Annotated in this window: 52 protein-coding genes and 1 pseudogene (1 of these 53 running past the window's edge); 31 read left to right on the top strand and 22 right to left on the bottom strand. The window is 64.6% G+C overall.

The genetic code is table 11. The features are described from left to right. Positions 1-132: the final stretch of a polysaccharide deacetylase family protein gene (locus tag ACXJMY_RS24600; protein ID WP_456621933.1), read on the top strand. Its footprint begins 882 nt before the window's first position; the window shows 132 of its 1,014 coding nt (coding positions 883-1,014); the start codon falls outside the window, past its left edge; its stop codon occupies positions 130-132. Positions 133-140: 8 nt separating this feature from the next. Next, positions 141-695, top strand: coding sequence for a dihydrofolate reductase (locus tag ACXJMY_RS24595; protein ID WP_456621932.1), 555 nt, complete (start codon positions 141-143; stop codon positions 693-695). A gap of 119 nt (positions 696-814) precedes the next feature. Here ACXJMY_RS24595 and ACXJMY_RS24590 read toward each other — a convergent pair whose 3' ends face one another. Together ACXJMY_RS24590 and ACXJMY_RS24585 are read right to left on the bottom strand one after the other, a co-directional pair. Beyond that, positions 815-1,267 carry a DoxX family membrane protein gene (locus ACXJMY_RS24590; protein ID WP_456621931.1) on the bottom strand — a complete coding sequence of 151 codons (453 nt, stop codon included), beginning with the start codon at positions 1,265-1,267 and terminating at the stop codon, positions 815-817. Between the two features lie 360 nt (positions 1,268-1,627). After that, complete coding sequence (locus ACXJMY_RS24585) at positions 1,628-3,937, bottom strand: NADP-dependent malic enzyme (RefSeq protein ID WP_456621930.1); 2,310 nt, start codon at positions 3,935-3,937, stop codon at positions 1,628-1,630. A gap of 246 nt (positions 3,938-4,183) precedes the next feature. Between ACXJMY_RS24585 and ACXJMY_RS24580 the strand changes: the two genes are divergently transcribed. Further along, positions 4,184-6,160 carry a hypothetical protein gene (locus ACXJMY_RS24580; protein WP_456621929.1) on the top strand — a complete coding sequence of 659 codons (1,977 nt, stop codon included), beginning with the start codon at positions 4,184-4,186 and terminating at the stop codon, positions 6,158-6,160. Between the two features lie 148 nt (positions 6,161-6,308). On the opposite strand, the gene aspS is transcribed toward ACXJMY_RS24580, so the two are convergent. After that, positions 6,309-8,081 carry an aspartate--tRNA ligase gene (gene aspS / locus ACXJMY_RS24575; RefSeq protein ID WP_456621928.1) on the bottom strand — a complete coding sequence of 591 codons (1,773 nt, stop codon included), beginning with the start codon at positions 8,079-8,081 and terminating at the stop codon, positions 6,309-6,311. 193 nt (positions 8,082-8,274) lie between these two features. Between aspS and ACXJMY_RS24570 the strand changes: the two genes are divergently transcribed. After that, positions 8,275-9,750 (top strand): protein adenylyltransferase SelO, encoded by a 1,476-nt coding sequence (locus tag ACXJMY_RS24570; protein WP_456621927.1) that lies wholly within the window; start codon positions 8,275-8,277, stop codon positions 9,748-9,750. Between the two features lie 127 nt (positions 9,751-9,877). Here the strand turns inward: ACXJMY_RS24570 and ACXJMY_RS24565 are convergent. Then, positions 9,878-10,352 (bottom strand): annotated as a pseudogene (locus ACXJMY_RS24565) (REP-associated tyrosine transposase). 131 nt (positions 10,353-10,483) lie between these two features. Then, positions 10,484-11,494 (bottom strand): M23 family metallopeptidase, encoded by a 1,011-nt coding sequence (locus tag ACXJMY_RS24560; protein ID WP_456621926.1) that lies wholly within the window; start codon positions 11,492-11,494, stop codon positions 10,484-10,486. A gap of 265 nt (positions 11,495-11,759) precedes the next feature. Between ACXJMY_RS24560 and ACXJMY_RS24555 the strand changes: the two genes are divergently transcribed. From ACXJMY_RS24555 to ACXJMY_RS24540, 4 genes are read left to right on the top strand one after another with little or no spacing between them, the layout of a single operon-like run. Continuing rightward, positions 11,760-12,611, top strand: a complete 852-nt coding sequence (locus ACXJMY_RS24555) for a phosphodiesterase (protein ID WP_456621925.1) — start codon at positions 11,760-11,762, stop codon at positions 12,609-12,611. 1 nt (position 12,612) lies between these two features. Next, positions 12,613-13,563, top strand: a complete 951-nt coding sequence (locus tag ACXJMY_RS24550; protein WP_456621924.1) for a carbohydrate ABC transporter permease — start codon at positions 12,613-12,615, stop codon at positions 13,561-13,563. Continuing rightward, positions 13,560-14,429: a carbohydrate ABC transporter permease gene (locus ACXJMY_RS24545; protein ID WP_456621923.1), complete on the top strand. Its 870-nt coding sequence runs from the start codon at positions 13,560-13,562 to the stop codon at positions 14,427-14,429. Before ACXJMY_RS24550 ends, ACXJMY_RS24545 begins: the two co-directional genes overlap by 4 nt. An 11-nt stretch (positions 14,430-14,440) precedes the next feature. Next, complete coding sequence (locus ACXJMY_RS24540) at positions 14,441-15,772, top strand: extracellular solute-binding protein (protein ID WP_456621922.1); 1,332 nt, start codon at positions 14,441-14,443, stop codon at positions 15,770-15,772. A gap of 154 nt (positions 15,773-15,926) precedes the next feature. Here ACXJMY_RS24540 and ACXJMY_RS24535 read toward each other — a convergent pair whose 3' ends face one another. After that, the gene (locus ACXJMY_RS24535) at positions 15,927-16,916 is read right to left on the bottom strand and encodes a zinc-dependent alcohol dehydrogenase family protein (RefSeq protein ID WP_456621921.1); all 990 of its coding nucleotides are present in this window, start codon (positions 16,914-16,916) and stop codon (positions 15,927-15,929) included. A 102-nt stretch (positions 16,917-17,018) separates the two neighbouring features. Between ACXJMY_RS24535 and ACXJMY_RS24530 the strand changes: the two genes are divergently transcribed. Both ACXJMY_RS24530 and rnd read left to right on the top strand, forming a co-directional pair. Further along, a complete protein-coding gene (locus ACXJMY_RS24530; RefSeq protein WP_456621969.1) occupies positions 17,019-17,918 on the top strand; it encodes a LysR family transcriptional regulator in 900 nt (299 codons plus the stop codon). Positions 17,919-18,273: 355 nt separating this feature from the next. Beyond that, positions 18,274-19,422 (top strand): ribonuclease D, encoded by a 1,149-nt coding sequence (gene rnd, locus ACXJMY_RS24525; RefSeq protein ID WP_456621920.1) that lies wholly within the window; start codon positions 18,274-18,276, stop codon positions 19,420-19,422. A gap of 192 nt (positions 19,423-19,614) precedes the next feature. Here the strand turns inward: rnd and ACXJMY_RS24520 are convergent, their stop codons facing one another. From ACXJMY_RS24520 to ACXJMY_RS24500, 5 genes are all read right to left on the bottom strand, one after another. Further along, positions 19,615-20,997 carry an aspartate aminotransferase family protein gene (locus tag ACXJMY_RS24520; protein ID WP_456621919.1) on the bottom strand — a complete coding sequence of 461 codons (1,383 nt, stop codon included), beginning with the start codon at positions 20,995-20,997 and terminating at the stop codon, positions 19,615-19,617. 136 nt (positions 20,998-21,133) lie between these two features. Then, entirely contained in the window at positions 21,134-21,304 is a 171-nt protein-coding gene (locus ACXJMY_RS24515; protein WP_456621918.1) for a hypothetical protein, read from the bottom strand. 33 nt (positions 21,305-21,337) lie between these two features. Beyond that, positions 21,338-21,901, bottom strand: a complete 564-nt coding sequence (locus ACXJMY_RS24510; protein WP_456621917.1) for an isochorismatase family protein — start codon at positions 21,899-21,901, stop codon at positions 21,338-21,340. A 25-nt stretch (positions 21,902-21,926) separates the two neighbouring features. Further along, entirely contained in the window at positions 21,927-22,547 is a 621-nt protein-coding gene (locus tag ACXJMY_RS24505) for a GNAT family N-acetyltransferase (protein WP_456621916.1), read from the bottom strand. Beyond that, positions 22,534-23,151, bottom strand: a complete 618-nt coding sequence (locus tag ACXJMY_RS24500) for a hypothetical protein (protein ID WP_456621915.1) — start codon at positions 23,149-23,151, stop codon at positions 22,534-22,536. The genes ACXJMY_RS24505 and ACXJMY_RS24500 overlap by 14 nt, the downstream gene beginning before the upstream one ends. Before the next feature lie 70 nt (positions 23,152-23,221). On the opposite strand from ACXJMY_RS24500, the gene ACXJMY_RS24495 reads away from it, so the two are divergent. Further along, complete coding sequence (locus ACXJMY_RS24495) at positions 23,222-24,262, top strand: LysR family transcriptional regulator (protein WP_456621914.1); 1,041 nt, start codon at positions 23,222-23,224, stop codon at positions 24,260-24,262. Between the two features lie 18 nt (positions 24,263-24,280). Here the strand turns inward: ACXJMY_RS24495 and ACXJMY_RS24490 are convergent, their stop codons facing one another. After that, on the bottom strand, positions 24,281-25,405 hold the full coding sequence (locus ACXJMY_RS24490) for an autotransporter outer membrane beta-barrel domain-containing protein (RefSeq protein WP_456621913.1): 1,125 nt from the start codon (positions 25,403-25,405) through the stop codon (positions 24,281-24,283). Positions 25,406-25,785: 380 nt separating this feature from the next. On the opposite strand from ACXJMY_RS24490, the gene ACXJMY_RS24485 reads away from it, so the two are divergent. Continuing rightward, positions 25,786-25,992, top strand: coding sequence for a cold-shock protein (locus tag ACXJMY_RS24485; RefSeq protein ID WP_007591938.1), 207 nt, complete (start codon positions 25,786-25,788; stop codon positions 25,990-25,992). 125 nt (positions 25,993-26,117) lie between these two features. Here ACXJMY_RS24485 and purN read toward each other — a convergent pair whose 3' ends face one another. Further along, entirely contained in the window at positions 26,118-26,774 is a 657-nt protein-coding gene (gene purN, locus ACXJMY_RS24480) for a phosphoribosylglycinamide formyltransferase (protein ID WP_456621912.1), read from the bottom strand. 5 nt (positions 26,775-26,779) lie between these two features. After that, on the bottom strand, positions 26,780-27,853 hold the full coding sequence (purM, locus tag ACXJMY_RS24475; RefSeq protein ID WP_456621911.1) for a phosphoribosylformylglycinamidine cyclo-ligase: 1,074 nt from the start codon (positions 27,851-27,853) through the stop codon (positions 26,780-26,782). 156 nt (positions 27,854-28,009) lie between these two features. Between purM and ACXJMY_RS24470 the strand changes: the two genes are divergently transcribed. The 4 genes from ACXJMY_RS24470 (at position 28,010) to ppx (ending at position 33,170) form a co-directional block, all read left to right on the top strand. Beyond that, positions 28,010-28,552 (top strand): CDP-alcohol phosphatidyltransferase family protein, encoded by a 543-nt coding sequence (locus ACXJMY_RS24470; protein WP_456621910.1) that lies wholly within the window; start codon positions 28,010-28,012, stop codon positions 28,550-28,552. A gap of 92 nt (positions 28,553-28,644) precedes the next feature. Continuing rightward, a complete protein-coding gene (locus ACXJMY_RS24465) occupies positions 28,645-29,322 on the top strand; it encodes a chromosomal replication initiator DnaA (protein WP_456621909.1) in 678 nt (225 codons plus the stop codon). A 143-nt stretch (positions 29,323-29,465) separates the two neighbouring features. After that, on the top strand, positions 29,466-31,655 hold the full coding sequence (locus tag ACXJMY_RS24460; protein ID WP_456621968.1) for an RNA degradosome polyphosphate kinase: 2,190 nt from the start codon (positions 29,466-29,468) through the stop codon (positions 31,653-31,655). Between the two features lie 12 nt (positions 31,656-31,667). Next, positions 31,668-33,170, top strand: a complete 1,503-nt coding sequence (gene ppx, locus ACXJMY_RS24455) for an exopolyphosphatase (RefSeq protein WP_456621908.1) — start codon at positions 31,668-31,670, stop codon at positions 33,168-33,170. 4 nt (positions 33,171-33,174) lie between these two features. Here ppx and ACXJMY_RS24450 read toward each other — a convergent pair whose 3' ends face one another. Then, positions 33,175-34,035 carry a TerC family protein gene (locus tag ACXJMY_RS24450; protein ID WP_456621907.1) on the bottom strand — a complete coding sequence of 287 codons (861 nt, stop codon included), beginning with the start codon at positions 34,033-34,035 and terminating at the stop codon, positions 33,175-33,177. 41 nt (positions 34,036-34,076) lie between these two features. Beyond that, positions 34,077-34,499: a nucleoside-diphosphate kinase gene (gene ndk, locus ACXJMY_RS24445; RefSeq protein ID WP_011086893.1), complete on the bottom strand. Its 423-nt coding sequence runs from the start codon at positions 34,497-34,499 to the stop codon at positions 34,077-34,079. A gap of 310 nt (positions 34,500-34,809) precedes the next feature. On the opposite strand from ndk, the gene ACXJMY_RS24440 reads away from it, so the two are divergent. The 3 genes from ACXJMY_RS24440 to ACXJMY_RS24430 all read left to right on the top strand — a co-directional run bounded on the left by ACXJMY_RS24440 (position 34,810) and on the right by ACXJMY_RS24430 (position 37,372). Next, positions 34,810-35,064, top strand: coding sequence for a hypothetical protein (locus ACXJMY_RS24440; protein WP_014495771.1), 255 nt, complete (start codon positions 34,810-34,812; stop codon positions 35,062-35,064). Between the two features lie 212 nt (positions 35,065-35,276). Beyond that, on the top strand, positions 35,277-35,456 hold the full coding sequence (locus ACXJMY_RS24435; protein WP_456621906.1) for a hypothetical protein: 180 nt from the start codon (positions 35,277-35,279) through the stop codon (positions 35,454-35,456). Between the two features lie 56 nt (positions 35,457-35,512). Further along, a complete protein-coding gene (locus ACXJMY_RS24430; RefSeq protein ID WP_456621905.1) occupies positions 35,513-37,372 on the top strand; it encodes an ABC-F family ATP-binding cassette domain-containing protein in 1,860 nt (619 codons plus the stop codon). A gap of 2 nt (positions 37,373-37,374) precedes the next feature. Here ACXJMY_RS24430 and ACXJMY_RS24425 read toward each other — a convergent pair whose 3' ends face one another. From ACXJMY_RS24425 to ACXJMY_RS24415, 3 genes are all read right to left on the bottom strand, one after another. Continuing rightward, positions 37,375-38,343: a tripartite tricarboxylate transporter substrate-binding protein gene (locus ACXJMY_RS24425; protein WP_456621904.1), complete on the bottom strand. Its 969-nt coding sequence runs from the start codon at positions 38,341-38,343 to the stop codon at positions 37,375-37,377. A 323-nt stretch (positions 38,344-38,666) separates the two neighbouring features. Continuing rightward, the gene (locus tag ACXJMY_RS24420; protein WP_456621903.1) at positions 38,667-38,948 is read right to left on the bottom strand and encodes a tetratricopeptide repeat protein; all 282 of its coding nucleotides are present in this window, start codon (positions 38,946-38,948) and stop codon (positions 38,667-38,669) included. Next, positions 38,941-40,983: a tetratricopeptide repeat protein gene (locus tag ACXJMY_RS24415; protein WP_456621902.1), complete on the bottom strand. Its 2,043-nt coding sequence runs from the start codon at positions 40,981-40,983 to the stop codon at positions 38,941-38,943. Before ACXJMY_RS24415 ends, ACXJMY_RS24420 begins: the two co-directional genes overlap by 8 nt. A 625-nt stretch (positions 40,984-41,608) precedes the next feature. Between ACXJMY_RS24415 and ACXJMY_RS24410 the strand changes: the two genes are divergently transcribed. Beyond that, positions 41,609-42,730, top strand: coding sequence for a c-type cytochrome (locus ACXJMY_RS24410; RefSeq protein ID WP_456621901.1), 1,122 nt, complete (start codon positions 41,609-41,611; stop codon positions 42,728-42,730). A 52-nt stretch (positions 42,731-42,782) separates the two neighbouring features. On the opposite strand, the gene ACXJMY_RS24405 is transcribed toward ACXJMY_RS24410, so the two are convergent. The 3 genes from ACXJMY_RS24405 to ACXJMY_RS24395 form a co-directional block, all read right to left on the bottom strand. Next, complete coding sequence (locus ACXJMY_RS24405; protein WP_456621900.1) at positions 42,783-43,274, bottom strand: hypothetical protein; 492 nt, start codon at positions 43,272-43,274, stop codon at positions 42,783-42,785. Between the two features lie 166 nt (positions 43,275-43,440). Continuing rightward, positions 43,441-43,893: a DNA polymerase III subunit chi gene (locus tag ACXJMY_RS24400; RefSeq protein ID WP_456621899.1), complete on the bottom strand. Its 453-nt coding sequence runs from the start codon at positions 43,891-43,893 to the stop codon at positions 43,441-43,443. A gap of 6 nt (positions 43,894-43,899) precedes the next feature. Next, positions 43,900-45,399 (bottom strand): leucyl aminopeptidase, encoded by a 1,500-nt coding sequence (locus ACXJMY_RS24395; protein WP_456621898.1) that lies wholly within the window; start codon positions 45,397-45,399, stop codon positions 43,900-43,902. Positions 45,400-45,739: 340 nt separating this feature from the next. Between ACXJMY_RS24395 and lptF the strand changes: the two genes are divergently transcribed. The 11 genes from lptF (at position 45,740) to ACXJMY_RS24340 (ending at position 56,655) form a co-directional block, all read left to right on the top strand. Then, positions 45,740-46,909, top strand: a complete 1,170-nt coding sequence (gene lptF / locus ACXJMY_RS24390; RefSeq protein ID WP_456621897.1) for an LPS export ABC transporter permease LptF — start codon at positions 45,740-45,742, stop codon at positions 46,907-46,909. Then, entirely contained in the window at positions 46,906-48,003 is a 1,098-nt protein-coding gene (lptG, locus tag ACXJMY_RS24385; protein ID WP_456621896.1) for an LPS export ABC transporter permease LptG, read from the top strand. The genes lptF and lptG overlap by 4 nt, the downstream gene beginning before the upstream one ends. Beyond that, the gene (locus ACXJMY_RS24380; RefSeq protein WP_456621895.1) at positions 48,003-50,495 is read left to right on the top strand and encodes an LPS-assembly protein LptD; all 2,493 of its coding nucleotides are present in this window, start codon (positions 48,003-48,005) and stop codon (positions 50,493-50,495) included. The genes lptG and ACXJMY_RS24380 overlap by 1 nt, the downstream gene beginning before the upstream one ends. Positions 50,496-50,563: 68 nt before the next feature. Next, on the top strand, positions 50,564-51,490 hold the full coding sequence (locus tag ACXJMY_RS24375) for a peptidylprolyl isomerase (RefSeq protein WP_456621894.1): 927 nt from the start codon (positions 50,564-50,566) through the stop codon (positions 51,488-51,490). Further along, positions 51,490-52,497: a 4-hydroxythreonine-4-phosphate dehydrogenase PdxA gene (gene pdxA, locus ACXJMY_RS24370; protein WP_456621893.1), complete on the top strand. Its 1,008-nt coding sequence runs from the start codon at positions 51,490-51,492 to the stop codon at positions 52,495-52,497. Before ACXJMY_RS24375 ends, pdxA begins: the two co-directional genes overlap by 1 nt. Before the next feature lie 168 nt (positions 52,498-52,665). Then, entirely contained in the window at positions 52,666-53,520 is an 855-nt protein-coding gene (rsmA, locus tag ACXJMY_RS24365) for a 16S rRNA (adenine(1518)-N(6)/adenine(1519)-N(6))-dimethyltransferase RsmA (protein WP_456621892.1), read from the top strand. A gap of 24 nt (positions 53,521-53,544) precedes the next feature. After that, positions 53,545-54,603: an alcohol dehydrogenase gene (locus tag ACXJMY_RS24360; protein ID WP_456621891.1), complete on the top strand. Its 1,059-nt coding sequence runs from the start codon at positions 53,545-53,547 to the stop codon at positions 54,601-54,603. A 130-nt stretch (positions 54,604-54,733) separates the two neighbouring features. Beyond that, complete coding sequence (locus ACXJMY_RS24355) at positions 54,734-54,970, top strand: hypothetical protein (protein WP_456621890.1); 237 nt, start codon at positions 54,734-54,736, stop codon at positions 54,968-54,970. Positions 54,971-55,557: 587 nt separating this feature from the next. After that, positions 55,558-55,974: a phosphonate metabolism protein PhnM gene (locus tag ACXJMY_RS24350; RefSeq protein ID WP_456621889.1), complete on the top strand. Its 417-nt coding sequence runs from the start codon at positions 55,558-55,560 to the stop codon at positions 55,972-55,974. A gap of 162 nt (positions 55,975-56,136) precedes the next feature. Continuing rightward, positions 56,137-56,313 (top strand): hypothetical protein, encoded by a 177-nt coding sequence (locus ACXJMY_RS24345; RefSeq protein WP_456621888.1) that lies wholly within the window; start codon positions 56,137-56,139, stop codon positions 56,311-56,313. A gap of 60 nt (positions 56,314-56,373) precedes the next feature. After that, entirely contained in the window at positions 56,374-56,655 is a 282-nt protein-coding gene (locus tag ACXJMY_RS24340) for a hypothetical protein (RefSeq protein WP_456621887.1), read from the top strand. The last annotated feature ends 302 nt before the right edge of the window (positions 56,656-56,957 follow it).

The raw sequence follows: 56,957 nt of genomic DNA, 5'->3' as shown, positions 1-56,957 counted from the left end.
GTGGTGGCGATGCGTGCCAAGTTCCCTGCCTCGACGCTGCCGGAATACGACCAGGAGCTGCTCAAGGACATCAAGCTGCCGACGGTCAGCAACCGGCCGGTCAACAGCGTGGTGACGACGGTCTCCGAATAGCCGCGCCCTTGTCGTTCCGCATCGAAGGCTACGTCATCATCTCCGCGGACGGCATGCTTGCCGACGCGACGCATGTCATGCCCGACAGCCTGAAGTTCGAAGGCGACAAGAGGTTCTTCGAGCAGGCTCTGGATCGTGCCGCGCTGATCGTGCACGGCCGGCACTCGCATGAGCAGCAGCCGAACTCGCCGAAGCGAAAGCGGCTGATCATGACGCGCAAGATAGCCGCGCTCACAGTCGATCCGGAGATGCCGAACGCGACGCTGTGGAATCCGGACCATGCGAGCTTAGAGCAGGCCTGTGCCTTCGCCGACGTCGCCTCCGGCATGGTCGCGATCATCGGCGGCCCCGTCGTGTTCGACATGTTCATGGATCGCTACGACACGTTCTGGCTGTCGGAGGCCCCGCATCTGCGCCTGCCCGGCGGCGAGGGCTGCTTCGTCGGCGTGCCGGAGCGGACGCCGCATGAGGTGCTCGCCGAGCACGGGATGAAGCCGGGGGCGCCATACCTGCTCGACGCGGCGCATGACGTCACCGTCACGCCGTGGCGCAGGTCTTCGTAGGGTGGGTTAGCCCCGCGGATTGCGCGAAGCGCAAACCGCTTGGCGTAACCCACCAACTTCGTCCCGCGTTCGTTGAAGCATGGTGGGTTACGCCTTCGGCCAACCCACCCTACGGCGCCTCAAACGTCGCCGTAGGCCGCTTCGACCGGACGCGTGGCCCGGCCGTAGCCGATGATCATGAACAGAGCGCCGATGATTGACAGGTTCTTGAGCGCGTCGACCAGCATCTTGCCGTTGTCTGGCGGCGCCAGGTTCCAGAAATCGTAGAACAGCACGGTTGCCACCGCGACGTAGATGATCAGCAGCATCGCGAAGAAGCGCGCGCCGAAATTCAGCGCGATCATCACCCCCGCGATGATCTCGAGCGCGCCGACCGCGATCGCCAGCAGCTGCGGCGTGGTCATGGCGGTCGCGGTCTCGACCTGCTTGGCATAAGGCGCGATCATGTCGGGCACCACGACCTTGGCGGCAATGAAATCGGCCGTCGCCTGGATGGCGAACAGCTTGGTCGCGCCCGTGTAGATGAACAGCACGGCGAACAGGATTCGCCCGAAAGTCACGAACGCTGGCATGATCGGCCTCTTGGCTCAGGCTTTTTGAAATCGGAATTTTGACGAAACTACCGAGCGATTATGAAGAGTCGCGCGCCGGTTTACAAACGGGGAAATGGCGAAAACTGTTTTGAAAAGGTTGAAGTGGCTGACGCGTCGGAGGTGTGCTCCCTCGCCCCGCTCTTGTCCGCCCGAAGCCTTGGCGAAGGCGGATGCGGGGCCGCGACGAGCTTCGCTCGCGCTGAGAGGGTTGGGGTGAGGGGGAGCCTCCGCGGGGACGGTGAGAGTTGGACTCGCGGAGAGTCCCCCTCACCCGGATCGCATCTATCGATGCGATCCGGGTTCTCCCCGCAGGCGGGGAGAGGCGAAGAACCGACGACCTTACGTAAACAACGTCGGCTGCTGCCGCGCCGCACGCTCCTGCGCTTCCACCACCGCGACCGCGGTCATGTTGAGGATGCCGCGCGCCGTCACGGATGGGGTGAGGATGTGGGCGGGGCGCGCCGGGCCGATCAGGATCGGGCCGACGGGCAGCGCGTCCGCGAGCGACTTGATCATCTGATAGGCGACGTTGGCGGTGTCGAGGGTCGGCATGATCATGATGTTGGCCTCGCCCTCGAGGTTGGAGTGCGGCAGCACCATCTTGCGCGCAGCGGCCGAAAGTGCCGTGTCGCCCTGCATCTCGCCGTCGGCCTCGATCTCCGGATGCTTCTCCTTCAGGAGCTGGGTCGCCCGGCGCATCTTGCGCGAGGATTCGGTATCGTAGCTGCCGAAATCGGAATGCGAGACGAAGGCGATCTTCGGCTTGATGTTGAAGCGCTGAACGTGAACCGCCGCGAGCGAGGCAATCTCGGCCAGCTCCTCCGCGCTCGGATTGGGGCGAACCTGGGTGTCGGCGATGAAGAACGCGCCCTTGCTGGTGATCAGCAGCGCCAGCGCCGCATAGTCGCTGATCCCTGCCGAGAAGCCGACGATTTCGCGGACATGGCGCAGATGGCTCATGTAGCGGCCCTCGACGCCGCAGAGCATGGCGTCCGCCTCCCCGCGCGTCACCGCGAGCGCGGCGATGACCGTATTGTTGGTGCGGACCACCGTGCGCGCCGCATCCGGCGTCACGCCGCGGCGGCCGGCGACCTCGACATAGGACTGCACGTAGGAGCGGTAGCGCGGATCGTCCTCGGGGTTGACGAGGTCGAAATCCTTGCCGGCCTTGATCGACAGGCCGAAGCGCTTGATGCGCGCCTCCACCACGGACGGACGACCGACCAGGATCGGCGTCGCCAGCTTCTCCTCCAGCACCACCTGCGTGGCGCGCAGCACGCGCTCGTCCTCGCCCTCGGCATAGATCACGCGCACCGGCTGGGTCTTGGCCTTGGCGAACATCGGCTTCATGACGAGGCCGGAGCGGAAGGCGAAGCGCATGAGCTGCGCGGCATATTCGTCGAAATTGGTGATGGGACGCGTCGCGACGCCCGACTCCATCGCGGCCTTCGCAACCGCCGGCGCCACGCGCAGGATCAGCCGTGGATCGAACGGGCTCGGAATCAGCGAGCCCGGACCGAAGCCGCCCATCTCGCCGGTGTCGACCCCTTGCGCCACCGCATCCGACGGCGCCTCGCGCGCGAGCTGCGCGATGGCTTCGACCGCGGCGTGCTTCATCTCCTCGTTGATGGCGCTGGCACCGACGTCGAGCGCGCCGCGGAAGATGAAGGGAAAGCACAGGACGTTGTTGACCTGGTTCGGATAGTCCGAGCGGCCGGTGCAGATCATGGCGTCGGGGCGCACCTTCCGCGCTTCCTCCGGCATGATTTCCGGCGTCGGGTTGGCGAGCGCCATGATCAACGGCTTGTCGCCCATCGCCTTGGCCATCTCGGGCTTGAGCACGCCCGGTGCCGACAGCCCGATGAAGATGTCCGCGCCGCCGATGACGTCGGCGAGCGTGCGCTTGTCGGTCTTCTGCGCGTAGACGGCCTTCCAGCGGTCCATCGAGGTGTTGCGGCCCTCGTGCACGAGGCCGTCGATGTCGCAGACCCAGATGTTCTTGCGCTGCGCGCCCATCGACACCAGCAGGTTGAGGGTCGCGATCGCAGCCGCCCCTGCCCCCGACGCCACGATCTTGACGTCGGACAGCTTCTTGCCGTTCAGCCTGAGGCCGTTGGTGATGGCGGCGGCGACGATGATGGCGGTGCCGTGCTGGTCGTCGTGGAAGACCGGGATCTTCATGCGCGCCTTCAGCTGCGCCTCGATCTCGAAGCACTCCGGTCCGCGGATGTCCTCGAGATTGATGCCGCCGAAAGTCGGCTCGAGCGCCGCCACCGTCTCGACCACGCGGTCGATGGTGTCGGCGGCGATCTCGATGTCGAACACGTCGATGCCGGCGAATTTCTTGAACAGGACCGCCTTGCCCTCCATGACGGGCTTGGACGCCAGCGGGCCGATATTGCCGAGGCCGAGCACCGCGGTGCCGTTGGAGACCACGGCAACCAGATTGGCGCGGGTCGTCAGCGTCGCGGCTTCCGCCGGGTTCTTGGCGATCTCGGTGCAGGCAGCCGCAACGCCCGGAGAATAGGCAAGCGCGAGGTCGCGCTGGTTGGCAAGCGGCTTGGTCGCCTGGATCTCGAGCTTGCCGGGGCGCGGCAGGCGGTGATAGGCGAGCGCCGCCTGGTGGAGGTCATCTGAATAGGACGACATGCGGTCTCTTGCCTCGCGTTACCGGCCTCAAACTACGTTGTCCTGACCGGTCTGTCGCGGGTCGCGGTATTCCGGGTCATGGAAACGGGATGAAGCACGGCCGGCGCCCCGGTGGCAACATCCGATTGCGACCCCATCAACAGGCCGATCGGTCAAATATCTGATAGCTATAGCTTTCCCTGGACCGCACGGCGTTTCGCGAATATGGCAGGTTGCGCGGTGCAATATGAGCAACTGGAGCTGAGAATGAAGCGAATCCTGATCGGCCTGATCGCGGTGGCCGCACTCGCCGCAGGCGGATGGTTCGGCTTCAACCTCTATGCAGAGCATCGCGCCACCGCCGAGATCGAGGCCGCCTTCGACCAGGTTCGCGCGAGTGGCGGCAAGGCAAGCCATGGCAGGATCGGGTTCGATCTGCCGACGCGCACCCTCACGATCGAAGACATCGCCATCGATCCCGGCCAGCAGTCGCAGATGCAGGTCAAGATCGCCAGCGTGAAGGCGACCGGCGTGCGCCAGCTCGACGAGGGGCGGTTCTCCGCCGACGCCATCGACGTCTCGGGCATTGAATTCGCAATCGACAGCGCGGTCGGCCCATCGCAGGTCAAGGCCGCCTACAAGATCGCTCGGGCCACGATCCGGGACTACACCGGGGCGATCCGCGCTCAGGTCTTGCCGGCATCAAACGCCATCACCGACCTGTACCGGTTTGGTCTCGAACAGTTCAGCAGCGTCGCGGCGTCCTCAATTGAGGTGCCGACCATTGCCGTTGCCATCGCCGGCAAGCCCGGTACGGCCAACCCGGGAGGCGGCGATCTCGCCTATTCGGGCCTGGTGATGAAAAATCTCCGGCAGGGCAAGGTCGAGGCGACCAAAGCGGACCGGCTCACCTTCACGTTCAACTCGATCCAGGCGGGCAAGCCCGACAAGCTCACGGGCGAGCTGTCGAACCTCATCCTGAACGATTTCGATTCGGCCGCCATGCTCGCGACCCTCGACCCTCAAAAGGCGAACGACGACAGCTACCATCAGGTCTACAGGCAGATTTCGACAGGGCCTTACACGGTGACGTCCGGCGGCATGCGCCTGGAGGTCGATGGCTTCACCATCGACGATATTGGCGTGCAGCCATCAAAATTCCGGATGGTCGAGATGCTGGCCGAGTTGCCCCAGGATCAATCGGCCCCTCCAACGCCCGCGCAGGCGCGCGAGATGATGGAAAAGCTCGCTGGATTCTATGAGGGCCTTCGCGTCGGCAAGATCGAGGTCGGCAAGACGACGGTGGGCACGCCGCAAGGGACGGCGAGGATCAACGCAGTCAGGTACCGGGAGGGCGAGTTCGCAGTCGAGGGCGTCGATACACCGTCCCCGCAGGGTCAGTTCAAGATGGAGCGCTTCGCCCTCAAATCCTTCAGCACGACGAACCTGATGCGCTGGGCGGCAGGCCTCGCCAACCCCGGGCGGGCGCCCTCGCCCGATCAGATGCTGGGCCTGTTCCGGGTGCTCGGAGGCGCCGAGATCAAAGGCGTGGTCTCGCCGTACAAGAACACACGGCAGCTCGTCACCATCGACACGATCAGCCTGAACTGGGGACAATTGGTCGGATCGATCCCGAGCAAGGCCAATCTGGTCGTGAAGATGGTCGCCCCGACCGATCCGACCAATCCCGTTCAGCTGCCGTTGACGATGGCCGGCATCGACAAGCTGGCCATCAACCTCGATCTCGGCGCGGCCTGGACGGAATCCTCGGGCACCTTCGCGCTTGCACCCGCCACCATCGATCTCGGCAATCTCGCCAAGGCGCAGGCCCGCTTCGCGCTCGCCAATGTGCCGCGCGGGATGTTCACGACCGATCCGGTGCAGGCCATGGGCCAGGCCGAGCAGATCGAGACCGGCGCGATCGAGCTCTCCTTGCGCGACAGCGGGGTCGTGGATCTCGTGGTGGCACAATTTGCGCGGATGCAGAACGTCAGCCGCGACGCCGCGCGCGGTGCCATCGTCGAGATGATCCGGGCGCAGGGCGAGAAGGTCGCAGCCTCCAATCTCGACGCCAAGGCGGCTGTCGATGCGATCGCCGGCTTCGTCGAGACGTCGGGGCAGGCGCTCAGCATCAAGCTGACGCCGCTCGGCAAGATCCCGGTGCTCCAGCTCATGAACCTGCTGAACAACGAGCCGATCGTCGCGCTGGCGCAATTCCGGATCGAGGCGTCGACGGGGCTTTGAGAGCGCTTGGTCTCGTGTCCCGGACGCGGCGCGGCATGAAATGACGCGACGCAGAGCCGGGACCAAGAAGTCACCTTCCGTGAAGTGTGGGCCCCGGCTCTGCAGCGCACCGCTGAAGAAGCGCTGCGCTGCGTCCGGGGCACGAGCCTCACTTCTGCGGCAGGTTCACCCGGACGTGGAGCTCGCGGAGCTGCTTTGTCGTGGCTTCCGAGGGCGCGCCCATCAGCAGGTCCATGGCCTGCTGGTTCATCGGGAACAGCGAGATCTCGCGCAAATTCGTGGTGCCGCACAGCAGCATCACGATGCGGTCGACGCCCGCGGCCATGCCGCCATGCGGCGGCGCGCCGTACTGGAACGCGCGGTACATGCCGCCGAAGCGCTCGACCACTTCCTGCTCACCATACCCGGCGATCTCGAACGCCTTCACCATCGCTTCCGGCACGTGGTTGCGGATGCCGCCCGAGGCGATCTCGTAGCCGTTGCAGGTGATGTCGTACTGGAACGCCTTGATGGTCAGCGGATCCTGGCCCTTCAACGCGTCGAGGCCGCCCTGTGGCATCGAGAACGGATTGTGCGAGAAGTCGACCTTCTTGTCGTCCTCGTTGTACTCGTACATCGGGAAGTCGACGATCCAGGCGAGCTCGAACCGCTCCTTGTCGGTGAGGTTCAATTCCTCGCCGACCTTGTTGCGGGCCAACCCTGAGAACTTCCAGAACTTGTCGGGATCGCCGGCAACGAAGAAGGCGGCATCGCCTTCCTTGACGCCGATCTGCGCGCGGATCGCGGCGGTGCGCTCAGGCCCGATGTTGTTTGCCAAGGGGCCGGCACCCTCGCCGCCCTCGCGCCACATGATGTAGCCGAGGCCGGGCTGGCCCTCGCCCTGCGCCCACGAGTTCATGCGGTCGCAGAAGGCGCGGCTGCCGCCGCCCGGTGCCGGGATGGCCCAGACCTGGTTCTTGGGATCTTCGAGCATGCGCGCGAAGACCTTGAAGCCGGAGCCGCGGAAGTGTTCCGAGACGTCCTGCATCTCGATGGGGTTGCGCAGGTCCGGCTTGTCGCTGCCGTATTTGCGCAGCGCCTCCGCGAACGGGATGCGGCGCCAGTTCTTGCTCACCGGCTTGCCCTTGGCGAACTCCTCGAACACGCCGGTGATCACCGGCTCCATCGCAGCAAAAACATCCTCTTGCGTGACGAAGCTCATCTCGACGTCGAGCTGGTAGAACTCGCCCGGCAGACGGTCGGCGCGCGGGTCTTCGTCGCGGAAGCAGGGCGCGATCTGGAAGTAGCGGTCGAAGCCCGACATCATCAAGAGCTGCTTGTACTGCTGCGGCGCCTGCGGCAGCGCGTAGAATTTTCCCGGATGGATGCGCGACGGCACCAGGAAGTCGCGCGCGCCTTCCGGCGATGACGCGGTCAGGATCGGCGTGTTGAACTCGAAGAAGCCCTGCCCCTCCATACGCCTGCGCATCGACTTGATGATCTCGACGCGCGTCATGATGTTCTGGTGCAGCTTCTCGCGACGCAGGTCGAGGAAACGGTACTTGAGCCTTATGTCCTCAGGATATTCCTGATCGCCGAACACCGGCAGCGGCAGGTCGCCGGCCGGACCGAGCACCTCGATCTCGCTGACATAGATCTCGATCTTGCCGGTCGGCAGGTCGTCGTTGTCGGTGCCCTCGGGGCGGCGGCGGACCTTGCCGTCCATCTTGACCACGAATTCCGAGCGCAGCTTTTCGGCGAGCGAGAACGCCGGCGAGTCCGGATCGACAACGCACTGGGTCAGGCCGTAATGGTCGCGCAGGTCGATGAACAGCACGCCGCCATGGTCGCGGACACGATGGACCCAGCCTGACAGGCGGATCGTCTCGCCGATGTTGCTCTCGCGGAGCGCGCCGCATGTATGTGACCGGTAGCGATGCATGGTCGTCCCAAAATGATGTCTGAGGTTCGAATCGGACGGCTGAGGTGGCCGGTCCGAAGTTGCGGCAGGGTTTACCCGACGAGGCCGGGGGCGGCAACCAAGGGAACGGGCTGTTTTGGGCTGGAAGTGCCCATTTTTGGCAAGTTGAGGCCCGAGCCTTTGCCGATTGGCATTCCACGCCTATCTTGAGGCCATGACGGTCCATTTCCCCTTCCAAAACTCCTATTCGGCGCTGCCGGACAGCTTCTTTGCCCGCGTCGCGCCGACCCCCGTGGCTGCCCCCCGGCTGATCAAGCTGAACCGGCCGCTGGCGATCCAGCTCGGGCTCGATCCGGACATGCTGGAGACCCCTGAGGGCGCCGAAATCCTGGCCGGGAAAACGGTTCCCGTCGGCGCCGACCCGATCGCCATGGCCTATGCCGGCCACCAGTTCGGGCAATTCGTGCCCCAGCTCGGCGACGGAAGGGCGATCCTGCTCGGCGAGGTCATCGACCGGGACGGCGTCCGCCGCGACATCCAGCTCAAGGGAAGCGGGCCCACCCCGTTCTCCCGACGCGGCGACGGCCGCGCCGCGCTCGGTCCGGTGCTGCGCGAATACATCGTCAGCGAGGCGATGTTCGCGCTCGGTATCCCGACCACGCGCTCACTCGCCGCCGTCGTCACCGGCGAGCACGTCATCCGCGAGACCGCGCTGCCCGGCGCGGTGCTGACGCGGGTGGCATCGAGCCACATCCGCGTCGGCACCTTCCAGTTCTTCGCCGTCCGCCGCGATACCGACGCGATCCGCCGGCTCGCCGACCACGTCATTGCCCGCCACTATCCGGAGCTGCTCGGCACCGAGCGGCCCTATCACGCGCTGCTCGCCGGTGTCGTCGCGCGCCAGGCCGAACTCGTCGCGCGCTGGCTGCTGGTCGGCTTCATCCACGGCGTGATGAACACCGACAACTCGTCGATCTCCGGCGAGACCATCGATTACGGCCCCTGCGCCTTCATGGATGCCTACAATCCTGCGCAGGTGTTTTCCTCGATCGATGAGATGGGCCGCTACGCCTATGCCAACCAGCCGCGCATCGCGCTGTGGAATCTGACCCGGCTCGCCGAATGCCTGCTGCCGCTGTTTTCCGACGAGCAGGAGAAGGCGGTCGCGGACGCCCAGGACATTCTCGGCGCCTTCGGCGAGACGTTCAACGACGCCTATCAAGCTGGCCTGCGCAAGAAGGTCGGCCTGTTCACGATGCGTGAGGGCGACGAGGCGCTGATCCAGGACCTGCTGGATGCCATGGCGAAGAACCAGGCCGACTTCACCCTCACCTTCCGTAAGCTCGGCGATGCCGCAGCCGATCCCGCTGCGGACGACGCCCGCGCCGAGTTCATGGACCCCGCAGTCTTCGATGAGTGGGCCAGGCGCTGGCGCGACCGCACCGCTTTGGAGCCGCAGACCGCCGCCGAGCGGCAAGCGGCGATGCATGCGGTCAATCCGATGTTCATCCCGCGCAACCACCGCGTCGAAGCCGTGATCCAGGCCGCGGTCAACAATGACGATTACGCGCCGTTCGAGGAATTGGTGAAGGTGCTGGCGAAGCCGTTCGAGGACCAGCCGGATTATGCGGCGTACGCCGACCCGCCGCTGCCGGATCAGCGCGTGTTGCAGACGTTCTGCGGGACGTAGCGACAGGCTCGATGCGTAGGGTGGATTAGCCGAAGGCGTAATCCACCACTTCTCTCGACCAAACGGAAAGTAAAGAGGTGGATTACGCTTCGCTAATCCACCCTACAGACTGACGCTGCAGCGACCATCACGCCCGTTCACCGAACTCGCCGGCCATCCGGAGATCGCCGCCCCAATCGTCGGGAAATAATCCCTCGCGGACATCGCGGTGAAACGACGAAAACGGCCAGTCGCACGCTTTCGAGACATGCCCGTGATTGTAGTAGCAATACTCGACGTGGCGAGCGTAATCGGCCTCGTCGCGGATCAGATGCTCCCAGAACCGGCGTTGCCAGATGCCGGCGTTCTTTCCGCGCGGCACGGACGGCACTCAGTCGCTCGTTCGCCGGGAGTGCTTCCGCAAAACGTGTTTTGATCAGCCTCCAGCGGACCGAAAAATCGGCATCGCCTGACGGCAGCTTCCAGATCGCGTGAAGATGATCCGGCAGGACTACGAAAGCATCGATCTCGAAGGGATGGCTCTGTCGCGTTGCGGCGACTGCAGCCCGTAAGATTTCGATCTGCTCTGTCAAAAGAGCTTTCCGCCGATCGAACAGGTTCACGGTGAAGAACCAGCATCCTCCCGGAACGAATGCGCGGCGGTAGTCGGACGTGGATCATGAATAGCACAACTTGAAGTTGGCTCACAGTGGTGGATTACGCCTTCGGCTAATCCACCCTACGCACCTCGTCCCTATTTCGTCGCCTTCCTCACCCCGCCGAACGACGCCGCGTCGAACTTCTGCGGATCGACGGGGTCGTAGCGTGACCATTCCATGTCCGGCATCTTGCCGTACCGCTCGGCCCACGCCTTGTCCGTCGTGGTCGTGCCCGGCGCGACCGGTCGAAGCTCGAAATGCAGCACCTTGCTTGGGCCGATCTCGCCGATCGTGTCCTTGGCCTTGACGCTCGCGCCCACCGCGAGCGCCTCTCCCTTCGGCCCGACAATGCGGCCGAGCTGAACATAGCGCGTGTAGACGATGCCGCCGTTGGGATAGGTGTGCTTGAGCACGACGTAGCGGCCGCAACCGCCGATGATCGGCAGATCGGCCGGCGCCTGCTCGCTCACCTCGATCTTGACGACGACGCCGTCCGCCATCGCCGCCACCGGACCGCCCGCCTTGTCCATGGTGAAATCGACGCCGGGATGCTCGTCCTGGGTCCAGCATCCGCAGGAGGTCATCGTCTTGTCCGCCGGCTTGTCGGCGCGAGGAAAACTTCGCGGAGTCAGGAATTCATTGACCAAAAGTCCCGGCCCTTCAGGGGACGTGAAGGCATGGATCGCATAGAGCGACAGTTTGTCCCCGACCGGCACTTCGTTCGGAAGAAAGCCGTAGACGACATCCTGGATGAAGACCTTGAGCTCGCGTCCCTTGGCGGAGCGGACCGTGATGCAATTGGTCGCCTGCAAGCCGTCGGCATCAGACTTGGGCATGCCACTCATGATCAACGCGCGCTTCAGCGCTCCGCTGGCGCACGGCTCCCCGTGCGACGCCAGCGTGACGTCGAGCTTCAGCGGCGACATCGGATAGACGTCGAGGCCCGTCGCCGGCCGTTTCCGCGCCAGGAACTCGTCGAGATCGGTCTCCTTGTAGCGGGCGAAGTTGAACTCGGCGCTCGCCGCATTTGAAGCGGCGCTCAGCGCGGCAAGCAGGACAGCGACAGCAAGCAATCCCAGCCTGTGGGAGATACGCGGCGTCGACATTTGGGATCTCGTGATGCGGTGCGGTTGAGGAATGCCCGAGCAAACCATGAGCGCATCTTCGCGGCAAGGTAGACCGCACCCTGCAGCTCAATCATGAGAGGTCTTCTTGCAGTCTTCAGGGATTGCCGCGGCCTTCCAACGCATGTCCACATCTTCAGCACACCGTTGGAACCGCTGTCATCAAACTGAAACACTCGCCCTCTAACGGGCTGGCAGGCCGTCCTGCCGGAGGCGACCATCCTCCAACAGTCCTGACAAGCGCGCCATGCCCTTCAAATTCATCCACATCACCGACACGCATCTCGCGAACCCGGGGCTGAAACTCTATGGCCTCGACCCGCGCGCCCGGCTGGACGCGGCAATTGCCGACATCAACAAGCACCAGTCCGATGCCGCCTTCGCGGTCGTGACCGGCGACCTCACCCATTGGGGCGAGCCCGAATCCTACGGCAATTTCGCAGACGCAATGGCTGCGCTGAAGATTCCCTACATCGCCATGGTCGGTAATCACGACAAGCGCGTGGCCTGCCTCGACGGCCTGAAGGCCGCTCCGCGCGACCCCAACGGCTTCGTGCAGGGCACCCGGACCACAGAGCACGGGCTGTTCGTCTTCCTCGACACGCTGGACGAGACCAGCCATGCCGGCGAGATGTGCGCCAAACGCCTCGGCTGGCTCGCAAGCACGCTGGCCGCTGCGCCCGCCGACACGCCATTCGTCGTGTTCATGCATCATCCGCCCTTCCCGGTCGGCGTGCACGCGATGGACGAAATCGCACTGGCGCAGAGCGCTGAATTCGCCGAGGTGATCGCGCCCTACCGCTCGCGCATCCGCCATCTCTTCTTCGGCCACGTGCACCGGCCGATCTTCGGCAGCTACGGCAATATCCCGTTCTCGACGCTCCGCGGCACCAACCACCAGGTCTGGTTCGAGCTTGATGCTGCCGCGACCGACCATCTCGCCAGCCACGAGCCGCCGGCCTATGGCGTGGTGCTGATCGACGGCGACAACCTGGTCGTGCACAGCCACGACTTCCTCGACACCAGTCTGCGCTTCCCCTTCGAGCCCCCGGCGGGAGTGGACGGCCGCGACTATGCGCTCAATTTCCCGGCGCGATGAGATGAGCCTCGCTGAACCCGCGGCTCTCCCGGTCGCGACTTCGGCGGCACCGCGCCTGCACGTTCTGAAGCGGTTTTCGAGCCGCTTCAAAGCCTCGTTGCCCGCCTATCTGCTGCTGTTGCCCTCGCTGGTCTTCCTCGCGCTGTTCACCTATGGCGCGATGGGACGCGTCATCATCGACGCGCTCTATCAGCGTGCCACGCCGAAGGCGCCGGTCCGGTTCGTCGGCCTCGACAATATCGCCGCTGTGCTGGCCGACCCCGCCTTCACCGGCGCGGTCGTGAACAACCTCGTCTACGCCGTCGGCACCGCGATCCCCAGCATCGGACTTGCCCTATTGTTCGCGCTGGCGCTGGCTCGCACCAGCGCCGTGAGCAGCGCGTTGCGCGCAGCGCTGTTCCTGCCGGTGCTGATCCCGATGGTCGCGGCGTCCGCGCTGTTCCTGTTCATCTTCCTGCCCAATGTCGGGCTGCTCGACTACTACATCGGCCGGCTGCTTCCGGTGCTGCCGAACTGGCTCGGCGATTCCGACATCGCGCTTTACGCGATCATGGTCATCACGATCTGGAAGAACGCCGGCTATTACATGCTGTTCTTCCTCGCCGGCCTCCAGTCTGTGCCCGAAGACGTGATGGAGGCCGCCCATCTCGACGGCGCGGGCCCATGGCAGCGCATGCGCCACATCATCCTGCCCGAACTCAAGCCCACCTTCCTGTTCGTTATCGTGATCGCCACGCTCAATGCGGTGACGCAGGTCGACCACGTCTTCGTCATGACCAAGGGCGGGCCGTCCAACTCGACCAATCTCGTGCTGTTCTACATCTACCAGCAGGCGGTCGAGCACTACGACATCGGCAAGGCCTCGGCGGCGACGCTACTGACGCTCGCCGCGCTGATGGGCCTCACCGCGCTCTCCTTCCGCACCATGGCGAACCGGGAGGGCGGGCGATGACGCTGATCGACTGGCTGCTCAAGGACGCTCCGCTCGCGACCCGCCGCGAGATCACACCAAAGCTCGGCTTTCTGCTGACCGTGCTGCTCGCGATCGTCTGGCTGATCCCGTTCCTGTGGATGGGTGTGGCGACACTTCGCCCGGCCTCCGAGGGCATCAACCTCATGGCCGAGCTGATGCCGAGCCTGAAGCCGACGCTCGACAATGTCAGGGACGCCTGGGAGATCGGCGATTTCCCACGCTACGCCCTCAACACCACGATCATCTGCACCGGTATCCTCTTGGTGCAGTTCTTCACGATCACGTTGGCGGGCTTTGCCTTTGCGCGGCTCGACTTCGCCGGGAAGTCGTTGATCTTCTACCTGTTCCTGATGCAGCTGATGCTGGTGCCGGTGCTGCTGATCGTGCCGAACCTGCGCATCATCGCGCAGTTCGGTCTCTACGATACGCTTGCCGGCGTGATGATGCCGTTCTTCGCGTCCGCGTTTGGCACGTTCCTGATGCGCCAGGCCTTCGAGGCCATTCCCACGGAGCTCGAGGACGCGGCCCTGATCGACGGCGCCGGTCTCTTTCAGCGCATCCGCCACATCTATGTGCCGCTGTCGATGCCGAGCTTTTCCGCCTTCGCGATCATCTCGGTGACCAGCCACTGGAACGACTTCCTGTGGCCGCTGATGGTGATCAATTCGCCGGACAAGCGGCCGCTTACCGTCGGGCTCTCGGTGTTCACCGCGACCGCGGAGGGCACGCAGGCCTGGGGCACCATCGCCGCCGGCACGCTGATGGTGATCGCGCCGCTGCTCATCACCTTCCTGATCTTCCAGAAGCGATTCATCAGTTCTTTCGTCACCTCAGGCATCAAATAGGAGATTCTTCGATGCTGTTTACCCGCAGGCTCATGCTTGGCCTCGCCATGGCTGGCACTATGGCAGGCGCCCTCGCCGTCCCGGCAATGGCCGAAGGCCCGACCGAGATCGACCTGTTCTTCCCCGTCCCCGTCGACGGCAAGCTCGCCCGCGACATGGGCACCCTGATCAAGGAGTTCAACGAGACCCATCCCGCGATCAAGGCCACCGCCGTCTACACCGGCTCCTATGACGACACGCTGATCAAGACGCGCGCCTCGATCAAGGCCGGCAAGCCGCCGGCTGCCGTGATCATGTCGGCGAACTTCCTGCTCGACATGCAGATCGAGAACGAGCTCACCAATCTCGATCCCCTGATCGCCGCCGACGGCACCACCAAGGACCAGTTCCTCGGCCAGTTCTTCCCGGCACTCCAGGGCAACGCGGTGATCAACCGCTCGGTCTACGGCGTGCCCTTCCACAATTCGACGCCGCTGCTCTACATCAACGCCGACAAGGCCAAGGAAGCCGGCCTCGATCCGAACAAGCCGCCGCAGACCTGGGCCGAGCTCACCGACTGGGCCAAGAAGCTCACCAAGCGCGAGGGCGACAAGGTGACCCAATGGGGCATCGCGATCCCCTGCGCCTACGACTATTGCGGCTGGATGATGGAAACGCTCACCATGACCAATGGCGGGCGCTACTACAACGAGGAGTTCGGCGGCGAGGTCTATTACGACACGCCCTCGATGCTCGGTGCGCTGACCTGGTGGAACGACCTCGTCACCAAGCACAAGGTGCATGCGCCCGGCGCCACGCCCGGTCCGGCCGTCAGCACCTCCTTCATCTCCGGCAATGCCGCGATGATGATGCTGTCGACGGGCTCGCTGACCTATGTGCGCGACAACGCCAAGTTCGCCTACAAGGTCGCGTTCATCCCGCGCAACGTCCGCAACGCCGTGCCGATCGGCGGCGCCTCGCTGATCGTTCCGGCCGGCCTCGAAGCCGACAAGCAGAAGGCCGCCTGGACCCTGATCAAGTGGATGACCTCGCCCGAGAAGAGCGCCTGGTGGAGCCGCGCCACCGGCTATTTCGCGCCCAACATGGCCGCCTACAAGACGCCTGACATGGTCGACTTCCTCAACAAGAACCCGGACGCCAAGACCGCCGTCGAGCAGCTCGACGTCGCAAAGCCCTGGTTCGCGACCTACAAGACCGTGCCGGTGCGCAAGACACTGGAGGACGAGGTCATGCTGGTCCTCAACGGCAAGAAGCAGCCGAAGGAGGCCCTCGCCGCCGCCCAGAAGGCCGCCGACGAGCTGCTCAAGCCATACAATGCGGAGACCTCGCTGAAGCTGCCGTAAGGAAGCCTTGTAGGGTGGATTAGCCCGCGGCTGCGCGAAGCGCATCCGCGGGCGTAATCCACCGCTTCTGCCTCCGCGGATATGGACAGTGGTGGGTTACGCCGAGCGAACTGGGCTTCGCGCAGTCGCAGGGCTAACCCACCCTACGGGTTACTCAGATCGTCACCACGATCTTGCCGAATTGTGTGTTCGACTCCAGGAAGCGATGCGCCTCGACGATGTCGTCAAACCGGAATGTCCTGGCGATGACCGGCTTCAACGTGCCGTCCGACAGCCCGTCGAGAATGAAGGCCTTTGCCTTCGCAAGGCGCGCGGGATCGCGGATGATCTCGTGCACGAGGTAGCCGCGCAGCGTCAGGCTCTTGGTGAGCACGTTGACGAGCGGAAACGGGGTCGGCTCGGGGCTCAACCCGCCATATTCGATCAGGATGCCGCCCGGCGACATCGCCGCGGTCAGCGGCTCGAACACCGGTCCGCCAACTGCTTCAAGCACCACGCGGACACCGCTTGAACCGGCGATCTCCGCCAGCCGCGCTCGGATGTCCTCTTCATCCGAGGCGATGACGTGGGCGGCACCAGCATCGAGCAATGCGCGCCGCTTGGTCGAGGTCCGCGTCAGGGCGACAGGAACAGCGCCAATCCGGTTTGCGATCTGAATCGCCGCAAGCCCGACGCTGCTCGATGCCGCCGTGATGGCGACGACGTCTCCTCGCCGAAGTCCGGCGATATCGACCAGTGCCCCGTAGGCCGTCAGATATTGCATCCAAAATGCGGCCGCCACCTCGAAGCCAAGCTCGGGCGGATGCTTCACGACGAGCTCGGCCGGAAACGCCGCGAGCTCGGCATAGGCCGGCCATCGCACCATCGACAGCGGCGGCACGATGCTGACGGCCTCGCCCGGCGAAAAGCCGCCCACGTCTTCGCCGATCGCCTCGACGATGCCGGCAGCCTCAAGACCCAGGCCGGAGGGAAATATCGCGGCCTCGATATAGGTGCCCCTCCTCAACAGGGCTTCCGCACGGTTGAGGCCGAGCGCCTTGACCCGGATCTGCACCTCGCCCCTTCCCGGCGGTGCGACGTCGATGGTCTCGATGCGCAGCACTTCGGGACCGCCATATCTATGGAAACGAACGACGCGCGTCATGGAAAACTCCAAAACAATTGAACTGAATGGAGCTATGCCGATCCCGGAGAAGCGGATAAATCGCCGAGGCGAGCGAACAGTCGAAACCAGGAGTTTTTAATGATGGACCGCCTGACCAGCATGGCCGTGTTCGTCAAGGCCGTCGATCTCGGCTCGTTCGCGGCCGCGGCCGACGCCTTCGAGATGTCGGGGCCGATGGTCGGCAAGCATGTGCGTTTCCTCGAGGAGCGCCTCGGCGTCCGCCTCCTCAACCGCACCACGCGGCGTCAGAGCCTGACCGAGGCCGGACAGGCCTATTACGAGCGCTGCCGAGCCGTGCTCAGCGAGGCCGACGCCGCTGACGCCGTCATTGCCGACGAGCTGTCAGAGCCGCGCGGCAGGCTGCGCGTCACCATGCCTGCTCTGCTGGGACGGCACTGCGTCGCTCCCTTGCTGATGAAGCTCGCACGGAAATATCCGCGTCTGGAGCTCGATCTCTCCTTCGGCGATCCGATCGCGAACATCGTCGAGGCCGGCTATGACCTTGCGATCCGGACCGGTGACCTCGACGACCAATCCGGCCTGATCGCGCGGCGCATCGCAAGCCAGCGCATGGTGGTGTGCGGCGCGCGGTCGTATCTGCGCGCCAACGGCAAGCCGAAATCGATCGACGATCTCGCCGCGCACCAGGCGATCATCTATCGCCGCTCCGGGCGTGTCCGGCCGTGGCTGTTTCCGCAAGCAGACCAGCCGCCGCGCGAGATCATGCCGACTGGCAGGCTGAGGCTCGATGATTTGGAGGCAATCGCCGATGCCGCCGCGCAGGGCATGGGATTGGCCTGGCTGCCCTACTGGCTGGTCCGCGAACGCCTCAACGCCGGAGCGCTGGTCGGTCTCTTCGCGGGGCAGCCCGAATTCCTCTACGACTGCCACGCGCTGTGGCCGCGTTCGCCCCGGATGCCGCCGAAAGTTCGCGCGGCTGTGGACAGCCTCGCTGCCGCCTTGCCGAAGCTGATGACGTGATGGCGGAGCCCAGCCCCCGTTAACCCGGCGTCCACCATTCCGCCTGCCGTGCGGCCGGTAACCACGAGAATTAACAGACCCTCAACGCACGCCCGACAAGTCTAACGGTCTTTCGGGGGGATTTTGCCGTGGATCTGTTGGTTTTCGAGTTCCTGGGACTGGCGCTGGTCGCCATGTGCGTAGTCGTGGTGGCGCTGCCTTGCGCCCGCAAATCCTCGAACCGGGTCCGCTACGAATAGGAATTTCGTCGGAAACAGGCGATTCCGGCCCGATGCAAGGCTCGAATTCGCTTAGAGCCCCTTGACATCACAGCGCTTTCGGCAGAACGGCTGATATCAAGTGTCATGGGCCGTTCATGGATTTGATTACCACCACCGCTGACCTCGCGGCTGCCTGCAGCCGGTTGGCCAAGCACCCCGTCATTACAGTCGATACCGAGTTCCTGCGCGAAACCACCTATTACCCGCTGTTGTGCGTGGTGCAGATGGCCAGCCCCGAGGAAGCGATCGTCATCGACACCCTGGCCGAGGGCATCGACCTCAAGCCGTTCTTCGAGCTGATGGGCAACGAGGGCGTGCTGAAGGTGTTCCACGCCGCCCGCCAGGACATCGAGATCATCTGGCATCAGGCCAACATCATCCCGCACCCGGTGTTCGACACCCAGGTCGCCGCCATGGTGCTCGGCTATGGCGACAGCATCGCCTACGACCAGCTGGTCGAGAAGGTCACCGGCCACCGGCCGGACAAGACCCACCGTTTCACCGATTGGTCGCGCCGGCCGTTGACCAAGGAGCAGATGCACTACGCGGTATCCGACGTCACCCATCTGCGCGACGTCTTCGCAGCGCTCGACGCCGACCTCAAGAAGCGGCGCCGCAGCGAATGGGTCTCGATCGAGATGGAGGTCCTGACCTCGCCCAAGACCTACGACTTCCACCCCGAGCGCGCCTGGGAGCGGCTGAAGACGCGGGTGCGCAAGCCCAAGGACCTCGCCGTCCTGATGGAGGTCGCGGCCTGGCGCGAGCAGGAGGCGCAGAGCCGCGACGTGCCGCGCGGCCGCGTGCTGCGCGACGAGGCCATCAGCGATATCGCGACCCACGCCCCGAACACGGTCGAGAAGCTCGCGCATCTGCGCTCGGTGCCGAAGGGCTTTGAGAAGTCCAAATGGGGCGCGGACATCATCGCCGCGGTCGAGCGCGGGCTGGCGCGGGACTTGTCGACGCTGCCGAAGCTGGAGAAGCCGCGCAACAATTCCAACGGCGCGGCCATCGTCGAGCTGCTCAAGGTGCTGCTGCGGATGACGGCGGAACGCCATGCGGTCGCCAGCAAGGTGATCGCGACCGTCGACGATCTCGAAGAGATCGCAGCCGACGACGAGGCCGACGTGCCGGCGCTACGCGGCTGGCGCCGCGAGCTGTTCGGCGACGCCGCCCTGAAACTCAAGCGCGGCGAGCTGGCGCTGGCGATCGAAAAAGGCCGGGTGATCGGGGTGCAGCGGGCGTAGGGGGCCAGATCCTTCCCCGCGGTCGTCCTGGCGAAAGCCAGGACCCATTACCCTTGGGAGGAATTTGGCGAAGACTCGCCGTTCGGTACTCCTACCACGCTCAATCGATAGATCACGCGGTATGGGTCCTGGCTTTCGCCAGGACGACACCGAAGTTGTGGCGGACTGCTCCGCTCGCAATGACAGTCCGGCTTACGCCGGCGTCAGCTTGGCCACGTCGCCCTTCATGTCCTCCAGCACGCCCGAGATCGCGGCGACCAGTTCGTCGATCTGGCCCTTGGTGACGATCAGCGGCGGGCAGATGGCGATGGCATCCAGCATGTTGCGCGAGATCACGCCGCGCTCCTGGAGCATGCGGCTGGCGATGCCGCCGACGCCACCGGGTGTCGTTGCCGCCGTCTTGCGCTGCTTGTCGAGCACCAGCTCGATCGCCGCGATCATGCCGACGCCGCGGACCTCGCCGACCAGCGGGTGGCTGGTGAGCTCGCGCAGTCTGCCTTGCATATAGGCACCGAGCTCGGCGGCATGCGCCACCAGTCCGCGCTCCTCGATGATCTTGAGGTTCTCCAGCGCAATCGCCGAGCCGACCGGATGGCCGCCCGCGGTAAAGCCGTGGCCGAGCACGCCGATCTTGTTGCTCTCGTCCGCGATCGGCTCGAACATGCGGTCGTTCAGGATGATCGCCGACAGCGGGAAATAGCTCGACGTGATCTGCTTGGAGACCACGATCGCATCCGGCTTGATGCCATAGGTCTCGCAGCCGAACATCTTGCCGGTGCGGCCGAAGCCGCAGATCACCTCGTCGGCGATCAGCAGGATGTCGTACTTGTTCAAGACCTGCTGGATCTTGTCCCAATAGGTCGCCGGCGGCACGATGACGCCGCCCGCGCCCATCACCGGCTCGCCGAAGAAGGCGGCAATCGTGTCCGGTCCCTCCTTCTGGATCAGCGCGTCGAGCTCCTCGGCCCGCCGCGTCGCGAACGCTTCCTCGCTCTCACCCGGCGCGCCGTCCTTGTAGAAATGCGGCGAGCCCGTGTGCAGGATGTTCGGCAGCGGCAGGTCGAACGAGCGGTGGTTGTTCGGCAGGCCGGTGAGGCTCGCCGACGCGATGGTGACGCCGTGATAGGCGCGCATGCGGCTGATCACCTTCTTGCGCTGCGGCTGGCCGAGCGCGTTGGAGCGATAGGCGATCAGCTTCAGGACGGTGTCGTTGGCCTCCGAGCCGGAATTGGTGAAGAACACCTTGCTCATCGGCACCGGCGCGAGCGCCACCAGCTTCTCGGCGAGATCGATCGAGGGACCGTGCGATTTGGCGGAGAACGTGTGGTAGAACGGCAGCGCCAGCATCTGCTTGTGCGCGGCGTCGACCAGCCGCTTCTCGTTGAAGCCGAGCCCGACGCTCCACAAGCCAGCCATCGCCTCGAAATAGCGCTTGCCCGACGCATCGAAGACATAAGGCCCCTCGCCGCGCTCGATCACCAGCGGACCGGCCTGCTGATGGGTGCGCGCATTGGTGTAGGGATGGAGCTGGTAGGCCACATCCCGGGCCTCTTGCGAATTGGGCAGCATGGACATTTGCGAGGATCCTTAAAAGTCGTCACTTGGCCGGCGTGATCACTTGGCTATTGCGAGAGTAGACAACTTGCAACGCCAATTCGTCGGCAGCAAACGCCCAGCAGCGTTGCGCAAAGCGGCAGACGTGAGACCGGGATCAGGCCGCGCCGTCGTCATCCTCGCCGCCGGCGGCGTCGGCGGCCTCCCTCACCTCGACCAGCGCCATCGCGAGCAGATAGACGGTCGTGGGCAGGCCGGCACGGCGCGCCCTCTCGAGGGCGTGCGACAGCTCGGCCGCCAGCTCCTTCAGCTCTTCTCCCCGTGACAATGTCCCACCTATCCATCCGCCGATCGCGTCCGCCTACACCGCGACGGCGCCGCTGGTTTTGATCAGTTCGGCGCTGGAATGAAGTGTAGCAAAATTGCCGATGACATTCACCACTGCCTGCTTGTAGGCGGCCGCATCGTCCGCACCGGGTTGCCGGCACGCCACGGCGTCGCCGACCACCTGGTAGCGATGGCTGCGGTGAAACCCCTCGACAACCGTGGCCAGGATGGTCTCGTCCAGGGAAAAGCCCGTCAGCACGCAACGCACATTGCGGATATTGGACATGTAGTCCTGGAATCGCGACGAACTGTAGGCCGACGGCAGCGGATGCTCGAACGTCATCTCCCCCGGCCGCGGCTTCGCCTCGGGAATCCAATCGGTCAGCCTGGATGCCGGATTGAACCACGCCGCCTGGGCGATGCGCTTCAAATGCATCACCGGCCAGAGATTGTGGCGCCATAGCGCCAGCAGTTCCAGGCAGCGCGAGGTGGCGGCGTCGCCGTCGAGGATGACGTGGCGACGCCCCTGGGTCAGATATTCGACCTGGAGATCCGCGCAGACCAGGATTGGCGGATCGTCGTGAAGAGAGACCAGCATTGTCTTGCGCGTGGCTGCACCAGTTTCAACGGCCGGCGAGCGCGACGTCCCGCAACGGCGACGTCACGGGCCGCCCCGCCGAGGCATCGAGCACTCCCGGCCGGTCCCAATCGCCCTCGGGGCGGATGATCACATAGGGATCGCTGTCCAGCGTGATCGCGTCCGGTCCCGGCTCGATTTCCAGCACCATCTCCGTATAGGAGAAATCGGAGAAGGTGATCTTGCGGTTGTGGCCGAGCGGCTTGGCGCCGAAATGGGCCCAGAAGTCGACCAGCCGGTCCTGGGCCTGGCCGTAGATCTTGCGGAACCCCTTGCGCTTAACATAGTCGACGCTCGCCTGGACCAGCTTGAACGAGACGCGCGAGCGCCGATATTGATGGCGCACCGCGAGCCGCTCGACCTTGGCGAATTCGCCGAAGAAGCGTACCCGCAGGCAGCCCGCAGGCTCGTTGCCGACGAAGCCGATGAAGTGCGCGGCCACCATGTCGTTGCCGTCGAACTCCTCCTCGAACGGACAGTCCTGCTCGGCGAGATAGACCGCGGCGCGGATCGCGGTGATGAGCATGAGATCGTTGGGATCACGCGCGAGCCTGATGGTGATGGCGCGGGAGTCCGGCTTGGCGAGAGGAATCCTAGTGCCGTGCATCTGCAAAACTCCTTGCTTGGATGATCGAGCCGGGCATGCGCATCGGCCGCCGGTTCCATGGCCGCTCGTAACACCAGAGGTCGGGTTGGAAGCTCGGGATGGGTTCGAAGCCGGTCGCCCTCATGATGTCGCGTCCGGCTGCGGTCGAAGGCTGCGCATAGCAATCAGCGGCGCGAAACCGCTCCTGGCGCAGATGGGCAGCCGCCTTGCCGAGTCCGGCGATGCCGCGTCCCGTCGCCGCGATCGCCCAGATGTAGACCGCGGCAACCTCCTCCCTGGCGGTAGCGAGATAGCGCGTCTCGGGCGCGGTCAGGCAGATCTCGTCGAGCAGCAGCGCATCATGTCCGCGATCGCTCAGAAACAGGAAGGCCATGCCGCCGAGCAGATCGCCCGTCCGGCTGAAGGTCAGGATGCTCTGGGGATCGAAGGTGAAATATCTTGCAAGCTCCGCCGTCTCGAGCCGCACGCCCGGCACCAGGCGGCGCGCCATGTCGGAAAGCGCGGCAATTTCGGAAATCTTTGCGCAACGGACGTCGATGTCCGGGCTGAGCGGCAGCGCGTCGAAATCATGCCTTGCGGCAAACCGGCCCCTTTCCATACCCATGTCGCCCCTCTATCGTTCGGCGCTTCGTGCCCCGCTTTGATGATGAGCCTAGCGTCTGGGGATCAAGAGTATGCAGCAACTATTGCACCGGGGTGCTGCGATGACGCAGCACCGTGAAGAAGCCCTGGACGCATCCTGGGACGATTTGAAGCTGTTTTTAGCTTGCGCAAAATATAAAAGTTTCCGCAACGCCGCCGAGGAGCTCGGGCTCACCAGCACGACTCTGATGCGCCGGGTCGACCGGCTCGAAGAGAGCATCGGCTGCAAGCTGTTCCTGCGCGACCAGAGCGGGCTCACGCTCAGCGACGAAGGCATCGCGATGATTGCCGACGTCTCGCACATGGAGCGTCACGCCTTCAACGTATTCCGGCGTGCCTCTCGCTCCTCGAACGATACGTCCGGCACCGTGCGCGTCGCGGTGACGGAAGGTCCCGGCAATTTCTGGATCCTGCCGCGACTGATCGACTTCCAGAAGACCTACCGCAAGATCGCCGTCGATCTGCGCTGTGCCATGGAGCAGGCCGACGTTGCGCGTCTGGAATCCGATATCGCCATCCAGCTCGAGCCGCCGACCAATCCAGATCTCATCGTCACCAAGCTCGGCCGGCTGCACATCTATCCCTTCGTCTCCCGGGAGTACGAGACCCTCTACGGCGTGCCGTCGACGCTGGCCGAGTTGAAGAACCATCGCATCGTCAAGCAGAGCGCGCCACAGGTCGACGACAGCGCCTATGCGCGCGTGCTCGGGTTGAAGTCGCTGGAGGGCATCGTCGGGATCAAGACCAATTCCTCGGTCGGCGTGCTCTATGCAGTGGAGCGCGGCGCCGGGATCGGCTTCCTGCCGACGGTGTCGATCGCCCTCGGCGCCTCGCTCGTCGCCGTCGATCTCGGCGTGAGCCACCACGCCGATCTCTGGCTCACCTATCACAAGGAGTTTCGTGCCTCCGAGCGGCACAAGATCGTGGTCGAGTGGCTGAAGAAGATCTTCGATCCCAAGACCTATCCCTGCTTCCGCGACGAGTTCATCCATCCGAACGCGCTGGTGCCGATGATGACGGCCGCGCGCGATGGCTTTGGCCTGACCGGCTATGTCGCGGCGACGCCGATGTAGGCGCAGGCGGACCTTGCCTCACCACCGGTATTCGAAACCGACCGTGCCCTGGTGCGACGTGAGCTCATTGCGGAACTTGCCGTCGTAATTGATGTAGAGCCGCGCGGTGTTGGTCAGGCTGAGCGAGGCCGAGGCGCCGGCATCCATGCCGTAGCGGCTCTCGCCGATGCCGGGCACGATGATGCTTTCCGTCCCCAGGCTGACCTGGATCGAGCCCAGGTTCTGATAGAAATTGTCGACGAACTTGCCATAGGCCGACAGGTCCAGAATTTTCTGGTCGAAGATGAAGTAGCGCCCGATCTCGGCCCCGATCATGACGCGCGCGCGCGAGAGCGCCGTCGAGCCGACGTTCAACGGATCAAGTCCGCCGGCCTCCTGGAACGCCGCGCTGGTGGCGCGGACATATTCGAGCGCACCCTTGGGCACGACGCGCATCTGATCCTGGGTCCAGTAATAGCTGATCTCGGTCAGCGCGCCGTCGACCGACGCGCGATAGCCCGCCGTCGCCAGGCCAAAGCCGGTGTCCCGGCTGGAACGGACCTTGCCGAAACCGTGCACCACCGCGAAAGCCCAGGTCCACGGGCCCTTGTCGACCGAGCCACTGAAGCCGAGCTGGGTCAGGTCGAGCGTTGCCGACTGGAGCGCGAGCGGCACGTCGATGTCGGTGTGGCTCTGGTCGACGGAGAAGCCGATGTTGACGCCCGGCGCAAGCCGCGCACCGAAGCCGCCAACGCCGCCAACGGTCTTGCGCGTGTCGCCGACGAAATCGCCCTGCGCATCGGTCCGGACCGAGATGCCATAACCCTCGAACCAGGTGCGGTAGCGCGGGTCCTGCGTGCTCTCGGACGCGCCGCCACCGCCGGGATTGGTCCGCAGCGATCGGTCGATGCCGCCCGAGGCCCGGTTGCCGAGCCGCTCCAGGAAGTTCGATCCGAGATCGAGCGTGGTCGCACTCGGCACCGGAATCGGAGTCGGTGACGGTATTGGCGTGGGTGTCGGCGTGGGCGTCGGGCTCTGCGCAAAGCCTGGCGTGGCCGCCGACATCATCGCGACGAACGCAACAGCCATCGCAATCGCGACCCGGCGGACGCGGTCCAACCCGGTCGTCTGCCGTGTCCCGGAGGGCTGCGATGGGCAGCTCATGACCACAAATCCCGAAGCAAAATGGCGGCCCGCAAAAATGCAACACGACCGGCGCACGCGTGCGGCGATTTGTGCTGAACTGCCACGGAGGGTCAACCGTTTGGCCCCCCATGGCCGAGGCGATTGCCCCTGATTGTGGTTCTACGGCCACAGGTCGCAAATTGTCGTCGCATTCGGCCGGGCCCGGTCTTGAAATTCGCGCATGGCTTGCTAACGCGCGATTTTCGTGTTGCAATATCAGACACAATCGGAATTGGCGCTCGGCTGTGCGTTTCGCGACATTGAGATTCAAGACTCGAACAGACTTCCGGAAGCCCGTTTGTGGCGTGGCACGCGTAAAGCGGCCGCGTCTTTTTTATATCTAGCGGAGGAGACTGAGGATGCCGCAAAAGGGCACCGTCAAATGGTTCAACCCGACCAAGGGCTATGGGTTCATCAAGCCGAACGGCAGTGACAAGGACGTGTTCGTCCACATCTCCGCCGTTGAGCGTGCCGGACTCTCCACCCTGAACGAAAACCAGGTGGTTGAATACGACCTCGTGGAAAACCGCGGCAAAGCATCCGCGGAAAACCTCAAGGTCTCCTGATTTCTCTCAAGCCTACGCGCGAGAGATCATGACGTTGCCCCCGGCTCTGCCGGGGGTTTTTTGTTTGTAGCGATGACCTTGTTTGCAACGATAACGATAAAGAAAAGCGCGAGCGCAATCGCGCTTCAGCTCGCCACCACCGGCGCAACCAGAAAATTCTCCGACGCCGCGCTGCCCGCCGTCTTGCAGATATCGCCTTCGATCCGGACCTTGCCGGTTGCGAGCAGCCGTAGCGCTTCGGGATAGATGCGGTGCTCGACTTCCAGGATCCGCTCCGACAGCGTGGCGCCGGTATCGTTGTCGCTGACGGGGACCGCACCCTGCATCACGATCGGGCCGGCATCGGTCTCGGGGATGACGAAGTGCACCGTCGCACCGGACAGTTTGACGCCGGCACGCAAGGCCTGGCCGTGCGGGTCGAGGCCGGGGAACGACGGCAGCAGCGAGGGATGGATGTTGAGCATCCGCCCGTACCAGGCCCTGGTGAATTCGGCTGTGAACAGGCGCATGAAGCCACCCAGGCAGATCAGCTCGATTCCGTGCTGATCGAGCGCGGCTTGCAGCACCGCCTCGAACCCGGCGCGGTCCTTGCCGAACGGCTTGCTCTCGATCACCAGCGTCTTCACGCCGCTCGCCTTGGCCCTTTCGAGCCCCAGCGCATCGGCCTTGTTGGAGATGACGAGCGAAATCTCGGCCGGAAAATCCGGCGCGGCCGCGGCCTTGATCAGCGCGGCCATGTTGGAGCCCCGCCCCGAGATCAGGATGGCGACACGGCGCTTCATGGTGCTCACAGCGCCAGATCGAGGTGGCCGTTATAGACGACGCGGTGCTCGCCCTCAGCCGGGATCACCGTGCCCAGCTGCGCCACGGTTTCACCTGCGTCGGTCAAGACCCGCACGACCTCGTCGACCTTGTCCGGCTCGACGATCGCGATCATGCCGATGCCGCAGTTGAAGGTGCGCAGCATTTCCAGCTCGGCGATGCCGGCTTGCGCGGCCAGCCATTTGAACACCGGGAGCACCGGCAGACGCGCGAGATCGATGCCGACGCCGAGGTGCTTCGGCAGCACGCGCGGAATGTTGTCGGTGAAGCCGCCACCGGTGATGTGGGCAAGGCCCTTCACGGCACCGGTCTCCCGGATCGCGCGCAGGCACGATTTGACGTAGAGCTTGGTCGGCGTCAGCAGCGCGCCGCCGAGCGTCATCACCGGCGCGAACGGCGCCTGCGCGGCGAAGCCAAGGCCGGACTGCTCGACGATCTTGCGCACCAGCGAGAAACCGTTGGAATGCACGCCGGAGGACGCGAGCCCGATCACGGCATCGCCCGCGGCGATGTCCTTGCGGGGCAGCAACGTGCCCCGCTCCGCGGCGCCGACGGCAAAGCCGCCGAGGTCGTAATCGCCATCCTTGTAGAGGCCCGGCATCTCGGCGGTCTCGCCGCCGATCAGGGCGCAGCCGGATTCGCGGCAGCCCTCGGCGACACCCGCGACGATCGCCGCGGTCGCCTCGGGATCGAGCTTGCCGCAGGCGAAATAATCGAGGAAGAACAGCGGCTCGGCGCCCTGCACCACGAGGTCGTTGACCGACATGGCGACGAGATCGATGCCGATCCCGCCGTGCAGGCCGGTCTCGATGGCGATCTTCACCTTGGTGCCGACGCCGTCGGTGGCGGCGACCAGGACAGGGTCCTTGAAACCGGCCGCCTTGAGGTCGAACAGGCCGCCGAAACCGCCGATTTCGGCGTCGGCGCCGGGCCGTGCGGTGGCGCGCACCATCGGCTTGATCAGGTCGACCAGGCGGTTGCCCGCGTCGATATCGACGCCTGAATCGGCGTAAGTGAGGCCGTTTTTGCGGTCGGTCATGCCCGATTTCCAGTGGGTTTGCGGCTGGTTACGTCGAATTCCGGGGACACGCAATGGCTCGCATGGCGCCTCGCGCAGTACTATGTAGAGATATCAACCGGTTCAGCCTTCAAACGGGCCGGATTCGAGGTCAGGCCGGGTGCCGGGAAGCGCCGCGTGAGTATTCCGAATATCATTACCCTGGGCCGCATCATGCTGGTCCCGATCATTGTCTGGGCCATCGTGTCGAGCCAAATGGAGGTGGCGTTTGCCGTCTTCCTGATCGCCGGCATCAGCGACGCCGTGGACGGCTTCCTCGCCAAGCGCTTCAACATGACCAGCGAGCTCGGGGCCCTGCTCGACCCGCTCGCCGACAAGGCGCTGCTGGTCTCGATCTACCTGGCGCTCGGCATCTGGGGCGACATCCCGCGCTGGATCGTGATCCTGGTGGTCTCGCGCGACATCATGATCGTCGCTGCCGTGATCGTATCCTGGCTGTTCGACAAGCCGGTCGAGATGAAGCCGTCGAAGGTGTCCAAGCTGAACACCGCGGCCCAGGTGTCCTACGCGGCCCTGGTGCTGGCCGCGCTTGCCTTCGGCTTCAAGCCGGCGCCCTATGATATGATCCTGATGGGCCTCGTCACGATCTTCACGCTCTCCTCCGTCTCGCTCTATCTCGTCGAGTGGCTGCGGCACATGAGCACGATCGAGGTCAAGTGAGCGCGGAAATGGCCCCGCAAAAGGCCAACTCGGGCGCAATACGTCGAATCTTTCAAGCAAGGCCGGCCGTCCGGCATGGAGCAAAGCAAGCCGTGGCAGGCCGCGTTCATCCCCGACAATTGGCGTTTTCGCTTCCCCATGCGGAAAGCCTGAGCCGGGACAATTTCCTCGAAGGCCCCGCCAGCGCCGCCGGTCTCGCCCTGATCGACAGCTGGCCGGAATGGCCGAACCGGATCATGTGGCTGGCCGGCCCTGAAGGGAGCGGCAAGAGCCATCTCGCCGCGATCTGGGCCGAGGACGCCGGCGCCCGCTCCACCACGGCCAATGCGCTGGCCCCCGCGACCGTCCCGGGCGCGCTTGCGACCGGCGCGCTGGTGGTCGAAGATCTCAAGGCAAAGGACTTTGACGAACGCGCCCTCTTCCACTTGATGAACCTCGCACGCGAAGACGGCGCCTACGTCCTCTTCACCGGCCGCGAGGTGCCGGCTGCGCTCGACATCGAGCTGCGCGACCTGCGCTCGCGGCTGCGTGCCGTCCCGGTGGTCTCGCTGCTACCGCCCGACGACCAGCTGTTCCGCGGCCTGATCGTCAAGTTCTGCACCGACCGCCAGCTCTCCGTCGACGAGAGCGTTGTCAGCTACCTCGTCACCCGCCTGGAGCGGTCCTCAGCCGCCGCCCGGCAGGCCGTCGAACGGCTCGACAGCGAGTCCCTGCGGCTCGGCCGCCCCGTCACCCGGGCGCTGGCCGCCGAGCTCTTGCGCGACGGCTGACCGCCCCCGCGATTCCCTAGGCCGCTTGACGCGGGGACGCGGCGGAACATCAATGTCATCGAAACGTCATCGCACTAACACATGCTCTCGCCGGTTTTGCGCATAAGTCGCAAGGTGAGACGAACAAGATGGACCGACTTCTGATGGACTCCGCGCAAGCCGTTGAAATTAAAGAAAAAATCCAGGAGCCCGAAGGTCAGCCGGCGATCGCTTCCAGCCCCGAGCGCTTCATCAACCGCGAACTGTCCTGGCTGCATTTCAACCGGCGCGTCCTGGAGGAAGCGGTCAATCCCAGCCACCCCGTGCTGGAGCGGGTGCGATTCCTGTCGATTTCGGCGAATAACCTCGACGAATTCTTCATGGTCCGCGTCGCCGGCATCAAGGCCCAGGTGCGCGAGGGCATTGCCGAGCGAAGCCCCGACGGTCTGACCCCGTCCGAGCAGCTTGCGCTGATCAACCGCACCGTGTCCCAGCTCGCTTCCGACCAGCAGGCGATCTGGCGCGACCTGCGCGGCTCGCTGGCCGATGTCGGCATCGTGCTGGTCGACGGCAAGGACGTCACCAAGGCGGAGCGGACCTGGATCGAGGACTACTTCCTCAACAACGTGTTCCCGCTGTTGACGCCGCTCGCGATCGACCCGGCCCACCCCTTCCCCTTCATCCCAAGCCTCGGCTTCACCATCGCGCTCCAACTCACGCGCGCCGCCGACGGCAAGCAGATGAACGCGCTGATCCGCATGCCCGGCAAGATCGACCGCTTCATCCGCATGCCCAGCGAGGGCACGGTGCGGCTGATCACCCTGGAGCAGGCGACCGCCCTGTTCATCAACCGCCTGTTCCCCGGCTACAACCTGCACGGCCATGGCGCCTTCCGCATCATCCGCGACTCCGAGCTCGAAATCGAGGAAGAGGCCGAAGACCTCGTCCGCCTGTTCGAGACCGCGCTGAAGCGGCGCCGCCGCGGCTCGGTGATCCGGCTCGAGATCGACGCCAAGATGCCGGAGCAACTGCGCAGCTTCGTGCAGCACGCGCTGTCGGCCGCCGACGACGAGGTGTTCCTGGTCGACGGCGTGCTCGCCATGAACGAGCTCTCCCAGCTCACCCGTCTCGATCGGCCCGACCTCGAATTCACGCCATACGTGCCGCGCCATCCCGAGCGCGTGCGCGAGCACGGCGGCGACATCTTCGCCGCGATCCGGCAGAAGGACCTGGTCGTCCACCACCCCTACGAATCCTTCGACGTGGTGGTGCAGTTCCTGCAGCAGGCCACGCGCGATCCCGACGTCGTCGCGATCAAGCAGACGCTCTACCGCACCTCCAACAACTCGCCGATCGTGCGTGCGCTTGCCGAAGCCGCCGAAGCCGGCAAGTCCGTCACCGCGCTGATCGAGCTGAAGGCGCGCTTCGACGAGGAGGCCAATATCCGTTGGGCGCGCGACCTCGAACGCGCCGGCGTGCAGGTCGTCTACGGCTTCCTCGAGCTCAAGACGCACGCAAAGCTCTCGATGGTGGTGCGCCGCGAGGGCGGCAGCCTCACCACCTATGTCCACACCGGCACCGGCAATTATCACCCGGTGACCGCGCGCATCTACACCGACCTGTCCTACTTCACCTCGGAGCCGACCATCGGCCGCGACGCCGCGCGCGTGTTCAACTTCATCACTGGCTACGCGGCGCCGAGCGATCTCGAAAAGATGGCGGTGTCGCCGCTGACGCTGCGCAAGCGCATCATCCAGCACATCCAGGGCGAGACCGAGCATGCGCGGCACGGCAAGCCGGGCGCGGTCTGGATGAAGATGAATGCGCTGGTCGACCCCGATATCATCGACGCGCTCTATGAAGCCTCGCAGGCCGGCGTCCAGATCGAGCTCGTGGTGCGCGGCATCTGCTGCCTGCGGCCCGGCATTCCGGGCCTGTCGGAGAACATCCGCGTCAAGTCGATCATCGGTCGCTTCCTGGAACACGGCCGAATCTACTGCTTCGGCATGGGTCAGGGCCTGCCCAGCGCGAAAGCGGCTGTGTATATCTCGTCCGCCGACATGATGCCGCGCAACCTCGACCGCCGCGTCGAGGTGCTGTGTCCGTTGCAAAATCCCACGGTGCATCAGCAGGTTCTCGAACAGATCATGGTCGCCAACCTGAAGGACAATGAGCAGAGCTGGCAATTGTTGCCGGACGGGTCCTCAACGCGTATGAAGACCGCGAAGGGCGAGGAGCCTTTCAACGTCCACAACTACTTCATGACAAATCCGAGTCTGTCTGGCCGTGGAAAGTCGCTCAAGGAATCCTCGCCGCGCCGTCTCACGCGCCGGAACGAACGCCATCAATCCTGATCGGGCGTTGACGTGACTCGGCCGCGCAAGCGCGGCACGAGCGTCGCAGTCATCGATATCGGTTCCAACTCGGTCCGCCTCGTCGTCTACGAGGCGCTGACGCGGAGCCTGATTCCGATCTTCAACGAGAAGACGCTGTGCGGCCTCGGACGTGAGGTGCAGAGCACGGGCCTGCTCGCGCCCGATGCGGTCGACAAGGCGCTGACCTCGCTCAAGCGCTTTCGCGCGCTGTGCCGGGTGATGCAGGTCGGACGCGTGTTCGCCATCGCCACTGCGGCGTGCCGCGACGCCTCCAACGGCCCCGACTTCATCGCCAAGGCCGAGCGCATCTGTGCCGTGAACATCGAGATCCTGTCCGGGCCGCGCGAGGCGCGGCTGTCGGCGCTCGGGGTGATCTCGGGCATCCACCATCCCGACGGCATCGTCGGCGATCTCGGCGGCGGCTCGCTCGAACTGATCGACGTGCGCAGGAACAGCGTGCGCAGCGGCGTGACGCTGCCGCTCGGCGGCCTCGCGCTCCAGGACCTCGCCCATAAATCGCTCAAGCGCGCCGACCGCATCGTCCGCGAGGCGCTCGACGAGGTGCCGCAGCTCAAGGCGGGCAGCGGCCGCACATTCTATGCGGTCGGCGGCACCTGGCGCGCGCTCGCACGCATCCACATCATCCAGAGCGGCTATCCGCTCCAGGTGATGCACGGCTATTCGATTTCGGCCGCCGAGGCGCTCGACTTCTCGCGTCGTCTCCGTCGTCTTGCGGCCGCCGGCATGCTGGCCGACATCGAGGTCGTCGCCGACGCGCGCCGCCCGCTCCTCACCTATGCCGCGCTGGTGCTCGAGCACATCATTCTCGTGGCCAAGCCGAAGACCATCGTGTTCTCGACCTTCGGCGTGCGCGAGGGCCTGCTGCACGAGAAGCTGTCGGAGACCGAGCGCAACAAGGACGGATTGATCTGCGCGGCCGAGGAGCTCAACCAGCTGCTGTCGCGCTCGGCGCGCCACGCCCGCGAGCTGATCGCCTGGACCGACCGCCTCGCCCGCGTGGTGAAGCTGCGCGAGACCCCGGAGGACCGCCGCTTGCGCCACGCCGCCTGCCTGCTCTCCGACATCGGCTGGCGCGTGCATCCCGACCATCGCGGCGAGCAGACGCTGAGCCTCGTCGTCAATGGCAATTTCGGCGCGATCACCCATACCGAGCGCGCCTTTGTCGGCCTGTCGGTGTTCTATCGCTATGCGGGCCTCAGCGAGGAAAACCAGCCGCCGGTCACCACGCAGGAGTTGCTGACGCCGGCGCAGCTCGAGCGCGCCCGTCTCCTGGGTGCGGCGTTCCGCGTCGCGCATCTGATCTCGGCGGCGCGCCCGGGCGTGCTGCCCGCCACGCATTTCCGCAGCCAGGGGCGCAAGCTGATGCTGGTGTTCGAGCACCGCCTCGGCGATCTCGTCGCCGACCGCGTCGGCAGCCGTTTCAAGCAGCTCGCCCGCCTGATCGGCCGCGCCGGCTCGATCGTGCGACGTTAGAAATTCACTCCGCCGAGACCTTGGCGTGGCGTTCGGAGGCCTCGAGCGCGGCGTTGCTCAGGCTGCGCCGGCGCCAGATATAGCCGGCGACCAGCACCACCACGACGCCGAGCAGCGCGCAGAGATATTCGCCGCCTCCGCCGCCATGGGTGAATTGCGGCGGGATGCGCAAGGCGGCGAGCATCGAATCCAGCGACGCGCCGAACGGGCCGTCGAACAGCGTGTGCAGCCTCGGCGCGATGCCGGGGTCGGTGGCGATCACTTCGCCCGAGATCCAGCCGAGCAGCGCCGCACCGGCCCAGACCAGGACCGGCAGTTTTGCAAGCAGCGCCATGATCAGCGCGGCGCCGGCGACGATCAGGGGCACGCTGATGGCAAGGCCGAGGATCAGCAGCGGCACGCTGCCATTGGCGGCGGCGGCCACCGCAATGACGTTGTCGAGACTCATGACGATGTCGGCGACCACGACGATCTGCACCGCCTGCCACAGATGCGAGGCCGACTCGACGCCCTCCTCGTCTTCCTGTTCGGGCACCAGGAGCTTCGCCGCGATCACGATCAGCGCGAGACCGCCGACCAGCTTCAGGTACGGCAGCTCCATCAGGCTCGCGACGATGCCGGTGAAGATGATCCGCAGCAGCACGGCTGCGCCGGCGCCGAAGATCATGCCCCACAGCCGGTGCCGCGGCTTGAGGCCGCGGCAGGCGAGCGCGATCACCAGCGCGTTGTCGCCGGAGAGCAGGATGTTGATCCAGATGATCTTGCCGACCGCGATCCAAAAGGTCGGTTCGGCCATTTCATTGCGGAACTGGGTGAAGAATGCCCCGATCGTGGCGGGATCGAAGATCTGCCAGAGCCAATTCACAATGCGTCCTTTCGCCCCGTCGATATTAACCTATCGGCTGATCAGCCGACGATCTCGTTGCCCGAGAAGAACTGCGCGATCTCGATCGCGGCGGTCTCCGGCGCATCCGAGCCGTGCGCGGAGTTCTCGCCGATCGACTTTGCGTAGAGCTTGCGGATGGTGCCTTCGGCCGCCTTGGACGGATCGGTCGCGCCCATCGCGTCGCGGTACTTGGCAACGGCATTCTCGCCTTCGAGCACCTGGACGACCACCGGGCCCGAGGTCATGAATTCGACGAGCTCACCGAAGAACGGCCGCGCCTTGTGGACGGCATAGAAGGTTTCGGCCTGTTCCTTGGTCATGCGGATGCGCTTCTGCGCGACGATGCGCAGGCCCGCCTTCTCGATCACGGCGTTAACCGCGCCGGTCAGGTTACGCGCGGTCGCATCGGGCTTGATGATCGAGAAAGTGCGTTCGATGGCCATGATCTTGTCCTTGAGGAGAAAGCGGTGGTTCGGAGTTGCGGGGCTTATATCGGCGCCTTCGCAATACGGCAAGCGACCGCCGGAACGGCCTCACAGACGCTTCGCCGCAGGGCCCGAGCTCGGGATTTTGCCCTGAATTACAACAATTTCACCCAGATGAACCCAAACTGAACCCGCTGTCAGGGTTTGGTTCAGCCGCGCCGGCGTAAGGTCGGGCCTATCGAAACGAAAGCCCGATCATGAGGCAGTCCGTTTCGGAGGCCTTTCCATCGACGCGCAGGCCCGCGCCGGCAGTACTGAGGAGATCACCATGTTGAGGAAACTTTCGCTTGCCGCAGTTGCCGCGGTCGCGCTGGGTGCCGCGCTGGCACCGACCTCCGCCTCCGCTCACTGGCATGGCGGCTGGGGCTGGCACGGCGGCGGCGGTGGCTGGCATCACGGCTGGGGTGGACCGCGCTTCTATGCCGGTGGCCCCGTCTCCTACGGCTATGGCGGCTGCTATGTGCGCCGGCTGGTCCCGACCCCCTGGGGACCCCGCTGGCGGCTGATCAACCGCTGCTACTGAGCCCGTCAGCACCTTAAGGACCTTCCAAGCACCTTCGAGGAGAAGCCCCGGCGCGCCCCCCGCCGGGGCTTTGCCTTGAGCGACGCGCGGCCTGCGTTACGAAATTCATACAATTTTTACTAGAAAGCCAGGCGGCTTGCGGCAGGTGCGAAACTATTTTGCGGTCAGGGACTTGGTAGGGTGTCGTTATACCAAACCAACGGAACCCTGCCATGACAGGCCTCTTCGCCGATGACAGCGAGCAGATTGACCGGCGGACCACCCGCTCGATTTGCGATGCCGTGGGCGAACGGCTTCAGCAAAGCATCCGCCCCGACCCCCGGCTCCCGACGCATCTCGAACAGCTCCTGAACGAGCTGAAGAAACGCGACCGCGAGGGCGGCCCGCACTGACGGATGGACGCGGAAAAACGGGTTGCGTTTGATCCCGGCTGCGGTGACAAGGCCGCATGCTGTCCATCACCGACCTTTCGGTCCGCCTCGCCGGACGCCTCCTGATCGACCAGAGTTCCGTGCAGGTCACGCCCGGTTCGCGCGTCGGCCTTGTCGGGCGCAACGGCACCGGCAAGTCGACACTGTTCAAGATCATCCGCGGCGAGCTTGCGGCCGAGCACGGCTCGGTCACGTTGCCGCCGCGCTGGCGCGTCGGCAGCCTCGCCCAGGAAGCGCCGAACGGGCCCGAAAGCCTGATCTCGGTGGTGCTCAAGGCCGATCTCGAACGCGACGCACTGCTGCACGAAGCCGAAAGCGCCATCGATCCGCACCGGATCGCGGAGATCCAGACCCGGCTCGTCGACATCGACGCGCATTCGGCCCCGAGCCGCGCCGCGGCGATTCTCTCAGGCCTCGGCTTTTCCGCGGCCGACCAGGCGCGGCCCTGCGCCGAATTCTCCGGCGGCTGGCGCATGCGCGTCGCCCTCGCCGCGACGCTGTTCGCAGCGCCCGACCTGCTGCTGCTCGACGAGCCCACCAACTATCTCGACCTCGAAGGCACGCTGTGGCTCGAGGATCATCTGGCGCATTATCCGCGCACGGTGATCGTGATCAGCCACGATCGCGACCTGCTGGAAAGCTCGGTCGACCAGATCCTGCATCTGGAGCGCGGCAAGCTCACGCTCTACAAGGGCACCTATTCCTCGTTCGAGGAGCAGCGCGCCGCACGCGAACTGCTCGATGCCAAGCAGATCAAGCGCCAGGAAGCCGAGCGCGCGCGCCTGCAAGCCTTCGTCGACCGCTTCAAGGCCAAGGCCTCGAAGGCCCGCCAGGCGCAATCTCGCGTGAAAATGCTGGAGCGGCTGAAGCCGATCACGGCGCTGGTCACCGAGGACGTGCGCGAGATCAGCTTTCCTGCGCCGGAGAAAATTCTCTCCCCGCCGATCATCGCCGCCGACAACGTCTCGGTCGGCTACGATCCGGCCATGCCCGTGCTGAACCGCGTCACTCTGCGCATCGACAATGACGACCGCATCGCGCTGCTCGGGGCCAACGGCAACGGCAAGTCGACGCTGGTGAAGCTGCTTGCGGGCCGCCTCGCGCCGTTTTCGGGCCGGGTGACGCGCGCCGACAAGCTGTCGATCGCCTATTTCGCCCAGCACCAGCTCGACGAGCTGAACGAGGACGCCTCCTCCTACGATCATGTCCGCAAGCTGATGGGCGATGCGCCCGAGGCCAAGGTGCGGGCGCGCGCCGGCGCGATCGGTTTCTCCGGCAAGGCGGCCGACACCAAGGTCGGAAAACTCTCGGGCGGCGAGAAGGCGCGGCTGCTGCTCGGCCTTGCGACCTTCTTCGGCCCCAACATGATCATCCTGGACGAGCCGACCAACCATCTCGACATCGACAGCCGCGCCGCGCTTGCGGAAGCGATCAACGAGTTTCCCGGCGCGGTCATCATGGTCTCGCACGACCGCTATCTGATCGAAGCCTGCGCCGACCGGCTCTGGATCGTCGCCGACCGCACCGTGACCAATTACGACGGCGACCTCGACGAATACCGCCGCCTGGTGCTGTCGTCGCGCAACGCAGACGCCCCGCGCGAACGCAGTCCCGCGAGCGAAAGGCCGCAGCGTCCGAGGTCGGACAATCGCGGCTCGCTGAAGAAGCGCATCGCGGAAGCCGAGGCCGAGATCGCCCGCGTCGGCGAGATCATCGCCAAGATCGACACCGCACTGTCGCTTCCCGACATTTTTACGCGCGACCCCAAGCAGGCCGCGCAGCTGTCGAAGGCGCGCGCCAACGCGGCCGACGCGCTGGCGCGCGCGGAAGAGCAATGGATCGAGGCGAGCACGCAGTTCGACGAGGCGACGGGGTAGATTCAGTCGGCATATTGTCCGGCGGCCTTGATGATCGGGGCCCAGCGGTCGACCTCGCTCGCCAGCATCGCGCCCAACGCCTCCGGCGTCGCCTTGTCCTGCGGGACCGGCTCGGTGTTGATGTCGTTGAACCGGGCGACCAACACGGGATCCCTGAGTGCCGCCTGAAGCGCCGCCGTCAGCTTCTGAACGACCGCGGGCGGCGTGCCCTTGGGCGCGTAGATGCCGTGCCAGACACCGAGCTCGAAGCCTTTGAGGCCGGCCTCGTCGGCGGTGGGCAGATCGGGCAGGCTCTTCAGCCGCTCCTTAGTGGTGACCGCATAGGCCTTGACCTGCTTGGCCGTGATCGGCCCGGTCGTGTTGGTCGCCTGGTCGCAGGTGAGATCGATCTGCCTGCCGAGAAGATCATTCATGATCGGACCGTTGCCCTTATAGGGTATCGTGGTGAGCTGCTTCTGGATCGCCGTCATGAACAGCATGCCGCAGAGATGCGATGCCGCACCTAACCCGGCATTGGCGTAAGTCAGCTTGTCGCCCTGCTGCTGGGCGTAGGCGACCAGTTCCTTGAGCGTGTCGGCCGGGAAATCCGGACGCGCGATGATGGTCATCGGCGCATTGGTCACGAGCCCGATCGGCGCAAAGGCGGTCTTGGTGTCATAGCTCAGATTGCGATACAGCGTGGCGGCGGTCGAGATGCCGACATGATGGACCAGCAGCGTATACCCGTCCGGCTGGGCACGCGCGGCGCGGGTCGTGCCGATCGTGCCGCCGGCGCCGGTCGCGTTCTCGACGATGACCTGCTGTCCCAGGGATTTCGACATGCCCGCCGCGGTCAGGCGCGCGATGGTGTCCGTCGGTCCCCCGGCGGCGTATGGCACCAGCACGGTGATGGTTCTCGACGGATAGTCCTGGGCGGCTGCCGCGCCGAGCGACAGAAGCAGAGCCGACACGAGGGCAATGAAGAACCGCATAGTCTCCTCCAGATTGTTGTTCACTCCATAGAAGCGCATTCCCGCCCGCAAGACCATCAGGAAAGCGATTTCATCAGGAGTGTCGAGATAACGACGTGCTTCGGCCGCACCGCGCTATCACTCCCCGACATTTTTACCCGCGATCGCAAGCAGGCCGCGCAATTGTCAAAAGCGCGCGCCAATGCCGCAGACGCGCTGGCGCGAGCCGAGGAGCAGTGGCTGGAGGCGAGCACGCAGTTTGACGAGGCGGCAGGCTAGTCAGCCTATCGGCGCTGAAATGTCTGCTGCCGCACGATGACGTCGACGATCGACCTAGGACGCAATCAAAGATCTTGCCAGACCGGCAATCTGATCGTGGGAATGAGGTTTGCGCATGTTGCCTTGCAAACCTTGGCGAAAATCGCTTGCGCCTGTTTACGGACGTCAATTGCTTCGCTGCGTCGGCCTGTCGATTCGTACAGGCTGGCGAGGTTGAAGAGCACCACCGCAAGGGTGGGCGTGTCTGTGCCGGCGCCTTGCCGCACCAGTTCCAGAGCTCGGTTGAACAACTGCTCTGCTTCTTTCGCTCGATCCAGCTGCATGAAAAGTAACGCCTTGTCATTCAAGATGCCCGCCAAAGCAGGACTGTTGTTTCCCAGCGCTTCGCTCAAGATGCCTTCGGCTTCGTTGTAAATGGCCTCGACCTTTGGTCTGGCCGAGGCCGAGCTTGAGTCGGCCGAGACGATCGAGACTTGCGGCGACCGTCGGATGCCGGGGTCCGAGGACCCTGCGATATATTGACAGCGGCCGATCATAATATTGATCGGCATTGCCGTACTTCCCTCGAAGACGGTAGGTGTCTCCAATACCCGCCAGGATATCGGCGACCGACAATGACTCAGGACCGAATCTCGTTTCCGCAATGACTAAACTGCGTTGCAGCAGGACCTCGGCAGCATCGGGCTCGCCGTTTTGCGTGCGAAGCGAGGCAAGATTGATCAGCGCCGGAAGCATCTGGGGATCCCCGGCTCCGAACCATTTCTCGTAGATCTGGAGAGCATTGGCGATGTGGGCCGCGGTGTGCTCCGAGTCATGCTGAGCCAAAGCGAGGCGCGCCAAATCGACAAAGCTATCCGCGATTGTGACGTGTTCCGGTCCGAAAGCCCTTTGGCGGATGCTCAGTGCCCGCCGAAACAAGCGATCGGCTTCGTCGTATTCAGCCCGTTCCTGATGAATGACGGCGAGCGTCAACAAGCCGCGCACGACGAACGGATGATCCGGGCCAAGGGCTTTGGAATAGACCGCGAGCGGGCGGCCTGCGATGCGCGCCGCCTCTGCGAAGCGCCCCTGCCGACGCATCAGCTGGATCAAGCTGACCAACGTGTCCGCGACTTCTTCATGGTCGGGACCGAGAACTTTCTCGCGGCCCGCAAGCACCCGCTGGAAAATAGGCTCAGCCTCGGCAAGACGCCCCTGACCTTGAAGCGCCAATGCCAGGCTCTGAGCGTCGGCAAGGGTGTGTCGATTTTCGGGCCCCCAAGCCTTTTCTCGAATCGCGAGCGAGCGACGAAATAGCGGCTCTGCCTCGACAAAGCGCGCCTCTGCCCGATACAGGGCTCCCAGGTTGAATAGCGCCTCGGCAATTCGCGGATCGTCAGGCCTAAATCTCTTTTCCCGCATCTCCAGCGCGCGGCGAAGAAGAGGCTCCGCCTCGCTGTAGCGGCTTTGCTGCCGGTACGTCGTCCCCAAATGGACCAGCACCTCATCGACTGCGAGTTCGGCCTCGAACGGCGTCTTTTCGCGAAGTGCGAGAGCCTCCTTGAACACGGTTTCGGCGTCGGCATATCGTCCGGCGGTGCTGAAGATGAAACCAAGCACGGCCAGCGGGCCCGACACCCGGACATGCGCCGGCCCAAAGATTCGCCGGGTGACATCGAGCGAATGGCGGGCCGACGCCTCTGCTTCCGCGAAGAGGTGCTCGTCCATGTAGATCAGAGCCAGGAATTCATAATCGGAAGCCAGCCCTGCCTCGTCCTGCTTGTCAAACTGCTGCTTGATCTCAATGCACTGCCTCATCAACCTTTCAGCGGCTGAGAAGTCCGACTGCTGCCTTAGAAAGAGAGCTCTTTGTCTGGCTGCGAAGGCTGCATACAGATCGTATTCCTTACTTGGATGGCGGGTATAAGTGTCGATCACCGCCTGGAAATACGGCTGACCTCTGCTCGGTTTGTTCATCCGCAAGGAAATCGATCCTAGAACCCCCTCAAACAAGACCGTCTGAACATGGTCGTCACCCGATCGCTTTCGCCGAATGGCCAATCCACGTTCCGCGGCGCTCCAAGCCTCATCATATCGATGCAACTTGGTGAACAGCAGCACCGCCTGCCAATGGAGCGTATCGGCGACTAGCAGTCCCTCCGGCCCCTGTGCTTTCTCCGCCGCGGCCAGCGCTTCCTTGTAGGCCTCATCCGCCTCCATCAGCTTGTTCGCCGCAGCTAATGCGATCGCGTTGCGCAGCAGCGTCCCCGGCTCGACTGGTGGGCGGGCGTCCGGCGAATTTTCGGGCGTGATGACCTGATCGCCGCTTGCCTGCAATACACAGAGGCCCGCACAAGCACATTGCACGAGCAAAGCAATGAGGGCGGCTCGTCGCCTCAGCATGCGACTTTCTCAAATACAAAGGCCAGCTATCCGCAATGCGCGGATGATCCCTTAGTCGTGGCACCCCGTCAACCAGGAGTAAATTAAAAATAACAGCACAACTTGGTCAGTAGATCGAGGTCCCGCATCGCGCCGGCGCATGGGACACCGGGCGTCGCGAGTTGGCACGGACCGACGCGCGGCCAGCAACGCAAGCACGCAGTGATAGAGGAAATGCGTGAGGTGATCCGTAAGGCGACGATACCAATTCAATCGGTTCACTACGCCGGTACCTGCAGGAAAGTGCGAAAGCATCTGCAAACCAGGGAAAGCGAACGCGGCGCTGCCCGCGCTGTACTTCATCCTTGAAATCAGCACCGAATTGGAGAAATCTGTCGGCATTTCAGATAGTATTTTTGGAGCGTGCAAATGACCGAGGCGGTAGAGGTCGTTCTGTGGAGTGCCGCGCTTGCCACTTGGATACTGATTTTCATCGGCTTGGTGGCCAACGGCGTGAAGACGCTTTCGAGCAGGTTCAGCCGCAGACTGAAAACTGAAAGTCGCCCCAAGGCTCCTGGTCTGCATCGAACCACGTCACCCTAGCTGCGTCGCGGAAAAACGCGCTTGGGCATTGGACTTGGTCCGTTTGCGATTGCTCGTAACCGGTGCATGGTCTTGCGCCGACAACAGCACCGCGGGCAAGAACCGTACGTCATGGAATTTAAGGCGCAGCAGCCAAATTGCAGTCTTCACCTTTAAACGGGAGGACATTGTGAGATCTTTGCGCAAGGCGTCGCTTCACACGTTGATCTTTTTGGTAGCCGTAAGCTCGCTCAGCAGCGGCGGCGTGACCCAGATGCGTGCCGCATCGTCCTCCGAGGGTCTGCCCGACTGGGCCTTCTTGTGGGACCCGGCCGTGAAGGTACCCCCACCCGACGACAAGCCCAACCCGCTTCCGGGGAGCAGCGTGGCGTTCAGCTGGAAGCAGGCGCGTGATCTGTTCTTCGCCCCCGACTGGCATCCGGACGATCATTCAGTCATGCCGGAGATCGTTGCGAATGGACGAAAGCCCGAGGTTCGCGCCTGCGGATCATGTCACCGTGTCGAGGGTACAGGTGGTCCCGAAAATGCAAGTCTCGCCGGCCTGCCCGTAAGCTACTTCGTTCAGCAAGTCGCGGACTTCAAGAGCGGCGCGAGGAAGATGTCGGGCCCTGAGCGGCCCTCAACACAATTGATGATGGCATCGGTCAAAGCCATGACTGACGCCGAGGCTCTCGCTGCCGCAGAATATTTCGCGGCGTTGAAACCCAAGCGCGTCATCAAAGTCGTCGAGGCAGACACGATTCCGAAGACCGGGCCATCGCGGTTGTTCTTCGTGAAAAGTCCGGAAGGTGGCACGGAGCGACTTGACCGGCGGATTGTCGAGATGCCTGACGACGTGGATCAGTTCGAACTGCGCGACTCACGCGCGATGTTTACTGCCTACGTGCCGATTGGAAGCCTGGCAAAGGGAGAGGCGCTGGCGAAAGGCGGCGGACCAGGCGCGGCCGCCAGCTGCGCAACCTGCCATGGGTCGGAATTAAAGGGGACAGACTCGGCTCCGTCGATCGCGGGACGATCTCCGACTTATGTCGTGCGCCAACTGGTGGAGTTTCGGCAAAACACACGCACCAGCGACGCAGCCGCCCTCATGCGGCAGATTGTCGAAAATCTCTCGCAAGACGACATGATCGCGCTTGCGGCTTACCTCGGTTCGCTCGAGCCTTGATCTGAGCCCGAGCGGCGCCAACCTGCGACCGCAAGCCCGGTCGGAGCAGCCGTCAGGTCGCGGCCTTCTTCTTCGCCTTCGGCTTGACTGCCTTCGGCGCCGGCTGCGGCTCGGGATTGCCCTCGATCGATGACAGGCGGCCCGAGGTGAAGGTGTAGATGCCCGCGCGCGGACCCGTATTCCAGGTGACGACGGCGACACGCCTGCCGGCGGCATCATTGGAGAGGTTGACGTTGGAGGGCCCGCCGATGCCGCGCACCACGTCGCATTCGGTGTGGCCGAGCGCGACCGTGCCGCCCGCCGGTGCGGTCGTCGACGCATTGGCGTCAGCCGGCCCGGGAGGCGGCGCCATGCCGGGACAGGCGCCGTCGGCGCTGACGAGATCCTCGGCTCGCACCGGCTTGTCGGGGGTCAGCGGCGGCGATTCGATCGAGATGTTCTTGATGAACAGGCGGCCGGGCTTCTGAAACCACTCGGCATCCTTGGACAACAGGTCGGGGGCACCGCCCGAACAGCCCGCGATCAGCGGTGCGACGGTGGCCAACGCAACTATGAGCGACCTGGGAAGCTTTTGATGTCGCACGATAAACTAAATTCCCCGCGTGAAGGACCAGCCCTAAGCGATTGTCCCAACATCCCTTTGCGGCACGAAGGTGGCCAAAGCCAGTCTGCCCCGGAAAGTGCAAATTATCATTAATTGCGAGCGACGGCTAATTCCGCCGCTGCCACCGGCCGCGCTCGTCGGCCTGCCAGTAAGTGACCTCAAATCCCTTCGTCTTGCAATCCGTCCAGGCGCTTCGAGCCAACGCCAGCGCGTCCGGATCGTCGCCGTTGAACAACAGCACCATGCGCGCGTAGCTCTCCGAGTCCTGCGGCAGTGCCGCGTTGTCGACCAGGAAGCGGACATGGGCGCCGTTCGGATTGCCTTCCTCGATCGCGAGCACGATCGGCTGATCAGCGGCATCGTTCACGCGCCATGTCGCGTGCGGCAGGAAGGAATCGTCGCGATAGGTCCACAGATGCGCGTCGAGCGCATCGGCGCGCTCCTCCGAGGTCGACTGCACCACGACGCGCCAGCCGCGCTCGAGCGATTTCTCGAGAAGCGGCGGCAACACGTTCTCCACCGTCATGTTTTGCAGATGGTAGAACAGCACTTCAGTCATCTTGGCTCATTTGCGCTCGTAGTGATCCGCGACCAATCGATCAAGAAGCCGGACGCCATAGCCGCTGCTCCAGCTCTGGTTGATATCGGTCTTCGGCGCGCCCATCGCGGTGCCGGCGATGTCGAGATGCGCCCAGGGCGTGCCGTCGACGAAGCGCTGCAGGAACTGCGCCGCGGTAATCGAGCCGCCATGGCGGCCGCCGGTGTTCTTCATGTCGGCGAACTGGGAATCGATCAGCTTGTCGTATTCGGGACCGAGCGGCATGCGCCAGACCTTTTCCCCGCTCTCGATGCCGGCCGCCAGCAGGCGCTCGGCGAGCTCGTCATTGTTGGAGAACATGCCGGCATGATCGGTGCCGAGCGCGACGACGATCGCGCCGGTCAGCGTCGCCAGGTCGACCATGAATTTCGGCTTGGTCTTCTTGGCCACGTACCAGAGCACGTCGGCGAGCACGAGACGGCCTTCCGCGTCGGTGTTGATGATCTCGATGGTCTGGCCCGACATCGAGGTGACGATGTCGCCCGGCCGCTGCGCGTTACCGTCCGGCATGTTCTCGACGAGGCCGATGGCGCCGACCACGTTGACCTTGGCTTTGCGGGCCGCCAGCGCGTGCATCAGGCCGACGACGCAGGCCGCTCCCCCCATGTCGCCCTTCATGTCCTCCATGCTGCCGGCCGGCTTGATCGAGATGCCGCCGGTGTCGAAGCAGACGCCCTTGCCGACAAAGGCGACCGGCGCCTCGCCTTTCTTGCCACCCTCCCAGCGCATGATCACGGTGCGGCTCGGCCGCGCCGAGCCCTGGCCGACACCGAGCAGCGCGCCCATGCCGAGCTTGTCCATCGCCTTGACGTCGAGCACCTCGACCTTGACGCCGAGCTTGCGGAGCTGGCTCGCGCGGCGCGCGAATTCTTCGGGATAGAGCACGTTCGGCGGCTCGTTGACGAGGTCGCGCGCGATGATCACGCCGTCGACGACATGCCCGGCCGATGCGAAAGCCTTTTTCGCCGCGGCGGCATCGCCAACCGCCAACGAGACCTCGGCGCGTGAGCCGCCCTCCTCGCCGTCCTTCTTCTTGGTCTTGTAGCGGTCGAATTTGTAGGCGCGCAGCCGCAGGCCCGAGGCGATCGCGACCGCCTGCTCGCTCGCCATGGCGCCATCGGGCAATTCCGCCATGATGGTCATGGCGGCAGTCCCGGCAGGAAGCTTGCTCGCCGCCACGCCGCCGAATTTGAGCAAATCGTTGGTCTTCAGGCTTGCCGCCTTGCCGGCCCCGATCACGATCAAACGGGTGGCCTTCACCCCCTCCGGCGCCAGGATGTCGAGCGCGGCTCCGCTTTTGCCCTTGAAGGCGGCGGCGGAGGCCGCCCGCTTCACAAGATCGTTGGCACCGCCCAGCGCCTTGGCAGTCGCCGGCCCCATTTTCAGACTGTCGTCGCAGAACACCACCAGGATGCCACGGGGGGCGGCAGACAACGGGACAAAGCCGACCTTGATGGCATCGGACATGGGTAACTCCTCCAAAACGTGGGGCTTTTTGCCGTCTGCGGTCTTGGCCGGAGGCCGGACCTGAACGGCGATTCACAGGACTTTGCGCACTATGGGCCACCGGCCGGGCAGATGCCAAGCGCTGCCCGTGGCCGCCATGCCACAACGAGGGAAATATTAACCATATATTGACGGTGCCATGGGGCAGCCATTTTGTTGACGGATCAAAGGGATGGTAGTGAGAAAGTAAGCCGGCGGACGAGATGGCTGCACGACCCTGGGGATCCCTTCCGGGATGGGTCGGACAGCCGGAGATTCCGGTGACTGCATTGGGGCTTTGGTGGGGATCGTGCGGTAGCGCATGGGGTCGATCGACAGGTATATCTTCCGCACGACGCTGGCGTCGTTTGCGCTGGTCCTGGTCAGCCTCACCGGCGTGATCTGGATTACGCAGGCGTTGCGCGGCATCGACCTGATGACGAGCCAGGGTCAGACCATCCTCACCTTCCTCGGCATCACCAGCCTGGTCGTGCCGGCGCTGGTCCTGATCATCTCGCCGATCGCGCTGATGATCGCGATCTCGCACACGCTGAACAAGCTCGCGACCGATTCCGAGATCATCGTGATGAATGCCGCCGGCTTCTCGCCGTTCCGGCTGTTCTATCCGTTCTTCTACGCCACCTGCGTGGTGGCGCTGCTGGTCGCCTTCATCGCCGCCTATCTCGCCCCCGACGGCATGCGGCGGATCAAGCAGTGGGACGCCGAGATCACCGCGGACGTGCTCACCAACATCCTCCAGCCCGGCCGCTTCGCCCAGCTCGACAAGAACCTCACGATCCGGATCCGCGAACGCCAGCCCGGCGGCGTCCTCGCCGGCATCTTCATCGACGACCGCCGCGATCCGAACGAGCGCGTCTCGATCGTCGCCGAGCACGGCGAGGTGGTGAAGAACGAGACCGGATCGTTCCTGGTGCTGAAGGACGGCAATCTCCAGCGCTTCGAGGCCGGCAAGCGCGATCCCGCACTGGTGGCGTTCGGCCGCTACGGCTTCGACATGTCGAAGTTCTCCAACCAGGGCCGCGACGTCACGCTCGGCATCCGCGAACGCTATCTGTGGGAGCTGTTCTCGCCGTCCGAGGACGACCCGGTCTACAAACAGATTCCCGGGCAGTTCCGCTCGGCCCTGCACGACAGCCTGTTGGCGCCGATCTATCCCTTCGCCTTTGCCGCGCTGACCTTCGCCTTCCTCGGCGCGCCGCGCACCACCCGCCAGAGCCGCAACTTCTCGATCGGCGGCTCCATCCTCGCAGTGTTCGGACTGCGCATGGCGGGATTTGCCTGTTCAGTGATGGCGGTGAAGTCGCCTGCCCCGGTGCTGTTTCAATACGCGATGGTCATCGGCGCCATCGGCGTCGGGCTGTGGATGATCATCGGCGGCATCGTTGTCGAGCCGCCGCCCCGCCTCATGGAGGCCATCAACAGGTCGAACGCGCGCATTGCGCGGCTGTTCGGACGGCCGGCCGCCGCATGAGCATGCTCACCAACACACTCGGGCGCTATTTCGCCGGCCGCTTCGTCGTCGCGGCGCTCGGCGTGTTCGCGAGCATTTTCCTGCTGCTGGTGCTGGTCGACTACATCGAGATGGTACGCAAGACCTCCGGCCTTGCGTCCGCCTCCGCGATCATGGTGGCGGAGACCTCGCTGTTCCGGGTGCCGCAGCTCTTGGAGAAGCTGACGCCGTTCTGCATGCTGATCGGCGCCATGACCTGCTATCTCGCGCTGTCACGCCGGCTCGAGCTCGTGGTCGCCCGCGCCGCCGGCATCTCGGCATGGCAGTTCATCTCGCCCGCGCTCGGCAGCGCGCTCCTGATCGGGGTGATCGCCACCATCGCCTATAATCCGATGTCGGCGAATCTGCGCGAGCTCTCCAAGCGCATGGAGGCCGAGCTGTTCGGCTCGGCGCCCGGCGGCGGCATCCAGGACGCCTCGGGCTTCTGGCTCAATCAGGTCACCAATGACGGCCAGACCATCATCAACGCGGCCCGCAGCGAGCAGCAGGGCGTGCGGCTGACCGGGCTGACTCTGTTCCGATTCGATACGGATTGGCGTTTCAAGGAGCGGATCGAGGCGCGCGAGGCGACGCTGGAGGACGGCCACTGGCTGTTCAAGAACGTGCGGCGCTTCACGCTGGACGCGCCGCCGGTCGACCAGGCGAAGCTCGAGATTCCGACGACACTGACCGAGGCCCAGGTCCGCAACAGCTTTTCCACACCCGAGACTGTGTCCTTTTGGCAACTACCGAGCTACATCCGCTCGTCCGAAAGCTCGGGCTTCGCGACAGCGGGATATCGACTCCAGTATCACAAGCTGCTGGCGCAGCCGTTTTTGCTCGCCGCGATGGTGATGCTGGCGGCTTCCGTGTCGTTGCGCTTCTTCCGGATGGGTGGCGTACAGAAGATGGTTTTGAGTGGCGTGGGCGCAGGCTTTCTGCTCTACGTTCTGTCGAAAGTGACTGAAGATTTGAGCAAGGCTGAGTTGATGCATCCGATCGCTGCGGCGTGGTTGCCCGCAGTGGTGGGCGGCCTCACCGGCTTTTTGGCCTTGCTGTATCAGGAGGACGGTTAGTGACTGCCGTCCATCGAGGGCTCGTGTCTCGTTTGACGCGGCGCACTGTGGTGCGCGCGAACGGGTGCGGCTTGTCGATTCGCAGGCTCCTGATTGCCGTCGTCGCGGCTGCCTCGCTCGGCGGATTGATCGACGTCGCCGCCGTGACTCCGGCCGGCGCGCAGGGCTTCACCTTCAATCCGCTGCCGCCGCGTCCGAAGCCGCCGAAGGCCGTCAACGACAACCAGATGCTCGTGCAGGCGACCGAGGTCGACTACGACTACAACAATTCGCGCGTCTCCGCGGTCGGCAACGTCCAGCTGTTCTACAACGGCACCAGCGTCGAGGCCGACAGGGTCGTCTACGACCAGAAGACCAAGCGCCTCCATGCCGAAGGCAACATCCGCATGACGGATGCCGAAGGCAAGATCACCTATGCCGAGATCATGGATCTCTCCGACGACTACCGCGACGGTTTCGTCGATTCGCTGCGCGTGGACACCGCCGACCAGACCCGCATGGCCGCGAGCCGCGCCGACCGTTCCAGCGGCAACTACACGGTGTTCGAGAACGGCGTCTACACGGCCTGCGCGCCGTGCAAGGACGATCCGAAGAAGCCACCGCTGTGGCAGGTCAAGGGTGCGCGCATCATCCACGACCAGCAGGAGAAGATGCTGTATTTCGAGACGGCGCAGCTCGAATTCTTCGGCGTGCCGCTCGCCTACATGCCCTACTTCTCGACGCCCGACCCGACCGTGAAGCGCAAGTCCGGCTTCCTGATGCCCGGCTACTTTCCCGGCACGACCAACACCGGCTTCGGCGCCGAGGTTCCCTATTATTGGGCGATCGCGCCCGACATGGACGCAACCATCACCCCGCGCTTCCTGTCGCGGCAGGGTGTGCTGCTGCAGGGTGAATTCCGTCAGCGGCTGATCGACGGTGCCTATCAGATCCGCGCCTATGGCATCGACCAGCTCGATCCCGGCGCCTTTGCGGGACTGCCGGGCGACCGTCAATTCCGCGGCGCCGTCGACACCAAGGGTCAGTTCGCGCTGAACGACAAATGGGTCTGGGGTTGGGACGGCGTCCTGATGTCGGACTACTACTTCTTCTCGGACTACCGTCTGGCGCAGTACCGCGATCCGCTCGGCTCGTTCCTGAACCTGCCGACCGACGCGATTTCGCAGCTCTATCTGACCGGCGTCGGCAATCGCAGCTTCTTCGACGCGCGCACGATGTACTGGCTGAGCTACTCGGGCAACCAGAGCCAGGTGCCGATCGTCTACCCCGTGATCGACTACTCGAACGTGCTCAACTATCCGGTCTTCGGCGGCGAGTTCAGCTACAGGACCAACTTCGTGAACCTGTCGCGTGACGACGCGGTGTTCGACCCGATCACGACGCTCGCCAACACCAACGGCCTGTGCACGACGGCGTCGGCCGATCCGCTCGCGCGCACGCCGTCGCAGTGCCTGCTGCGCGGCTTCCCGGGCACCTACACCCGACTGAGCGCGGAAGCGCAGTGGCGCAAATCCTTCACCGATCCGTTCGGTGAGATCTGGACGCCGTTCGCCATTCTCCGCGCCGATGCGATCAACGCCTCGGTCTCCAACCAGCCGGGCGTCTCGAACTACCTGCCCGTCGGCGACACCCAGGCGTTCCGCCTGATGCCGACCGTCGGCCTCGAATACCGCTATCCCTTCATCAACATTCAGCCCTGGGGCTCGACCACCGTCGAGCCGATCGCCCAGATCATCATCCGGCCGAACGAGACCTATGCCGGCAAGTTCCCGAACGAGGACGCCCAGAGCATGGTGTTCGACACCTCGAACCTGTTCAGCGTCGACAAGTTCTCCGGCTACGACCGCGTCGAGGGCGGCGGCCGCGCCAATGTCGGTGTGCAGTCCACCACGCAGTTCGACAAGGGCGGCGCCGTCAAAGTGCTGTTCGGCCAGTCCTACCAGCTGTTCGGCCTGAACTCCTACGCGGTCCAGGACTCCATCAATACCGGCCTCGATTCCGGCCTCGACAAGCCGCGCTCGGATTACGTCGCGGGCGCCAGCTACTCGCCCAACAGCACCTACACGTTCAGCGTCCGCTCCCGCATGGACGAGCAGACCTGGAACGTGCAGCGCTTCGAGGCGGAAGGCCGTGCCAATTTCAATCGCTGGTCGGTCAGCATGATGTACGGCAATTACGCGCCGCAGCCCGAGCTCGGTTATCTGACCCGCCGCGAAGGCATCCTGACCTCCGGCTCGCTGAAGGTCGCGACCAATTGGGTGGTCTCGGGCTCGGCGCGCTGGGACCTCGAGGCCAACAAGATCAACCAGTATGTGCTCGGCGCCGGCTATGTCGACGATTGCTTCGTGCTGGCGGCGAACTATGTAACTTCGTATAGTTATTCCGCGGGTACGACGCCGCCGGTCTTGAGCCATGCGTTCATGTTCCAGATCGGCTTGCGCACGCTGGCGACCACGTCGGCGACCAGCAGTTCCGCCGGCGGCATCCAGTGAACGGTTTGAAGTGACGGCCGCGTGTTCCCGATCGCAGGTTCACCGCGGCTGACATGCGAGCGACAACCATGACGAATCCATTGCCTGTCTTGCGCCTCCTCCTGGTCTTGGCCGGACTGATCCTGATCGGCACGCCGGCGCGGGCGCAGAACATCGTCGTCATGGTCAACGGCGATCCCATCACCGATTTCGACATCGATCAGCGCTCCAAGCTCGACCAGTTGACGACGCAGAAGACCCCGAGCCGGCAGGCCGTCATCGACGAGCTCATCGAAGACAAGATCAAGATGAAGGAAGGCAAGAAATACGGCGTCGATCCGGGCGTCGCCGACATCAACCAGTCCTATGAGGGCATGGCGCAGCGCATGCGCATCACGCCGGAGCAGCTCACCAAGTCGCTCGAGGTCAAGGGCGTCCGTCCCGAAACCCTGAAAGGCCGCATGAAGGCCGAGATGGTCTGGACCAGCCTCGTTCGCGGCCGCTACAAGGAGCGCCTCCAGGTCGGCGAGCGCGACGTCGCGGCGGCCGTGCAGGCCCAGACCGGAGAGAAGCTCCAGATCGAAGGCACCGAATACAAGATGCAGCCGATCGTGCTGATCGTGCCGCGCGGATCGTCCCCGGCCTTCCTGGAGACCCGCCAGAAGGAGGCCGAGACGTATCGCTCGCGCGTCGCGAGCTGCGACGAAGCCAATTCGCTGTTCCGCTCGACGCCGAACGCGACCATCCGCGAGAGCGTCACCAAGACGACCGCGGAGCTGCCCGAGGCATTGCGCAAGGTGCTCGACGACACGCCGATCGGCCACCTCACAGCGCCAGAGGTGACCAAGCAGGGCATTGAGATGGTCGTGCTCTGCTCGCGCAAGCCGACCATGATCGACACGCCCAAGAAGCGCGAGGTGCGCGAGAAGATGTATCAGGAGAAATACGAGAAGACGCAGAAGGCCTATCTCGATGAGATCCGCAAGGCGGCGATGATCGAATATCGCAACCGCTGATGGCTACGCCCGCTGCAAAGCCCCTCGCCCTGACCCTGGGAGAGCCCGCCGGCATCGGCCCCGACATCACGATCGCAGCCTGGCTCAGGCGCCGTGAATTGAACCTGCCCGCCTTCTATCTGCTCGGCGACGCGGCGCTGATCGCGCGCCGCGCGAAAGCGCTCGGAGCCGGCATCGGCATTGCCGAGGTGAGCGCGGGAGAGGCCGCGGCGGCCTTCGCCGACGCTTTGCCGGTGGTCGCGACCGGCGAGACCGCGACGGCCGGTCCCGGCAAGCCCGACGCATCGAGCGCGCCGGCCGCTCTCGCCTCGATCCGCCATGCGGTCGCCGACGTCCGCGCCGGGCGCGCCGCGGCCATCGTCACCAACCCGATCGCCAAGAGCGTGCTCTATCGCGCAGGCTTCCGCCATCCCGGCCACACCGAATTCCTCGCCGAGCTCGCGGCAGCGGATGGCCACGTGCCGCAACCGGTGATGATGCTGTGGTCGCCGCGGCTCGCCGTGGTGCCGGTGACCATCCACGTCTCGCTGCGCGAGGCGCTCGACCACCTCACCAGCGATCTCATCGTCTCGACCGTGCGCATCGCCGCCGCCGAGCTGACATCACGCTTCGGCATCGCGCGGCCGCGGATCGCGATTTCCGGCCTCAATCCGCATGCCGGCGAGGACGGCTCGCTCGGACACGAGGAGCAGACCATCATCACGCCGGCGCTCAAGACGCTGCGCAGCGACGGCATCGAGGTCAGGGGGCCGCTGCCTGCCGACACCATGTTCCACGACGCCGCGCGAAGCAGCTATGACTGCGCGGTCTGCATGTATCACGACCAGGCGCTGATCCCGATCAAGACGATCGCCTTCGACGACGCGGTCAACGTCACGCTCGGCCTGCCCTTCATCCGGACCTCGCCCGATCACGGCACCGCGTTCGACATCGCAGGCAGCGGCAAGGCCAATCCCGCGAGCCTGATCGCGGCGCTCCAGCTTGCGAGCCGCATGGCGGCGACGTAGTGCCGCCGATCTGAAGTTCCTGCAGTGCAGGCCGCGAGTTCGTTCCAGGAACTTCAGATCGACAAGCGGCACTACGATGATAATTTCTTGGCGCCCTTAGCTTTCCGAAGTTCGTACAAAGGGTGCCGCGGTTTATGACGAACTTCGGAAAGCTAAGGGCACCCGCTGATGAGCGCGATCGACGACCTCCCGCCGCTTCGCGAGGTCATTCGCCAGCATGCTCTGTCGGCCCGCAAATCGTTGGGGCAGAATTTCCTCCTCGACCTCAATCTCACCGCGCGCATCGCGCGCGCGGCCGCGCCGCTGGAAGACTCCACCATCGTCGAGATCGGCCCGGGCCCGGGCGGGCTGACCCGCGCTTTGCTCGCGCTTGGTGCCAGGCGCGTCATCGCGATCGAGCACGACGCGCGCGCGATCCCCGCGCTGCAGGATATTTCCGCGCGCTATCCCGGCCGGCTCGAGATCGTACATGGCGATGCCATGACCTACGACCCGCGCCCGCTGCTCGACGGCGGTCAGGCAAAGATCGTCGCCAACCTGCCCTACAACATCGCGACCCAGCTTCTGATCGGCTGGCTTACGACCGAGCCCTGGCCGCCCTGGTACGAGATGATGGTGCTGATGTTCCAGCGCGAGGTCGGCGAACGCATCGTGGCGCGCGAGGACGAGGAAGCCTATGGCCGTCTCGGCGTGCTCGCCAACTGGCGCTGCGAGACGAAAATCCTGTTCGACATTGCCCCGTCGGCCTTCGTGCCGCCGCCGAAGGTCACCTCCTCCGTCGTGCGCCTGGTGCCGCGCGCAGAGCCTCTCGCCTGCGATCGCCGGCTGCTCGAACAGGTCGCGGCCGCCGCCTTCGGCCAGCGCCGCAAGATGCTGCGGCAGAGCCTGAAGTCGCTTGGCGTCGATCCGGCACGGCTTGCGCAGGCGGCCGGCGTCGACACGACGCGGCGCGCCGAGACCATTCCGATATCGGGCTTTGTTGCCATGGCGCGTGAATTGGCTGATATACGAAGCGAAAGCTAAGAACGAAATTTCGGAGGAAGGAATATGGCGTTGATGCGTCGGCAGTCCCTGGTCAAGTTCGATGCGCCGCTGTGCGAGACCATCGTCGACACGCCGAAGCCGAACGGCGCGGAGGTGCTGGTGCGCATCGAGCGCTGCGGCCTCTGCCATTCCGATTTGCACATCCAGGACGGCTATGCCGATCTCGGCGGCGGCAAGAAGCTCGACACCACGCGCGGCATGACGCTGCCGTTCACACTCGGCCACGAGATCGCGGGCGTGGTCGACGAAGTTGGTCCCGACGTGCCGGCCGGCCTCGTCGGCAGCAAGAAGGCGGTGTTTCCGTGGATCGGCTGCGGCCAGTGCCGCGACTGCAACAATGGCGACGAGAACCTCTGTGCGAAACAGCGCTTCCTCGGCGTCTCCATCGACGGCGGCTTTGCCAGCCACGTGCTGGTGCCCGACGCGAAATACCTGCTCGACTATGATCCCCTACCCGTCAACCAGGCCGCGACCTTGATGTGCTCCGGCGTGACCGCCTACGGCGCGCTCAAGCGCCTGGTCGACCGCCCGCGCCAGCGCAATTTGCTGCTGATCGGCCTCGGCGGCGTCGGCATGATGGGCCTGTCGTTCGCGCAAGCCATGTTCAAGCAGCCGATCACGGTCGCCGACCTCTCGCTGGCCGCGCGCGACACCGCGCTCAAGAACGGCGCAGCCGGCGCCTACGACCCGGCCGAACCGGAAGTGATCCGGCGCATCCTGAAGGAGACCGAAGGCGGCTTCGACGAGATCGTCGATTTCGCCGGCAACGAGAAGTCGATGGCGTTTGCGGTTGCGGTCGCCGCGCGCGGCGGCAAGATCGTGGTGTCCGGCCTGATGGGCGGCCAGTTCACGCTGCCGATGGTGCAATGGGTCTACAAGCGCCTGACCATCGAAGGCTTCATGGTCGGCACCCTCTCGGAAGCGCAGGAGCTGATGGCACTCGCCCGCGCCGGCAAGATCAAGCCGACGCCGATGCGGGAAGAGCCGATGGGCGACGTCCAGAAATGGATCGACGAGCTACGCGCCGGCAAGGTCGTCGGCCGCATCGTGCTGAAGAACTGACACGCGGAGAACCAGCAGCCCTCGGCGGCGGGATCGCATGTCTCGCCGCCCGCCGCTTGCGACAGCGCGAATTCAGCCGGGAACACCCTGCGAACAAGGAACGCTACGAGCCGGGCGGTGTTGGCAGCGCATGTCCATTCGCTGCACGGTCGAAACCGCATTCTTCATTGCCTGGAGCTGCCTCGAGCAGAGCGGCGAGCTCGGCTCGCCGGATGCGACCGCGAACATGCTGCTCGATGCCATCGAAGCGCGGCTCAAGACCGGCGAGCGGCGGCCATTGATGCTTGCCAACAAGGCGATCGACACCTACCGCGAGCAGGTTGCCCAAAGCCGCATGTCGGCCGAACGCAAAACACGCCATCGATAGCGGCCCTCGGACCCGCGGGCCTGGCGGCGTTCAGGCAGGTATCGGCCGGCGGTCTGTCGGGCCGCGCGCGGGGTGCGCACCCGGCAGCAGTGACGCTGCTCGGATCCGCAAGCTCCCTACGTTCACTCCTGAACAGAGCAGACGAGCTCCCTTCGAAATTCCGTAGTTCTCCGGCCGTGAACAGAGTTCGAGGCGTGATCAATTTGCAACGCCGGCGGCCCGCCGGTGTCGGCGACGGTCGGTTCCTCCGCGGAAACGCAGGGTTGGCCAAAACCGATTCCCGGCAAGGCATCAACGACAAGAAGCGTGGGGCCGCACGGAAAGTGGATGACTGAAATGCTGTCGCCAGCGCCCTCGCGGCGGTTTCGGTAGAGGGCTGGGCGCGAACACGGCAGAGCCGGCTATCGCTTCAATTCCGCAAGACGATTGAGCGATCGGATAGCCCGGCGCTGCCGAATTTCGATAGCGCTGGATCGCGCGCGTCTCGCGCCTCAGCTTGCCGCGAGGACAAACACAACTTGCATTAGCGCGCGAACGGCCATTCAATGCCAGCTTGAGCCGACAACATATTCTTTTCTGGTTTTTGAATGCGAACATTTCTCGTCATCCTCGGCATCTGGCTGCTGATCAACGTGCTCTTTGTCGTGATCATGATGCCGCCGCGAAAACCGCGGAAGCCGGATCACCCACGACCGTCCGCCGGCCTGGCCCCGGCAACAATCGAGCGCAACGGCTATCCCTTCGACGAAGACGAGAAGGTCTCGCTTCGCCACGCCATCATCGCCATTGCCATGGGCGCCCTGTTTTCCCTGACGCCGCCGCTGCTCGAAGCCGTGGATGACATCAAGCGGCTGATCAGGAAATGCCGCAAACCGGGCCGGCGGTCCGACGCCGCGGAGACCGATCAATCCCGGGAATCGATCCTTGACGAGCTCCGCGCCCGGGATACGCAGACGTCCGCCGAGGGATCTGCGGCGGACGAGCGAGACAGGCCGAAGCGCTAGCACCTGGCCTTGCTCCGGCACCAATCGCTTGTGCCGCCTTTGGAACGTCATGCGCCTCCGGCGCGTTTGCCCCTCGTGAAGGCAACGACAGTGCCTGAGCCGATGGCGGAGACAGCAGACCACGCCGGCGTACTGCATTGCGCCCGCGAAGGAGCCACACACTTGTTCAGTCTTGGCAAATGGTACGATCCGATATCCGAGCGCTGGATCGAGCCGCGACGCGCGCGCCTGGAAGCTGCATTGCCGACCCCGGCCGCGAACTACCTTCTCGACCTTCAGACGACCGTGGAAGTCAAACGCATCTGGCGCGCGCTGGTCGACTGCTGCACGCATGACTGACGCTCTTCCGCGTGCCCGGAAACGGAGGAACCTCCTGGTGGCCGCGCCGTTGACACTTGCATGAGCGATCCTGCACTCCACGCGAAGCCATTCTCGGCTGCGAAAGCACTACGATATCTGGCGATCGTCATCGGCTGCGCTTGCCTGTTGCTGGCCGCGGTCTGCTTCGTCATCGCGGGCCAGGTCTTCATCGAAACCGGCGTATTCGCGCAATCGAACGCGATCGTGGGCCTCATCAGCGCCGCGCTGGGATTTCTGGCCCTGACGCTTGCGCGCGTCTGGAAACAGGCTTTCGCAATTTCCTTGCGCAACCGCACCGACCCCAACGCTTCAGATTTGTGATCCGCTCCCGCCGAACCTCCCTATGACGTAAACAGCCTCCTCCGTCATTCCGGGATGCGTGCGCGAGCACGCAGGCCCGGAATCCATTGGGCCGCATGCTCTGCCGCGCGATGGATTCCGGGCTCGCGCTGCGCGCGCCCCGGAATGACGAGCGGAGGCCGTGGCCGCCCCACGTGACCCGTCGGGCAAAACACCCCGTCAATCCCTCGCCGCAAAAATATTTTCCTTTTCCGAATTTCGGATTTATGGCATACACGCCTCACCTCGGCCCTGCCAAAGGGGCGTTCGCGACCGTCACGAGA

This window comes from Bradyrhizobium sp. P5_C12 (assembly GCF_054049735.1).
This window is presented reverse-complemented; position numbering and strand designations above follow the sequence as displayed.

What these genes read in the sequence shown, in the direction of transcription:
- ACXJMY_RS24400 (WP_456621899.1), bottom strand. Translation starts at nt 43,893, where the DNA reads ATGACTGAAGTGCTGTTCTACCATCTGCAAAACATGACGGTGGAGAAC.
- ACXJMY_RS24415 (WP_456621902.1), bottom strand. Translation starts at nt 40,983, where the DNA reads ATGCTGAGGCGACGAGCCGCCCTCATTGCTTTGCTCGTGCAATGTGCT.
- ACXJMY_RS24510 (WP_456621917.1), bottom strand. Translation starts at nt 21,901, where the DNA reads ATGCTGGTCTCTCTTCACGACGATCCGCCAATCCTGGTCTGCGCGGAT.
- ACXJMY_RS24375 (WP_456621894.1), top strand. Translation starts at nt 50,564, where the DNA reads ATGACGAATCCATTGCCTGTCTTGCGCCTCCTCCTGGTCTTGGCCGGA.
- ACXJMY_RS24590 (WP_456621931.1), bottom strand. Translation starts at nt 1,267, where the DNA reads ATGCCAGCGTTCGTGACTTTCGGGCGAATCCTGTTCGCCGTGCTGTTC.
- rsmA (WP_456621892.1), top strand. Translation starts at nt 52,666, where the DNA reads ATGAGCGCGATCGACGACCTCCCGCCGCTTCGCGAGGTCATTCGCCAG.
- lptG (WP_456621896.1), top strand. Translation starts at nt 46,906, where the DNA reads ATGAGCATGCTCACCAACACACTCGGGCGCTATTTCGCCGGCCGCTTC.
- ACXJMY_RS24360 (WP_456621891.1), top strand. Translation starts at nt 53,545, where the DNA reads ATGGCGTTGATGCGTCGGCAGTCCCTGGTCAAGTTCGATGCGCCGCTG.
- ACXJMY_RS24395 (WP_456621898.1), bottom strand. Translation starts at nt 45,399, where the DNA reads ATGTCCGATGCCATCAAGGTCGGCTTTGTCCCGTTGTCTGCCGCCCCC.
- ACXJMY_RS24495 (WP_456621914.1), top strand. Translation starts at nt 23,222, where the DNA reads ATGCAGCAACTATTGCACCGGGGTGCTGCGATGACGCAGCACCGTGAA.
- ACXJMY_RS24340 (WP_456621887.1), top strand. Translation starts at nt 56,374, where the DNA reads ATGAGCGATCCTGCACTCCACGCGAAGCCATTCTCGGCTGCGAAAGCA.
- ACXJMY_RS24440 (WP_014495771.1), top strand. Translation starts at nt 34,810, where the DNA reads ATGTTGAGGAAACTTTCGCTTGCCGCAGTTGCCGCGGTCGCGCTGGGT.
- ACXJMY_RS24520 (WP_456621919.1), bottom strand. Translation starts at nt 20,997, where the DNA reads ATGTCCATGCTGCCCAATTCGCAAGAGGCCCGGGATGTGGCCTACCAG.
- lptF (WP_456621897.1), top strand. Translation starts at nt 45,740, where the DNA reads ATGGGGTCGATCGACAGGTATATCTTCCGCACGACGCTGGCGTCGTTT.
- ACXJMY_RS24505 (WP_456621916.1), bottom strand. Translation starts at nt 22,547, where the DNA reads ATGCACGGCACTAGGATTCCTCTCGCCAAGCCGGACTCCCGCGCCATC.
- ACXJMY_RS24540 (WP_456621922.1), top strand. Translation starts at nt 14,441, where the DNA reads ATGCTGTTTACCCGCAGGCTCATGCTTGGCCTCGCCATGGCTGGCACT.
- ACXJMY_RS24530 (WP_456621969.1), top strand. Translation starts at nt 17,019, where the DNA reads ATGGACCGCCTGACCAGCATGGCCGTGTTCGTCAAGGCCGTCGATCTC.
- ACXJMY_RS24350 (WP_456621889.1), top strand. Translation starts at nt 55,558, where the DNA reads ATGCGAACATTTCTCGTCATCCTCGGCATCTGGCTGCTGATCAACGTG.
- ACXJMY_RS24545 (WP_456621923.1), top strand. Translation starts at nt 13,560, where the DNA reads ATGACGCTGATCGACTGGCTGCTCAAGGACGCTCCGCTCGCGACCCGC.
- ACXJMY_RS24585 (WP_456621930.1), bottom strand. Translation starts at nt 3,937, where the DNA reads ATGTCGTCCTATTCAGATGACCTCCACCAGGCGGCGCTCGCCTATCAC.
- ndk (WP_011086893.1), bottom strand. Translation starts at nt 34,499, where the DNA reads ATGGCCATCGAACGCACTTTCTCGATCATCAAGCCCGATGCGACCGCG.
- ACXJMY_RS24560 (WP_456621926.1), bottom strand. Translation starts at nt 11,494, where the DNA reads ATGTCGACGCCGCGTATCTCCCACAGGCTGGGATTGCTTGCTGTCGCT.
- aspS (WP_456621928.1), bottom strand. Translation starts at nt 8,081, where the DNA reads ATGCATCGCTACCGGTCACATACATGCGGCGCGCTCCGCGAGAGCAAC.
- ACXJMY_RS24490 (WP_456621913.1), bottom strand. Translation starts at nt 25,405, where the DNA reads ATGAGCTGCCCATCGCAGCCCTCCGGGACACGGCAGACGACCGGGTTG.
- ACXJMY_RS24435 (WP_456621906.1), top strand. Translation starts at nt 35,277, where the DNA reads ATGACAGGCCTCTTCGCCGATGACAGCGAGCAGATTGACCGGCGGACC.
- ACXJMY_RS24430 (WP_456621905.1), top strand. Translation starts at nt 35,513, where the DNA reads ATGCTGTCCATCACCGACCTTTCGGTCCGCCTCGCCGGACGCCTCCTG.
- ACXJMY_RS24485 (WP_007591938.1), top strand. Translation starts at nt 25,786, where the DNA reads ATGCCGCAAAAGGGCACCGTCAAATGGTTCAACCCGACCAAGGGCTAT.
- ACXJMY_RS24535 (WP_456621921.1), bottom strand. Translation starts at nt 16,916, where the DNA reads ATGACGCGCGTCGTTCGTTTCCATAGATATGGCGGTCCCGAAGTGCTG.
- rnd (WP_456621920.1), top strand. Translation starts at nt 18,274, where the DNA reads ATGGATTTGATTACCACCACCGCTGACCTCGCGGCTGCCTGCAGCCGG.
- purN (WP_456621912.1), bottom strand. Translation starts at nt 26,774, where the DNA reads ATGAAGCGCCGTGTCGCCATCCTGATCTCGGGGCGGGGCTCCAACATG.
- ACXJMY_RS24425 (WP_456621904.1), bottom strand. Translation starts at nt 38,343, where the DNA reads ATGCGGTTCTTCATTGCCCTCGTGTCGGCTCTGCTTCTGTCGCTCGGC.
- pdxA (WP_456621893.1), top strand. Translation starts at nt 51,490, where the DNA reads ATGGCTACGCCCGCTGCAAAGCCCCTCGCCCTGACCCTGGGAGAGCCC.
- ACXJMY_RS24555 (WP_456621925.1), top strand. Translation starts at nt 11,760, where the DNA reads ATGCCCTTCAAATTCATCCACATCACCGACACGCATCTCGCGAACCCG.
- ACXJMY_RS24570 (WP_456621927.1), top strand. Translation starts at nt 8,275, where the DNA reads ATGACGGTCCATTTCCCCTTCCAAAACTCCTATTCGGCGCTGCCGGAC.
- ACXJMY_RS24550 (WP_456621924.1), top strand. Translation starts at nt 12,613, where the DNA reads ATGAGCCTCGCTGAACCCGCGGCTCTCCCGGTCGCGACTTCGGCGGCA.
- ACXJMY_RS24460 (WP_456621968.1), top strand. Translation starts at nt 29,466, where the DNA reads ATGGACTCCGCGCAAGCCGTTGAAATTAAAGAAAAAATCCAGGAGCCC.
- ACXJMY_RS24500 (WP_456621915.1), bottom strand. Translation starts at nt 23,151, where the DNA reads ATGGGTATGGAAAGGGGCCGGTTTGCCGCAAGGCATGATTTCGACGCG.
- ACXJMY_RS24580 (WP_456621929.1), top strand. Translation starts at nt 4,184, where the DNA reads ATGAAGCGAATCCTGATCGGCCTGATCGCGGTGGCCGCACTCGCCGCA.
- ACXJMY_RS24355 (WP_456621890.1), top strand. Translation starts at nt 54,734, where the DNA reads ATGTCCATTCGCTGCACGGTCGAAACCGCATTCTTCATTGCCTGGAGC.
- purM (WP_456621911.1), bottom strand. Translation starts at nt 27,853, where the DNA reads ATGACCGACCGCAAAAACGGCCTCACTTACGCCGATTCAGGCGTCGAT.